General features: G+C 39.0%; 49 protein-coding genes and 1 riboswitch. Of the genes, 26 read left to right on the top strand and 23 right to left on the bottom strand.

The genetic code is table 11. The annotated features are described in order from the left end of the window. Positions 1-33: 33 nt before the first annotated feature. The 5 genes from ychF (at position 34) to HC176_RS12235 (ending at position 7,517) form a co-directional block, all read left to right on the top strand. Positions 34-1,128 (top strand): redox-regulated ATPase YchF, encoded by a 1,095-nt coding sequence (gene ychF / locus HC176_RS12255; RefSeq protein WP_167918699.1) that lies wholly within the window; start codon positions 34-36, stop codon positions 1,126-1,128. 136 nt (positions 1,129-1,264) lie between these two features. Then, entirely contained in the window at positions 1,265-1,753 is a 489-nt protein-coding gene (locus HC176_RS12250) for an SRPBCC family protein (RefSeq protein WP_167918697.1), read from the top strand. Positions 1,754-1,814: 61 nt separating this feature from the next. Beyond that, the gene (locus HC176_RS12245) at positions 1,815-2,720 is read left to right on the top strand and encodes a DMT family transporter (protein WP_167918696.1); all 906 of its coding nucleotides are present in this window, start codon (positions 1,815-1,817) and stop codon (positions 2,718-2,720) included. 118 nt (positions 2,721-2,838) lie between these two features. Continuing rightward, the gene (locus HC176_RS12240; RefSeq protein ID WP_167918695.1) at positions 2,839-4,692 is read left to right on the top strand and encodes a DNA topoisomerase IV subunit B; all 1,854 of its coding nucleotides are present in this window, start codon (positions 2,839-2,841) and stop codon (positions 4,690-4,692) included. A gap of 158 nt (positions 4,693-4,850) precedes the next feature. After that, positions 4,851-7,517 carry a DNA gyrase/topoisomerase IV subunit A gene (locus HC176_RS12235; protein WP_167918694.1) on the top strand — a complete coding sequence of 889 codons (2,667 nt, stop codon included), beginning with the start codon at positions 4,851-4,853 and terminating at the stop codon, positions 7,515-7,517. On the opposite strand, the gene HC176_RS12230 is transcribed toward HC176_RS12235, so the two are convergent. Then, positions 7,514-8,314: a TerC family protein gene (locus HC176_RS12230; RefSeq protein ID WP_167918693.1), complete on the bottom strand. Its 801-nt coding sequence runs from the start codon at positions 8,312-8,314 to the stop codon at positions 7,514-7,516. The two genes, HC176_RS12235 and HC176_RS12230, sit on opposite strands and share 4 nt — an antisense overlap. 35 nt (positions 8,315-8,349) lie before the next feature. Further along, entirely contained in the window at positions 8,350-9,615 is a 1,266-nt protein-coding gene (locus HC176_RS12225) for a carboxypeptidase-like regulatory domain-containing protein (protein WP_167918691.1), read from the bottom strand. A gap of 204 nt (positions 9,616-9,819) precedes the next feature. Here HC176_RS12225 and bshC point away from each other — a divergent pair, with 204 nt between their 5' ends. The 5 genes from bshC (at position 9,820) to HC176_RS12200 (ending at position 16,698) form a co-directional block, all read left to right on the top strand. Next, positions 9,820-11,421 carry a bacillithiol biosynthesis cysteine-adding enzyme BshC gene (bshC, locus tag HC176_RS12220; protein WP_167918689.1) on the top strand — a complete coding sequence of 534 codons (1,602 nt, stop codon included), beginning with the start codon at positions 9,820-9,822 and terminating at the stop codon, positions 11,419-11,421. 2 nt (positions 11,422-11,423) lie between these two features. Next, positions 11,424-12,794, top strand: coding sequence for a pyridoxal phosphate-dependent decarboxylase family protein (locus tag HC176_RS12215; protein ID WP_167918687.1), 1,371 nt, complete (start codon positions 11,424-11,426; stop codon positions 12,792-12,794). 62 nt (positions 12,795-12,856) lie between these two features. Then, positions 12,857-14,392 (top strand): glutamine-hydrolyzing GMP synthase, encoded by a 1,536-nt coding sequence (gene guaA, locus HC176_RS12210; protein ID WP_167918685.1) that lies wholly within the window; start codon positions 12,857-12,859, stop codon positions 14,390-14,392. A gap of 151 nt (positions 14,393-14,543) precedes the next feature. Then, on the top strand, positions 14,544-16,466 hold the full coding sequence (locus HC176_RS12205) for a PBP1 and LysM peptidoglycan-binding domain-containing protein (protein WP_167918683.1): 1,923 nt from the start codon (positions 14,544-14,546) through the stop codon (positions 16,464-16,466). 1 nt (position 16,467) lies between these two features. Further along, the gene (locus HC176_RS12200; protein ID WP_167918681.1) at positions 16,468-16,698 is read left to right on the top strand and encodes a DUF3820 family protein; all 231 of its coding nucleotides are present in this window, start codon (positions 16,468-16,470) and stop codon (positions 16,696-16,698) included. A gap of 63 nt (positions 16,699-16,761) precedes the next feature. On the opposite strand, the gene purL is transcribed toward HC176_RS12200, so the two are convergent. From purL to HC176_RS12185, 3 genes are all read right to left on the bottom strand, one after another. Then, positions 16,762-20,478 carry a phosphoribosylformylglycinamidine synthase gene (purL, locus tag HC176_RS12195; RefSeq protein ID WP_167918679.1) on the bottom strand — a complete coding sequence of 1,239 codons (3,717 nt, stop codon included), beginning with the start codon at positions 20,476-20,478 and terminating at the stop codon, positions 16,762-16,764. A gap of 115 nt (positions 20,479-20,593) precedes the next feature. After that, positions 20,594-21,454 (bottom strand): fructosamine kinase family protein, encoded by an 861-nt coding sequence (locus tag HC176_RS12190; RefSeq protein ID WP_167918677.1) that lies wholly within the window; start codon positions 21,452-21,454, stop codon positions 20,594-20,596. Positions 21,455-21,612: 158 nt separating this feature from the next. After that, positions 21,613-22,830 (bottom strand): RsmB/NOP family class I SAM-dependent RNA methyltransferase, encoded by a 1,218-nt coding sequence (locus HC176_RS12185; RefSeq protein WP_167918675.1) that lies wholly within the window; start codon positions 22,828-22,830, stop codon positions 21,613-21,615. 145 nt (positions 22,831-22,975) lie between these two features. Here HC176_RS12185 and HC176_RS12180 point away from each other — a divergent pair, with 145 nt between their 5' ends. After that, a complete protein-coding gene (locus tag HC176_RS12180) occupies positions 22,976-24,019 on the top strand; it encodes a WD40/YVTN/BNR-like repeat-containing protein (protein WP_167918673.1) in 1,044 nt (347 codons plus the stop codon). 29 nt (positions 24,020-24,048) lie between these two features. On the opposite strand, the gene HC176_RS12175 is transcribed toward HC176_RS12180, so the two are convergent. The 7 genes from HC176_RS12175 to HC176_RS12145 all read right to left on the bottom strand — a co-directional run bounded on the left by HC176_RS12175 (position 24,049) and on the right by HC176_RS12145 (position 31,131). Next, positions 24,049-24,492: a sensor of ECF-type sigma factor gene (locus HC176_RS12175; RefSeq protein WP_167918671.1), complete on the bottom strand. Its 444-nt coding sequence runs from the start codon at positions 24,490-24,492 to the stop codon at positions 24,049-24,051. A gap of 10 nt (positions 24,493-24,502) precedes the next feature. Further along, entirely contained in the window at positions 24,503-25,006 is a 504-nt protein-coding gene (locus HC176_RS12170; protein ID WP_167918669.1) for a hypothetical protein, read from the bottom strand. Between the two features lie 33 nt (positions 25,007-25,039). Next, entirely contained in the window at positions 25,040-25,582 is a 543-nt protein-coding gene (locus HC176_RS12165; RefSeq protein ID WP_167918667.1) for a sigma-70 family RNA polymerase sigma factor, read from the bottom strand. Between the two features lie 292 nt (positions 25,583-25,874). Further along, positions 25,875-27,704, bottom strand: coding sequence for an ABC transporter ATP-binding protein (locus tag HC176_RS12160; protein ID WP_167918665.1), 1,830 nt, complete (start codon positions 27,702-27,704; stop codon positions 25,875-25,877). Positions 27,705-27,785: 81 nt separating this feature from the next. Further along, entirely contained in the window at positions 27,786-29,516 is a 1,731-nt protein-coding gene (locus HC176_RS12155) for a phospho-sugar mutase (protein ID WP_209309705.1), read from the bottom strand. A 94-nt stretch (positions 29,517-29,610) separates the two neighbouring features. Then, on the bottom strand, positions 29,611-30,561 hold the full coding sequence (locus tag HC176_RS12150; protein ID WP_167918663.1) for a glycosyltransferase family 2 protein: 951 nt from the start codon (positions 30,559-30,561) through the stop codon (positions 29,611-29,613). A 39-nt stretch (positions 30,562-30,600) separates the two neighbouring features. Then, positions 30,601-31,131, bottom strand: coding sequence for a DUF4199 domain-containing protein (locus HC176_RS12145; protein WP_167918661.1), 531 nt, complete (start codon positions 31,129-31,131; stop codon positions 30,601-30,603). Between the two features lie 159 nt (positions 31,132-31,290). Between HC176_RS12145 and HC176_RS12140 the strand changes: the two genes are divergently transcribed. The 3 genes from HC176_RS12140 to HC176_RS12130 all read left to right on the top strand — a co-directional run bounded on the left by HC176_RS12140 (position 31,291) and on the right by HC176_RS12130 (position 33,190). Next, a complete protein-coding gene (locus tag HC176_RS12140) occupies positions 31,291-31,542 on the top strand; it encodes a type B 50S ribosomal protein L31 (RefSeq protein ID WP_167918659.1) in 252 nt (83 codons plus the stop codon). Positions 31,543-31,681: 139 nt separating this feature from the next. Next, a complete protein-coding gene (locus HC176_RS12135) occupies positions 31,682-32,857 on the top strand; it encodes a GlmU family protein (protein ID WP_167918657.1) in 1,176 nt (391 codons plus the stop codon). Positions 32,858-32,908: 51 nt separating this feature from the next. Next, the gene (locus HC176_RS12130; protein ID WP_167918655.1) at positions 32,909-33,190 is read left to right on the top strand and encodes a hypothetical protein; all 282 of its coding nucleotides are present in this window, start codon (positions 32,909-32,911) and stop codon (positions 33,188-33,190) included. Here the strand turns inward: HC176_RS12130 and HC176_RS12125 are convergent, their stop codons facing one another. Further along, positions 33,191-34,819, bottom strand: coding sequence for an ABC transporter substrate-binding protein (locus HC176_RS12125; RefSeq protein WP_167918653.1), 1,629 nt, complete (start codon positions 34,817-34,819; stop codon positions 33,191-33,193). It lies immediately after the preceding gene. A 103-nt stretch (positions 34,820-34,922) separates the two neighbouring features. On the opposite strand from HC176_RS12125, the gene mtaB reads away from it, so the two are divergent. Next, on the top strand, positions 34,923-36,248 hold the full coding sequence (gene mtaB, locus HC176_RS12120) for a tRNA (N(6)-L-threonylcarbamoyladenosine(37)-C(2))-methylthiotransferase MtaB (RefSeq protein ID WP_167918651.1): 1,326 nt from the start codon (positions 34,923-34,925) through the stop codon (positions 36,246-36,248). Positions 36,249-36,321: 73 nt separating this feature from the next. On the opposite strand, the gene HC176_RS12115 is transcribed toward mtaB, so the two are convergent. Further along, on the bottom strand, positions 36,322-36,618 hold the full coding sequence (locus HC176_RS12115) for a GNAT family N-acetyltransferase (RefSeq protein WP_167918649.1): 297 nt from the start codon (positions 36,616-36,618) through the stop codon (positions 36,322-36,324). Positions 36,619-36,732: 114 nt separating this feature from the next. On the opposite strand from HC176_RS12115, the gene HC176_RS12110 reads away from it, so the two are divergent. Genes HC176_RS12110 through cls form a run of 3 tightly spaced genes read left to right on the top strand, consistent with a single transcriptional unit; the run spans position 36,733 to position 39,812 of the window. Then, entirely contained in the window at positions 36,733-37,398 is a 666-nt protein-coding gene (locus HC176_RS12110; RefSeq protein WP_167918647.1) for an alpha/beta hydrolase family protein, read from the top strand. Positions 37,399-37,434: 36 nt separating this feature from the next. Next, on the top strand, positions 37,435-38,355 hold the full coding sequence (locus HC176_RS12105; RefSeq protein ID WP_167918645.1) for a lytic transglycosylase domain-containing protein: 921 nt from the start codon (positions 37,435-37,437) through the stop codon (positions 38,353-38,355). 5 nt (positions 38,356-38,360) lie between these two features. Next, positions 38,361-39,812, top strand: a complete 1,452-nt coding sequence (gene cls, locus HC176_RS12100; protein WP_167918644.1) for a cardiolipin synthase — start codon at positions 38,361-38,363, stop codon at positions 39,810-39,812. A 56-nt stretch (positions 39,813-39,868) separates the two neighbouring features. Here cls and HC176_RS12095 read toward each other — a convergent pair whose 3' ends face one another. After that, positions 39,869-40,444: a tetratricopeptide repeat protein gene (locus tag HC176_RS12095; protein ID WP_167918643.1), complete on the bottom strand. Its 576-nt coding sequence runs from the start codon at positions 40,442-40,444 to the stop codon at positions 39,869-39,871. A 290-nt stretch (positions 40,445-40,734) separates the two neighbouring features. Here HC176_RS12095 and rpmH point away from each other — a divergent pair, with 290 nt between their 5' ends. Together rpmH and carB are read left to right on the top strand one after the other, a co-directional pair. Further along, positions 40,735-40,896, top strand: a complete 162-nt coding sequence (rpmH, locus tag HC176_RS12090) for a 50S ribosomal protein L34 (protein WP_042244185.1) — start codon at positions 40,735-40,737, stop codon at positions 40,894-40,896. A gap of 114 nt (positions 40,897-41,010) precedes the next feature. Further along, positions 41,011-43,863 (top strand): carbamoyl-phosphate synthase large subunit, encoded by a 2,853-nt coding sequence (carB, locus tag HC176_RS12085; RefSeq protein WP_167918642.1) that lies wholly within the window; start codon positions 41,011-41,013, stop codon positions 43,861-43,863. A 44-nt stretch (positions 43,864-43,907) separates the two neighbouring features. Here carB and HC176_RS12080 read toward each other — a convergent pair whose 3' ends face one another. From HC176_RS12080 to HC176_RS12060, 5 genes are all read right to left on the bottom strand, one after another. Beyond that, entirely contained in the window at positions 43,908-44,444 is a 537-nt protein-coding gene (locus tag HC176_RS12080; protein WP_167918641.1) for an acyl-CoA thioesterase, read from the bottom strand. A gap of 12 nt (positions 44,445-44,456) precedes the next feature. Beyond that, positions 44,457-45,842 (bottom strand): DNA recombination protein RmuC, encoded by a 1,386-nt coding sequence (locus HC176_RS12075; RefSeq protein WP_167918640.1) that lies wholly within the window; start codon positions 45,840-45,842, stop codon positions 44,457-44,459. Positions 45,843-45,937: 95 nt separating this feature from the next. Further along, positions 45,938-46,732 carry an ABC transporter ATP-binding protein gene (locus HC176_RS12070; RefSeq protein ID WP_167918639.1) on the bottom strand — a complete coding sequence of 265 codons (795 nt, stop codon included), beginning with the start codon at positions 46,730-46,732 and terminating at the stop codon, positions 45,938-45,940. After that, positions 46,732-47,763 (bottom strand): FecCD family ABC transporter permease, encoded by a 1,032-nt coding sequence (locus tag HC176_RS12065; protein WP_167918638.1) that lies wholly within the window; start codon positions 47,761-47,763, stop codon positions 46,732-46,734. Before HC176_RS12065 ends, HC176_RS12070 begins: the two co-directional genes overlap by 1 nt. Continuing rightward, positions 47,764-48,909 carry an ABC transporter substrate-binding protein gene (locus tag HC176_RS12060; protein WP_167918637.1) on the bottom strand — a complete coding sequence of 382 codons (1,146 nt, stop codon included), beginning with the start codon at positions 48,907-48,909 and terminating at the stop codon, positions 47,764-47,766. A 111-nt stretch (positions 48,910-49,020) separates the two neighbouring features. Continuing rightward, a riboswitch (cobalamin riboswitch) is annotated at positions 49,021-49,236 on the top strand. A gap of 66 nt (positions 49,237-49,302) precedes the next feature. Between HC176_RS12060 and HC176_RS12055 the strand changes: the two genes are divergently transcribed. Next, positions 49,303-51,180 carry a TonB-dependent receptor plug domain-containing protein gene (locus HC176_RS12055; protein WP_167918636.1) on the top strand — a complete coding sequence of 626 codons (1,878 nt, stop codon included), beginning with the start codon at positions 49,303-49,305 and terminating at the stop codon, positions 51,178-51,180. Between the two features lie 62 nt (positions 51,181-51,242). Here the strand turns inward: HC176_RS12055 and HC176_RS12050 are convergent, their stop codons facing one another. Both HC176_RS12050 and HC176_RS12045 read right to left on the bottom strand, forming a co-directional pair. Continuing rightward, on the bottom strand, positions 51,243-51,956 hold the full coding sequence (locus HC176_RS12050) for a Dph6-related ATP pyrophosphatase (protein ID WP_167918635.1): 714 nt from the start codon (positions 51,954-51,956) through the stop codon (positions 51,243-51,245). A gap of 9 nt (positions 51,957-51,965) precedes the next feature. Then, a complete protein-coding gene (locus HC176_RS12045) occupies positions 51,966-53,423 on the bottom strand; it encodes a S41 family peptidase (protein WP_167918633.1) in 1,458 nt (485 codons plus the stop codon). 142 nt (positions 53,424-53,565) lie between these two features. Between HC176_RS12045 and HC176_RS12040 the strand changes: the two genes are divergently transcribed. From HC176_RS12040 to HC176_RS12025, 4 genes are all read left to right on the top strand, one after another. Then, positions 53,566-54,075, top strand: coding sequence for an RNA polymerase sigma factor (locus HC176_RS12040; RefSeq protein WP_167918631.1), 510 nt, complete (start codon positions 53,566-53,568; stop codon positions 54,073-54,075). After that, a complete protein-coding gene (locus HC176_RS12035) occupies positions 54,062-54,538 on the top strand; it encodes a hypothetical protein (RefSeq protein ID WP_167918629.1) in 477 nt (158 codons plus the stop codon). The genes HC176_RS12040 and HC176_RS12035 overlap by 14 nt, the downstream gene beginning before the upstream one ends. Before the next feature lie 82 nt (positions 54,539-54,620). Continuing rightward, complete coding sequence (locus HC176_RS12030) at positions 54,621-55,181, top strand: DUF4252 domain-containing protein (RefSeq protein ID WP_167918627.1); 561 nt, start codon at positions 54,621-54,623, stop codon at positions 55,179-55,181. Between the two features lie 9 nt (positions 55,182-55,190). Then, on the top strand, positions 55,191-55,733 hold the full coding sequence (locus tag HC176_RS12025) for a DUF4252 domain-containing protein (RefSeq protein WP_167918625.1): 543 nt from the start codon (positions 55,191-55,193) through the stop codon (positions 55,731-55,733). Positions 55,734-55,807: 74 nt separating this feature from the next. On the opposite strand, the gene HC176_RS12020 is transcribed toward HC176_RS12025, so the two are convergent. Continuing rightward, positions 55,808-56,482: a hypothetical protein gene (locus tag HC176_RS12020; protein ID WP_167918623.1), complete on the bottom strand. Its 675-nt coding sequence runs from the start codon at positions 56,480-56,482 to the stop codon at positions 55,808-55,810. Positions 56,483-56,656: 174 nt separating this feature from the next. On the opposite strand from HC176_RS12020, the gene mazG reads away from it, so the two are divergent. Continuing rightward, positions 56,657-57,430: a nucleoside triphosphate pyrophosphohydrolase gene (mazG, locus tag HC176_RS12015; RefSeq protein ID WP_167918621.1), complete on the top strand. Its 774-nt coding sequence runs from the start codon at positions 56,657-56,659 to the stop codon at positions 57,428-57,430. Positions 57,431-57,671 lie beyond the last annotated feature (241 nt).

The following is a 57,671-nucleotide window of genomic DNA, read 5'->3' as shown; positions in this document are numbered from 1 at the left end:
CCCTTTCCTTTGGAAAGGGCTAGGGAAAGGCTTATGAAAGCAGGTATTGTAGGATTACCAAACGTAGGAAAATCAACGTTGTTTAATTGTTTGTCTAACGCTAAAGCGCAAAGTGCCAACTTTCCGTTTTGTACTATTGAACCTAATATTGGTGTGGTAAACGTACCAGACCCAAGATTGGAAAAACTGGAATCGTTGGTGAAACCAGAACGTGTTATTCCTGCAACTGTCGAGATTGTTGATATTGCCGGATTGGTAAAAGGCGCCAGTAAAGGCGAAGGTTTGGGCAATCAGTTTTTGGCTAATATTCGTGAAACCGATGCGATATTGCATGTGTTGCGTTGTTTTGAAAATGATAATATTGTGCATGTTGATGGCAGCGTAAACCCCATTCGCGACAAAGAGACCATCGATATGGAATTGCAGCTTAAGGATTTGGAAACTGCTGAAAAAAAGCTGGACAAAGTTAAGCGTGCCGCAAAAACGGGGAGTAAAGAAGCCCAAGCGGAAGAGGCTGTATTGTTGAAAATTAAAGCCGGTTTGGAATCAGGAACTTCGGTTAGAGCCTTGGAGTTTTCGGAAGATGATTATGCCGATTACGTAAAACCCAACCAGTTTATTACTGATAAGCCTGTAATGTATGTTTGTAATGTGGATGAAGGTGCTGCGGTTTCGGGAAATGCATTTGTTGAAAAAGTAAAGGAAGCCGTAAAAGATGAAAACGCCGAAGTTTTGGTTTTGGCCGTTGGAACGGAAGCCGATATTAATGAATTGGACGACTACGAAGAGCGCCAAATGTTTTTGCAGGATATTGGATTGGACGAGCCAGGTTCAGCAAAATTAATCCGTGGCGCCTATAAATTATTGAGCCAACAAACTTATTTTACCGCAGGTGTAAAAGAAGTACGTGCATGGACGGTTGCTATCGGGGCTACTGCGCCACAAGCGGCCGGCGTCATTCACACCGATTTTGAAAAAGGATTTATCCGAGCAGAAGTGATTGGTTACGACGATTACGTTAACTTTGGAAGTGAAGCCAAGGTAAAAGAAGCTGGTAAAATGCGCGTTGAGGGAAAAAACTACATTGTAAAAGATGGTGACGTGATGCATTTCTTGTTTAATGTTTAAAAAGTACTAGCCCCTAGTGTCTATCAATTAAATTTTATAAAACCTTAGCATTTTAAAGTGAATTAATTATATGTTGTGTGTCCTAAAAAAAAGACTTTTTAGGTAATGTTCCATAGCTTAAAATGAGTGTATTAAAATGCCTATAATTAAACTTGAAACCGAAATCAATGCCGATATCAAAACATGTTTTGATGTAGCCAGAAATATTGATATCCATCAAGAATCATTAAGGTTTTCCGAAGAAAAAGCAATAGCAGGAAAAATATCTGGCTTAATAAGCCAAGGTGAATGGGTAAGCTGGGAGGCGAAACACTTTGGGGTAGTACAGCATTTAACTTCAAAGATAACTGAATTTGATGCGCCCTATTATTTTGTAGACGAAATGGTGTTCGGCGCCTTTAAGTCGTTTAAGCATGAGCATAGGTTCAGGGAAGAAAATGGAAAAACCGTAATGACCGATATTTTTGACTTCAAATCGCCTTACGGAGCACTTGGGAAATTGGCAAATGTGTTGTTTTTAAAGCGTTATATGTTCAAATTGTTGGAAAGACGAAATCGTTTTTTAAAGGAAAAAGCCGAAGCCATAGCTAAAAACCAAATAGGAGCAAAGCTAGTACTTAGCTGAACGTCGTAAAACGCTACGACTTATATTGCTTGTTTATTTGTGCCGTTTTTATTTTAGTTGAATGAAATCAAAAAAATCATTCGTTTACGGCATATTGCTCGGTATTTTGGGTATCGTGCTATTTTCTTCAAAAGCGGTTATGGTCAAATTGGCCTACAAATATGATGTGGATGCGCTGAGTGTTTTGCTATTGCGTATGTTGTTTTCGTTTCCGTTTTATTTGGTCATAGCCATTATTTACAGCAGAAAGAAAAGTGAAGTAAGTATTTTAGGAAAAGATTACGCTTGGGTGCTGTTTTTCGGTTTTTTGGGTTACTATTTGTCCAGTTATTTCGATTTTGTTGGCTTAGAATATATATCGGCAAGCTTAGAGCGCATCATTCTGTTTTTGTATCCCACCATGGTTTTGGTGTTCAATAAAATCTTTTTGCAAAAGCCTATCACAAAAATTCAAATTATCGCTATTGCATTGAGCTATTTGGGTATCATTGTGGCCTTTTGGGGAGAGGCGGCAGTAACAGGAAAAGAGGCCTTTATCGGTGGGATTTTAATTTTGCTTTGTGCCATTACGTATGCCACTTATTTGGTGGGCAGTGGGTGGTTGATCCCAAAGTTGGGTGTGGTAAGGTTTACATCGTATGCTATGTTGGTGTCCTGTGTTTGCGTGTTCATTCATTATGGCGTTTTTTCAAGAACAAACATTTTAAATTTAAGCTGGCAAGTCTATTTGCTTGGGTTTTTAATAGCCATTTTTGCAACGGTAATTCCGTCGTATTTGGTTTCAGAAGCCATCAACCGAATCAATTCCTCAAATTTTGCCGTTATTTCAGGTATCGGGCCTATTTCAACCATTGTTTTGGCTTCCATTTTTTTGAATGAACATTTAACACTCATGCAGTGGATTGGTGCTTTTGGGGTTATTGTTGGGATATGGCTAGTGTCAATAAAAAAGAAGTCGTTTGCCTAAATTTGGTTTCTCAACAAATCCTGCTATATTGTTAATTATTTTGTGTTGGGGCTTTTTCATTTTTTAAATGGTTATATTATATTAGCAACCCCTCACGAAAATTCACTTAAATAGATTTATGGCGGAAGAAACCAAATATACCGAAGACAATATACGTTCGTTAGACTGGAAGGAGCATATTAGAATGCGTCCGGGTATGTATATTGGTAAGTTGGGTGATGGCAGTTCGCCAGATGATGGTATTTACATTCTGTTAAAGGAAGTTTTGGACAACTCCATTGATGAGTTTGTGATGGGAGCCGGAAAGACCATAGAAATTTCCATCCAAGGGAATAAAGTGATTGTTCGCGATTACGGACGAGGCATTCCGTTGGGTAAGGTGGTCGATGTGGTTTCGAAAATGAACACCGGAGGAAAATACGACTCCAAGGCCTTTAAAAAATCGGTAGGATTAAATGGGGTGGGTACCAAGGCGGTTAACGCACTTTCAACTTACTTTAGGGTGGAATCGACGCGTGACGGAAAATCGGCTTCTGCGGAGTTCGAACAAGGAAACCTTACCAATGAAGAAAGCCTGGACGATACTTCCCGCAGAAAAGGCACCAAAGTGTCTTTCGTTCCAGATGCTACGATTTTCAAAAACTACAAATTCCGAAGTGAATATGTGGTGAAAATGCTTAAAAACTACGTGTACCTCAATCCGGGGCTGACCATTGTTTTTAACGGTGAAAAATTTTTCAGTGAAAATGGGTTAAAGGATTTATTGAACGAAAACATCAATGAATCCGATTTGCTGTACCCCATCATCCATTTGAGGGGCGACGATATTGAAGTGGCATTAACCCACAATAAAACCCAGTATAGCGAAGAGTATCATTCGTTTGTTAACGGACAAAATACCACTCAAGGAGGAACGCACTTAAATGCATTTCGTGAGGCTTTGGTGAAAACCATTCGCGAGTTTTATGGAAAAAACTACGATGCTTCCGATATTAGGAAATCGGTTGTGGCAGCCATTTCAATAAAGGTGATGGAGCCTGTTTTCGAGAGTCAGACCAAAACAAAATTGGGCTCTACCGATATGGGGGGCGAGTACCCAACGGTACGAACGTACGTTAACGATTTTGTAAAAACCCATCTCGATAATTACCTCCATAAAAATCAAGATACGGCCGATAAAATCCAACGTAAAATTCTGCAGGCCGAACGCGAACGGAAGGAACTTTCGGGAATCCGAAAACTGGCCAGAGATCGTGCTAAAAAGGCTAGTCTGCATAATAAGAAATTACGCGATTGCCGCATACATTTTGGCGATACCAAAAACGACCGAAACCTAGAAACCACTTTGTTTATCACAGAGGGAGATTCGGCTTCGGGAAGTATTACAAAATCGCGCGACGTAAACACGCAAGCGGTATTCAGTTTAAAAGGAAAACCGTTAAATTGCTACGGACTAACAAAAAAAATTGTTTACGAAAACGAAGAGTTCAACCTGCTTCAAGCAGCTTTAAATATTGAGGAATCGCTAGAAGATTTACGCTATAACAATGTGGTTATCGCTACCGATGCCGATGTTGATGGTATGCACATTCGGTTGTTGTTAATTACTTTTTTCCTTCAGTTTTTTCCAGAGGTAATCAAAGAAGGGCACTTGTATATTTTACAAACGCCTTTGTTCCGTGTTCGGAATAAAAAAGAAACCATTTATTGCTATACCGAAGAGGAGCGCATTAACGCTATTGAAAAGTTGAAGCCAAAACCAGAGATAACCCGATTTAAAGGGCTTGGTGAAATTTCGCCCGATGAGTTTAAGCATTTTATTGGCGAAGATATGCGTTTAGATCCCGTGATGCTGGACGATGGCATGTCTATAGATGAATTGTTATCGTTCTACATGGGGAAAAATACACCATCAAGGCAAGAGTTCATCATCGATAACTTGAAGGTTGAACTGGATGTGATAGAAGAATAATCTAAAAAATATAAAACAGTTATGTTGTACAATAAAAATACAAAAAAGAGATCTTACGAACACTTGCATAGGCGCACCAGTAGCGAGCAAGTACATAGATTTCGTAGAGTAGGAAAGGTAATGTTAAGTGGAAAACCTAAAAACAATTATAGTTTTTAATGATAGAAGAAGAAAACGACGACGATTTAAATAAAAACGACGGAGAGCCCCAAGAAACCATAACCCGTGTTACGGGCATGTACAAAGATTGGTTTTTGGACTATGCATCGTACGTTATTTTAGAACGGGCGGTTCCCGCTATTGAAGACGGTTTTAAACCGGTTCAACGTCGTATTATGCATTCTATGAAAGACCTCGACGATGGGCGCTACAATAAAGTGGCCAACATTGTGGGGCATACCATGCAGTATCATCCACATGGCGATGCTAGTATTGCCGATGCCATGGTGCAAATCGGTCAGAAAGATTTGTTGATCGATACCCAAGGGAACTGGGGTAATATTTTAACGGGCGATAGTGCGGCTGCGTCTCGATACATTGAAGCGCGTTTGTCAAAATTCGCTTTAGATGTGGTTTACAGTCCCAAAATTACCGAATGGCAGGCTAGTTATGATGGCCGCCGAAAAGAACCCATCAATTTACCAGTAAAGTTTCCGTTGTTGTTGGCTCAAGGCGGAGAGGGGATTGCCGTAGGGCTTTCCACCAAAATATTGCCACATAATTTTATTGAGCTTATCGATGCTTCCGTAAAGCATCTGCAGGGGAAACGATTCACGTTGTTACCCGATTTTCCAACGGCGGGAATAGCAGATTTTTCCAACTACAACGATGGGCTAAGAGGAGGAAAGGTTCGCGTTAGGGCACGTATTTCTCAGGTAGATAAAACTACTTTGGCCATAACCGAATTGCCCTTTGGTACGACCACATCCTCGTTAATCGATTCTATTTTAAAAGCTAACGATAAGGGCAAAATTAAAATCAAGAAAATTGAGGACAACACGGCCGCCGAAGTAGAAATACTGGTGCATTTGCCCTCAGGTTTATCTCCCGACAAAACCATCGATGCGCTGTACGCCTTTACCAATTGCGAAAGTTCCATATCGCCTTTGGGATGCGTTATTGAAGATAACAAGCCTTTGTTTATAGGAGTTTCAGAAATGCTGAGAAGGAGTACCGATAATACGGTTCAGCTGCTAAAGCAGGAACTTGAGATTAAACTTGGCGAGCTTGAAGAACAGTGGCATTTTGCGTCGTTGGAGCGTATTTTTATTGAAAACCGCATTTACCGAGATATTGAAGAAGAAGAAACTTGGGAAGGGGTTATAAAGGCCATCGATAAAGGTCTTCAGCCACATATCAAACATTTAAAACGCGCGGTTACCGAAGAAGATATTGTTCGTTTAACAGAAATTAGAATTAAGCGAATTTCTAAATTCGACATCGATAAGGCCCAGCAAAAAATTGATGCTTTAGAGGAAGAGATTGCTCAAGTAAAGCATCATTTGGAACACTTAATCGATTTTGCCATAGATTATTTTAAACGACTGAAAAAAGTTTATGGCGAGGGGCGCGAACGCAAAACCGAAATCCGAATTTTCGATGACGTTGATGCCACAAAAGTGGTTATTAGAAATACCAAGTTATACGTAAATAGGAGTGAAGGTTTTATAGGAACATCGTTGCGGCGCGATGAATACGTGTGCGATTGTAGTGATATTGATGACATCATCGTGTTTACCAAAGAAGGTAAAATGATGGTGACCAAGGTAGATGCCAAAACCTTTGTAGGGAAAGATATTATTCACGTTGCGGTGTTCAAAAAGAAAGATAAGCGCACTATTTATAATATGATCTATCGCGATGGCAAAAAAGGCCCATCATACATCAAGCGTTTTGCTGTAACGAGTATTACGCGCGATAGGGAGTACGATTTAACCAATGGAAACAAAGGCTCTACGGTGTTGTATTTTTCTGCGAACCCGAATGGCGAGGCGGAAGTGGTTACCGTGTTATTGCGCCAGGCAGGCAGTATTAAAAAGCTAAAATGGGATATCGATTTTGCCGATATTTTGATAAAAGGTAGAACCTCAAAAGGAAATTTGGTTACCAAATATGCCGTAAAACGTGTCGAGTTAAAGGAGAAGGGGATTTCAACTTTAAAACCACGGAAAATTTGGTTTGATGACACCGTTCAGCGTTTAAATTTAGACGGACGAGGAGAACTGATTGGAGAGTTTAGGGGTGAAGACAAGCTTTTAATCATTAATCAAAGTGGTATGGTAAAAACGGTTACCCCCGAAGTAACCATGCATTTTGATGACGACATGATTGTTCTGGAAAAATGGGTGCCTAAAAAACCTATTTCTGCCGTTTATTACAATGGCGAAAAAGAACTCTACTACGTGAAACGTTTTCTAATTGAACAAGAGGGCAAGGAAGAGTCTTTTATTTCCGATCACCCTAATTCGCAGCTTGAAATCGTTTCGACCGACTGGAAACCCATGGCTGAGGTTGTTTTTGCTAAAGAGCGCGGAAAGGACAGAAAAGATAACCTTGTGGTCAATCTTGAGGAATTTATTGCCATTAAAGGGATTTCTGCTTTGGGCAACCAACTTACAAAAGATAAGGTTAACCAAATTAATTTACTTGACCCGTTGCCATACGAAGCACCAGAAGAAGTGCATGCCGATGATTTGGAAGTGGTTGATGAAACCGATGTGTCATCAAAAGTTTCTTCTGCACAGCAGGGTCAAAACGTGTCAAATTCCGATAACGGAAAAGGTGATTCTGGTCCGGGAGGCGAAGGGCAAACCACACTGTTTTAACCTTGCGATTTTTTCGTGTTTTTAGTGATTCTAAAATTTAGAAATTCAATAAATAGCGAAAAGGCTATCGCAAAATAAAGGTATCCTTTGGGTATGGCACCCACCTCGTTTCCAAAGAATTTGGTGTGCGAGAGATGTGCGGCTTCTGTAATGAGCATAAAACCAATTAATATTAAAAAAGCTAAGCCCAATATTTGCATACTGGGATGGTTTTTTATGAATTCGCGAATGGGGTTGGCAAACGCAATCATGATAATAATGGAAATAACAACCGCAATTATCATTAAAACTAAGGTGTAGTTGTTGTTGGGGTGTAACCCATTGGTCATGCCTACGGCGGTTAAAATAGAATCGATTGAAAATATAAAATCGATGATCAATATTTGAACCAAGCCTTGCGACAGGCTATTTAGTTTTTTCTGGTTGAGTTGGTTCTGGTCGTGATTGGGGTGTTCTACTTTTTCATGGATTTCAGAGGTGCTTTTGTATATTAAAAACAGTCCTCCAACAAATAATATTACCGCCTGCCAACTTATAGCTATTTGCAGCCAAGACGAATTAAAGGTATAAAAGGGTTCTTTTAAACCGACTAAGAAGCTAACAAAAAATAGAAGCACAACGCGTTGTACCATCGCTAAAATCAATCCGATTTTTGTAGCTTTTGATTGCTGGTGCTCTGGTAATTTGTTTGCGATAATAGAGATAAAAACAATATTGTCAATCCCTAAAATAATTTCTAAAAACGTAAGGGTTAGCAAGGCCATTATGGCATCACTGCTCAAGAAAAAATCTATCAAAATTCAAAAAGTTTATTGATAAATGTAGTGAATATTTAGGTGCGCTTCAATTGTCGCTGTATTTTTTTTATCGCGGATTCAATAGATTTTTCGGGCTCAATTATATTGTATTCGCCCCAAAATCTAGGGTCGGAAAAGCCAGATGCCTTTTCCGTTAAAATGGTTGAGGGCCGTAAAAGCGTATTTTTATTTCTGACCAGTGCAGGGTCTTTTATTTTCCAATCGGTTATGGCCATTTCGCTGCTAAGGGTATATGTGCTGTTGAATAATTTGCCCTTCCAATTAACTTTAAACGTAAGGGATATGTTACTGTAGGCGTAATGCCATTTACCGTTTTGGGTGCGGTAATTTACTCTATAGTTTGCCTCTTTGGGCTGCACATCAACCCTTCTTGGTTTTTTACGCACAAACATTTGGCTGGAGAGGTCTTTATTGGAAACATTTAAGCTGTAAACAGCACTGGTTAGGGCCAAGGTTTTCGCATCAATGTATAGCTTGCCGTAGTAAAGTGGCGTTGAGATATGTTTTTTCTGTTTGAAATCAACAACATATACAAGGTCGTTGTTTACGGTTGTGGGGTGGTCGAAACTAAATTGATACATGGGCATACTTTCTTCCGTAAAAATATACTCTGGATATTTTATAATATCGGTATAAAGGTTGCTAAACGGCCCGCCTTGCAATTTAAGAGCAATGGTGTCTAGTTTCGAGTAGTCGGTTTTTTTTCTGGCCTTAATCAATTCAATATGGTCATTTCTAAAATTGTTATAAGGCTGCTTATGTATTTTTACCACCGCTTCAGATAACGAAGCGTTTTTACGACGTTTTTTTATGGTTTCCCGGTAAAAGGCTGTCATTAACGTGTTGTTATTGTTGTAAATCGAGCTTTTCTTTTTCAAGGTGTTAATTACCAACTCGCGGGCATCTTGGTTTGGTAAGGCAATTAGGCTTACTTCATTAAGCTTTGTAGGGGCGGGTTTGAGTTTTATTTTTTCGTTGTCTTCGAAGGATGCTATGCTCACGGTCATTTTTTCATAACCCAAATGGGATATTTTAATTGAACCATCTAAATAAGCTTCTGGTATTTTTAGTAAGAATTCGCCCTGACCGTTCGTTACGGTGCTAATATTCGTTTTGTCAATAACAATATCGGTAAAAATTAAAGGGGCGTTAGTGTCGGCATCAACAACTTTGCCCTGAATGGCTTTAAAGTTGTCTTCGGTTTGGGTAAAAGCGGTTCCGGCAAACATTAAAAATAATGCTAAGGTCCAGATGAATCGAGAAAAAGTGGAGTGTCGCATGGCAATTGTTTTTCGGTGAAATAATATCTTAAGATACTAAAAAAATCACATTTTTGCAATAGGCTGTTGGTGTTCAGTTGGTTATTGGTGTTGTGGAGTGGGGTTTTATGGAAACATTAAAAACCCTTGGGTAGAACTCTTAACGTTATTTTTAGATTTCAAAAAATAGAATAGCCTTATATTTACACGATTTTAAACCGAAGCATGCAGCACAATTCAATAACGTTTCGTAAAACAGGCTATTTTTCTCCGCTAATCTGTGATTATTTAGATGAAAACCCACAGTTGGCGCCATTTTATAATCGGTTTCCAGAACTGGAAAACTTTAAAAGCCAAATTGAAGAAAAGGGGGCATCGTTTTCAGATGATTCGAGAGCGGTTTTGGTTTCTGCACTTAAAGCACAATACCGTTCGGTAGAGGCTTCACATGAAACACTTCAAAATATTGAGGCGCTCAAATTTTCAAATGCATTTACGGTTACAACGGGGCACCAATTAAATTTGTTTACGGGCCCACTTTATTTTCTGTATAAAATTGTTTCGGCCATAAACCTTTCCAATGAGCTGAAGAAAGCCTATCCCGAATTCAATTTTGTGCCCGTATATTGGATGGCAACAGAAGACCACGATTTTGAAGAGATCAATTACTTCAATTTTAAAGGAAAGAAAATCCATTGGAATAAAAATGCCAGTGGAGCCGTAGGCGAACTGTCCACAGAGGGTTTAGAGGCTGTTTTCAATCTGTTTTCTCAAGATTTGGGGTCCAGTAAAAATGCGGAGAATCTAAAGCACCTTTTTAGCGAGGCTTATTTGAAGCATAATAATTTAACCGACGCCACCCGATTTTTAGCCAATGCGTTGTTTAAGGATTACGGATTGGTAATTGTTGATGGAAACGATGCCGCATTGAAAAAGGAGTTTGTGCCATTTATGGAAGCGGAATTGCTGAAACAAACTTCCTTTAAGCAGGTTTCTCAAACCAATGAACAAATTAATCAACTTCCCGAAAACTATAAAATACAGGTTAATCCGCGCGAAATCAATCTGTTTTATTTAGATCAAAATTTACGTGAGCGCATTGTTTTTGAGGATGGTACTTACAAAGTTTTAAATACCGACCTTTCTTGGAGCAAAAGTGAGATGCTAAAACACCTCAATGAGGTGCCCGAGCGTTTTTCGCCCAATGTAATTATGCGCCCGTTGTACCAAGAAGTGATTTTGCCAAACCTCTGCTACATTGGTGGTGGTGGCGAGCTGGCATACTGGTTTCAATTGAAGCAATTTTTTGAACATGAAAAGGTGCCGTTTCCGATATTGTTATTAAGAAATTCCGTATTGATTCAGTCTGAAAACCAAGCCCAAAAACTTCAAAAATTAAATATATCATCAGAAGATATTTTCCTGAAAAGAGATTCGTTCATAAACAAAAAGGTGCGGGAAATATCGAATATAGATATTGATTTTTCAAACCAAAAGGAACACTTAAAACAACAGTTTGAAGCACTATACCAGTTGGCCAAAGAGACCGATAAATCGTTTTTGGGAGCGGTAAGCGCGCAGGAAACAAAACAATTAAAAGGACTGGAGCATCTTGAAAAGCGGTTGCTGAAAGCCCAAAAAAGAAAGCTCTCTGATGAGGTTGCCAGAATGACCGGTCTTCAAAATGAATTATTTCCAAACCAAAGTTTGCAAGAGCGAAATACCAATTTTTCAGAATTTTATCTGGAATATGGAGAGGATTTAATTGTAAGTTTGGTTAAAAGTTTAGAGCCGCTCAAAAACGAGTTTTCAATCCTTACTTTATAATTATGCACAAAATAGATATTGACTTGGTTGAAATGACCTTGGATGTGATGAAATATGCCATCAACAGAATTTCGGCCGTTGAACACCCTATAGGTAAACCTAAAAAAGAAGAAGAATTAAAAGCACTGGTTGGTGAAACGGTAACGCCCGAAGGCGTTGGCGGCGAATATGCATTTAAGTTATGGCGAAAATATTTGTCTAAAGCCAATGTGCCGGTGGACCACCCGAGAAATTTGGCTTTTGTACCGGCATCCCCCACCAGAGCAGCGGTAATGTTCGATTTAGTGACATCGGTATCGAGTATCCATGGCGCGTACTGGATGGAAGGCGCTGGCGGTATCTTCTGCGAGAACGAGGCCATGCGTTGGATGGTTTCCTTAACCGGATTGCCCGATGGCGCGTTTGGCGTGTTTACCAGTGGCGGTACGGCAGCCAATTTGTCGGCGATAGTAACCGCGCGCGAATTTTGGAGAAAGGATGATACCTATAAGCGCGAAAAGGGATTGATAATTACTTCTATTGGAGCACATTCGTCCATAAAAGCCATGGCCAAGGTAGCCGATGTGGATATTTTATTGGTAGACACCGAAGAGAAGCTTACCGGAGAAGATTTACGAACGACCATAGACAGTTTAAGTTTTTACCAAAGAAAGCGATTGTTTGCGGTGGTAGCCACTGGCGGAACAACCAATGCCGGGATTATTGACGATTTAGACGGTATCGCGACGGTTTGCGAACGCGAGAAACTATGGTTTCACGTCGATGCTGCCTATGGTGGCGGAGCGTTGGTAGCCGATTCGGCCAGGCATTTGTTCAACGGTATTGAGCGGGCAGACAGTATTACTATCGATCCGCATAAATGGATGTTCTCGCCTTACGATTGCGGAGCCGTAATTTACAAAAAACCAGAATTGGCCAAAGAAGCCCATTCGCAACAAGGCTCGTATTTGGATATCTTTAAGGACGAAGGGGCGCACGGTTTTAATCCTACCGATTATCAAATACAGTTAACGCGCCGGGTTAGAGGATTGCCACTTTGGTTTTCGTTGGCTACCCACGGTACCGATAGTTATAAAGTTGCCGTAGAGCGCGGATTGGAGTTGGCACAAATTGCAGGAAAAATGATTGAAGAGAATCCCAATGTTGAATTGGTAAGAGAACCGAGCCTATCCTGTGTGCTTTTCAGAAGGATTGGTTGGCAACCAGAGGACTATAAACACTGGACTTACGAAAACCATAAATCGGGGTTTGCGTTAGTGACTCCAACAAAATGGAAAAATGGAGATACCTTCGAAACCGTGTCTCGCTTTTGTTTTATAAACCCCGATACCACCGAAAAAGATATCCAAATGATTTTAGACTCGATGGAGTAGAATTTGTTTAAAAAACATAAGGCTATAATTTTTCAATATAAAATCAATCATTATTTTTGCGCATGCAACATGACAAGGTACTTATTTTAGACTTCGGATCGCAATACACGCAGCTTATTGCACGTAGAGTTAGAGAACTCAACATTTACTCCGAAATACATCCATTTAACAAAATTCCAACAAATATTGAAGAGTACAAGGCAGTCATTCTTTCCGGTAGCCCAAACTCCGTTAGGGGAGAAGATGCTTTGCATCCCGATTTAAGCAACATACGCGGAAAAAAACCCATGTTGGCCGTTTGCTATGGTGCCCAATATTTAGCGCATTTTTCTGGTGGAAATGTAGCGCCTTCAAACACGCGTGAGTATGGTCGGGCTAATTTATCTTATGTTAAGGAGGATGAAGCGTTCTTCGAAAATATTACTTCGGGCAGTCAAGTTTGGATGAGCCATAGCGATACCATAAAGGAATTACCAACAAATGGAGTGCTAATTGCTAGCACGCACGATGTGGAAAATGCCGCCTATAAAATTGAAGGCGAAACCACTTATGCCATTCAGTTTCACCCAGAAGTATATCATTCAACCGACGGGAAACAATTGTTGGAAAACTTTTTGGTGAACATAGCGGGGTTGAATCAAGATTGGACGCCACAGTCTTTTGTTGAAGAAACCGTTGAAGCTATTCAGCAAAAAGTAGGCGACGGAAAAGTGGTGTTAGGGCTTTCGGGTGGTGTGGATTCTACCGTTGCAGCCGTACTTTTAAATAAGGCAATAGGTAAGAACCTATATTGCATTTTTGTAAATAACGGTTTGCTTCGTAAAAACGAATTCGAAAATGTACTAAAGCAGTACGAAGGCATGGGGCTTAACGTAAAAGGAGTAGATGCTTCCGAACGATTTTTGGCCGCATTGAAAGGCATTGAAGACCCAGAGAAAAAACGTAAAGCCATTGGTAATGCGTTTATCGAGGTGTTTGATGATGAAGCCCATAAATTGAAAGATGTGGAATGGTTGGCACAAGGTACCATTTACCCCGATGTTATTGAAAGTGTGTCGGCTACGGGCGGCCCTTCGGCCACCATAAAAAGTCACCATAACGTAGGTGGGTTGCCCGATTTTATGAAGCTGAAAATTGTTGAACCGCTTCGTGCTATTTTTAAAGATGAAGTAAGGCGAGTGGGAGCAACCTTGGGTATTGACCCAGAGCTTTTGGGGCGTCATCCATTCCCAGGGCCAGGATTGGGCATTCGAATTTTAGGCGATATTACTGCAGAAAAAGTAAGGATTCTACAAGAGGTGGATGCGATTTTCATCAATGGATTAAAATCTTGGGGACTATACGACAAGGTTTGGCAAGCGGGAGCGATGTTACTTCCGGTAAACAGTGTTGGCGTTATGGGAGATGAGCGTACGTACGAAAAATGTGTGGCATTGAGAGCCGTTGAAAGTACCGATGGGATGACCGCCGATTGGGTAAATTTGCCATATGAATTCCTGCAAAAAACATCAAACGATATAATAAACAAAGTAAAAGGCGTTAATAGGGTAGTGTACGACATCAGTTCGAAGCCGCCCGCCACTATAGAGTGGGAATAGTCAATTTGTTTTAACAAAACGGCCTTTTGGCACATTGTATGATTGTTATTTGAAAAGATGTTTTTAATGTCGTCTTTTTAAATAGCAATCAACGTATATAGTCAAACCAGTTGGTGTATTTTGTATATTTATATTTTCTCAATAAAATAGTATGGGTAGATTTCTTTTAGCTTTTTTTCTGGTAATAACATGTGGTTTATCATCGGTAAATGCACAAAATTTTAGTACGCATAAAGTAAAGGCAGGCGAAACCATAGAAGAGGTTTCAAAAAAATATTTTGTTTCTCCTTATGATATTTATGAGCTTAATCCAGATGCCAAAAACGGACTGAAAGCGAATACCATACTTATTATCCCTTTGTCAAAAGCGAAGCAGCCAAAGGTTACTGTTACCAAAGAGCTGCAAGGTTTTAAAGAACATAAAACCAAAAGAAAGGAAACCCTTTACAGTTTGGCAAAAGAGTATGGGGTAACTGAAGACGATATAAAAAAACACAATACGTTTTTATATGCTAATCCTTTAAGAAAAGGCGATAGAATTCAAATTCCAGTGTATAAAACCACAGAGAAAGTTGAAGTGATAGAGCCTACAAAAACCTATGTGGTAAAACCCAAAGAAGGAAAATGGCGCATAGCCTATAAGTTTGGGATTTCGGTAAATGAGCTGGAAGCGTTAAACCCTGGTATGGCCGAAGTTTTAAAAGTAGGACAAGAAATTAATGTGCCTAACTTAGCTTCAAGTGAAGAAAAAACAGTCGATGAGAAATATGGGTATTATAAGGTGTTGCCCAAGGAAGGGTTTTATCGTTTAAAACTTAAACTAGGTTTAGAACAAAGTGACCTTGAAAAATTGAACCCAGGCCTAAAGGAAACCGGATTAAAAGAAGGTATGATTTTAAAAATACCTTACACCGCTACTACGGGCAATTTTTCTATCTCAGAAAAAGTTAATTTGGCCGATAGTATTTCAGATTTTAGTACCAAACGTCTTGCAGTTATGCTGCCATTTAGGTTAAATCGCGTGGATTTTGATTCGGTGGCAGATACTAAACGCAGTATAAAAAACGACCCCTATTTAAATACCTCTTTAGATTTTTATACGGGAGTTTTAATGGCTGTCGATTCGTTAAAAACCTTAGGGGTTTCCCTAGAGTTGGATGTGTACGACACCAAAAACGAAATGGCCGAAGTATCGCGTATCATCAGGGAAAATGATTTTGAAAATGTGGATGCCGTAATTGGTCCACTTACGAGTAGAAATTTTGAGCGCGCAGCCTCAGACCTTAAACGATGGCACACGCCAATTGTATCGCCTATTGGTACCGATTTAAGGTTGTATGATAACGTTTTTCAGGCTCGTCCTAATGACAAACTCTTAAAAGCAAAAGCCATTAGTTTTGTAAAGGCCGATTCTTTGGTGTCTAATATTCTAATAATAAGCGATACAAAAAATACTTCAGTTTCCAACGAACTAAAACGCGAGTTCGCTCGGGCAAAACAAATTTTTTCAAGGAAGGATAAAGATGGAAAAGAGGCCTTTTTTGTAACTAGAGATGACATTCTTAGCGCCTTAAAACCGGGTAAAAATATTGTTTTTCTAGAGACAGAAAATGAGGGGTTTGCGGCGAACGTTACCAGTGTTTTGGCTTCCTTAATTCGAAAAGGTAATGATGAAGAAGAGGCAAGAAAGATAGTTTTGGTTACTACCCATTTAAACTCAGCATTTGAGGGTGACCAAATAAATAATACGCATTTGTCTAAACTGCAGTTTCACTTCGCAACGGGGTCGAAGGCCTATAATGAAAACGACCATAGGTTGTTTTTGAAGCAATATGTCGACACCTATAAAATTACTCCAAACAACAAAGCGGTAAAAGGGTTTGATTTAACTATGGATGTTGTGCTGCGACTGGTATCTTCGGGCGATTTGTACCTCTCTGTAAAAAATGCGCCTTTAACCGAGTATATCGAAAATAAGTTTGCTTATAAAAAAGAATTGATGGGCGGTTATTACAACGACTCGGTTTACTTGGTGAAGTACGATAATTTATCTATTGTTGAAGTAAAACAATAGCATGCTCCCCGATAAACAGTTTTTAATCGATTTGGCCCATGCCAAAATGCCTTTTGGTAAGTATGAAGGGCGCTTCCTAATTGACTTGCCAGAGTATTATGTGGTTTGGTATCACAGTAAAGGCTTCCCAAAAGGAAAACTGGGTGATATGCTGAAACAGGTTTATGAACTAAAGCTCAACGGACTGGAAGACCTTATTCGGAATATTAAAAGACAGTACCCTAAAAAATAACCATCAACCCTAGAATAAAAAAAACGCTATCAAAACTTAAATTGATAGCGTTTTTTTGTGATGTTATTTTTTGTTTTCAATCCACTTTCGGGCATTTACAAAAGCTTCAATCCAAGGAGAAACTTCATCTTTTCTTCCCGTTGGATAATGGGCCCAGTTCCATTGGAAAATAGAACGCTCGATGTGGGGCATGGTTACCAAATGGCGTCCCGTTTTATCGCACATCATCGCGGTGTTATAATCCGATCCGTTAGGGTTGTGTGGGTATTCCGCGTAAGCGTATTTACCAACAATGTTGTATTGGTCTTCAGATTTTGGTAAACTGAATTTACCTTCCCCATGCGAAATCCAAACACCCAAAGTGCTTCCCGCTAAGTTGGAAAGCATCACCGAATTGTTTTCTTGAATTTTTACCGATGTAAACGAACTCTCGTGTTTGTGGGAATCGTTGTGGAGCATTTTACCGTGAACATCGTGCTCTGGATTGATTAAATCCAATTCCATCCACAATTGGCAACCATTGCAAATACCAACTGATAAAGTGTCATCTCGTTTAAAGAAGTTTTTAATCACTTCATTCGCTTTGTCGTTGTATTTAATAGCTCCGGCCCAACCTTTGGCAGAACCTAAAACGTCACTGTTTGAGAAGCCACCAACAGCACCTAAAAACTGAATATCTTCCAATGTTTCACGACCAGAAATCAAATCGGTCATGTGTACATCTTTTACATCAAACCCAGCCAAGTACATGGCGTTTGCCATTTCGCGTTCGGAGTTGCTTCCTTTTTCACGGAGAATGGCTGCTTTTGGCCACTTGTCATTACGAGGAGCCTGCGACGTGGTAATCTCATGAAAAGATTGCTTCGTTTCACTCGCAATGACGTCTTTCAATTTGCCAGTAAAGTGACTTGGGAAAGTATATTGTAATGGTTGTTTTTTATAATTATCGTAACGGTCTTGCGCTAAACCATTCGCCGTTTGTTTTTGGTCTAATAAGAACGATGTTTTATACCAAGTATCACGCAATTTAGAAACAGACAAGTTGAACGTATCATTTCCGTTGTTGATATTTAAGGTGTCGCTTTCAGTAACGCTACCAATGTTGAAAAATTCTATGTTGGCTTCGGATAGCGTTTTTTCAATCGAAGCATCTTTAGACTGAATAACCAAACCAGCATTTTCCGCAAACAATATCTTGAATGAGTCGTTCTCAGCTAAAGCGGTCAAATCTAATTCAGCCCCTAAATTATTGTCAGCAAAACATAATTCCAAGAGGGTTGTAATTAATCCGCCTGAAGCCACATCATGTCCCGCAACAATTTTTTCATCTAAAATTAATTGCTGAATGGTGTTAAAAACCGTTTTAACATACCCGGCGTTCTGAACATTTGGAGTATCTTTTCCAATTTTGTTTACGACTTGTGCAAATGAACTTCCGCCCAACTTAAAACGATCTTGAGATAGGTTGATGTAGTATATGCTTCCTGCCTCTTTTTGGAATACAGGCTCAATTACTTTGCTAATATCGATACAGTTAGCTGCTGCCGAAATGATTACGGTTCCTGGAGAAATAACCTCTTCGTTGGGGTATTTTTGCTTCATGGAAAGTGAATCTTTTCCGGTTGGAACGTTGATGCCCAAATCGATAGCAAACTCAGAAACCGCTTCGACAGCTTCGTATAAACGGGCGTCTTCACCTTCGTTTTTACATGGCCACATCCAGTTTGCAGATAGCGATATGTTTTTTAATCCATCTTTTAGCGGTGCCCATATAATGTTGGTCAAAGCTTCAGTGATGGAATTTCTACTTCCTGCTACCGGATTGATTAATCCCGAAATGGGAGAATGCCCAATGGATGTTGCAATACCTTCCTTGCCTTTAAAATCCAATGCCATTACACCAAGGTTATTCAATGGAATTTGCAACGGACCAACGCATTGCTGCTTGGCTACTTTTCCGCCAACACAACGGTCTACTTTGTTAGTCAGCCAATCTTTACAAGCTACAGCTTCAAGTTGTAATACTTGCTCCAGATAGTTGTTGAAATTATCAGGATTGTAAGCCACATCGGCATAATTTCGAGTAACCTTTTTATCGTACATGTAGGTTTTTGGCGAGCTGCCAAACATGTCTTCCATAGCCAAATCCATAGGTTTGTGCCCGTTGGTTTTGCTCTCGAAAGTAAAACGGTTATTGCCGGTAACATCGCCTACGGTATACATTGGCGAACGCTCACGGTCGGCAATTTTTTGAAGTGTGTCAATATGTTTTTCAGAAATAACCAATCCCATACGTTCTTGGGATTCGTTACCAATAATTTCTTTATCAGATAATGTAGGGTCTCCTACAGGTAATTTATCCAAATCGATGTGCCCACCGGTTTCTTCAACTAATTCCGAAAGACAGTTTAAGTGTCCACCAGCACCATGGTCGTGAATTGAAACAATATGGTTTTCATCGCTTTCTACCATACCACGAACGGCATTGGCAGCACGTTTTTGCATTTCGGGGTTTGAACGTTGTACGGCATTCAATTCAATGCCCGATTCAAATTCACCCGTATCGGCACTCGATACCGCAGCACCACCCATACCAATGCGGTAGTTTTCACCACCAAGAATAACCACTTTGTCGCCTTCTTTTGGTGTGTCTTTTAAGGCTTGTTCAGATTTTCCATAACCAATACCTCCGGCTTGCATAATGACTTTATCAAAACCTAGTTTTCTGGCATCTTCCTCGTGCTCAAATGTTAATACCGAACCACAGATTAATGGCTGACCAAATTTATTTCCAAAATCGGAAGCACCGTTAGAAGCTTTTATTAAAATATCCATTGGGGTTTGGTACAGCCATTTGCGTTCGTCCATCGCTTTTTCCCACGGACGGTTTTCTTCCAAACGCGAATACGACGTCATGTAAACCGCTGTTCCTGCCAAAGGCAACGAACCTTTTCCGCCAGCCAAACGATCGCGAATTTCGCCACCCGAGCCCGTTGCTGCACCGTTAAACGGCTCAACTGTAGTGGGGAAATTATGGGTTTCCGCTTTAAGCGAAATTACAGAATCGAAATCTTTGGTTTGGTAAAATTCAGGAATATCGGCACGCTTTGGCGCAAATTGCTCTACTTTCGGGCCTTTTATAAAGGCTACGTTGTCTTTATATGCCGAAACAATATCGTTCGGGTTGGTTTCCGAAGTTTTACGAATCAATTTGAACAACGACGTCGGTTTTTCCTCGCCGTCAATTACAAATGTGCCGTTGAAAATTTTATGGCGACAGTGTTCACTATTTACTTGTGAAAACCCAAATACTTCAGAATCGGTTAACGGTCGACCAATTTTTTTGGCGACACCTTCTAAATATTCAACCTCTTCGTCGCTTAAAGAAAGTCCTTCCTTGATGTTGTAAGCGGCAATATCTTCAATGTCCAGAATGGGCTCTGGTTTGATGTTTATGGTAAATGATTCTTGATTTAGTCCGTTGAATTTTTCAGAAATCATCGGGTCGAAATCCTTAAAATCTTCCGAAACGGCAAGGAATTCCTCAATTCGAATAATGTCAGAAATCCCCATGTTTTGAGTGATTTCCACGGCATTGGTACTCCAAGGTGTAATCATGGCAGCACGTGGGCCAACAAAAAAAGCATCCAATGATGCTTGCTCAATTTTAGGCTGGTTGCCAAATAACCATGTTAGTTTAGAAATGGTTTCGGTTGATAATTCTTTTGTTGTTTGTACGGCAAACACTTTGCCGGTTACGTTTCCAAAGAAATGAATCATTATGTACGGGTTTGTAAATGTATTTGAAAATGCAAAAATACGTTTTTATTTTAGATTGTAGATCGCTGATTTTCGATTTTTGAAAGGGTTACGAACAGGATTTTAACACTGAAAATCAAAAAAATTTCTTTAGAATGGTTTTGACCGAATTTCGGTAAGAATTTCCAAATAAATTGAGGTGAACCAACAAATAATACAATTGATAAATTTCCATTCGGGCTGAAGTTTCGTTTGAAAACGGAATAATTTCAGCGTAAACTTGATAAAAACTTTCACCAAAACCGCCAAATAATTTGCTCATGGCAATATCAACCTCGTTGTGCCCGAAATACACGGCTGGGTCTATTAAATATGGTGTGTCGTCTTCTGAAATTAAATAATTACCACTCCACAAATCGCCATGCAATAAGGACGGTTTGATGTTTTTGAATAGTTGAGAAAGTGAATTGCCCATTTTTTCAACCGAAGGAATTTCAGAGGAAGCAAGCAAAGATTTTCGATGTGCCAATTTAAACTGTGGATGTAACCGTTCGTGAATATAAAAATCAACCCAATTGCTGTGTTGCGTGTTGCTTTGTGGCAAACTGCCGATGAAATTGTCGGTATCCAGTCCAAAATTTTCAGAATCACATTGGTGTAATTGGGCGAGTTGTTGGCCTAAATGTTCAAAATCTTTGGCGGAAGGTGATTTGCTTTCAATGAATTCCATTAAAAGAAAGGCGTGGTTATCAAAACGATTATAAGCCAAAACTTTTGGGGTTTTTATGGTATTGGTATTTGCAATTAATTGAAGCCCGTTGGCTTCAATTTCAAACATGTTTAAGGCTTTTGAAACTTGGTTGGTTTTCAGGAAATAGGCATTTGTTACTGTTTCAATTTTATAAGCCGTTGAAATATCGCCACCGTGAACTGTTGAAACACGTTCTATGTTTTCATTCAATATTCCTGAAAGGTGGATTTTTAAATCGGTTTGCATGATTTAAAAATACGGAAGAAGATTTAAAAAAAAGAAACTTTGTAATCTTCGTCAACTTGAATTGTCACGCTGAGCGCAGTCGAAGCGCTATTTGGGCCTGTTGTTAAAAAAGAGTTCGTATTAATGTGATTCTGAAACAAGTTCAGAATGACGAGAAACTAGACTTTCCGTTCCAAAAGCGCCATGTAAAACCCATCAAAACCACTTTCGTGGGCGAATACCTTTTTTTCTTTTACAAAATTAAAATCGGCACCAACGTCTGTCTTTAAAAAGGCTTCCACCTGATTTTGGTTTTCAGAAGGTAGTACCGAACAGGTCGCGTAAACCAGTTTTCCGCCGGGTTTTACCATTTTAGAATATTGTTGCAGAACTTCTTGTTGGGTCACTCGAATGCGATCTAAAAACTCAGGTTCCAGTTTCCATTTGGCATCGGGGTTTCGCCTTAGCACACCTAAACCTGAACAGGGGGCATCAATCAAAACCCGGTCTGCTTTTCCGTGCAGTTTCTTTATGGGTTTGGTAGAATCGATCACGCGCATATCGAAGTTGTGTACGCCATTACGTTTAGCACGAATTTTAAGCTTTTTAAGTTTGCTTTCGTAAATATCCATGGCAATAACCTGCCCTTTATTTTGCATTAAAGCCGCTAAATGTAGAGTTTTTCCACCGGCGCCGGCACAAGTGTCCACTACTTTCATTCCGGGTTTTACATCCAGAAAATCGGCTACCAACTGCGACGAGGCATCCTGTACTTCAAAAAGTCCGTTTTTAAAAGCATCAGTAACAAAAACATTGGCACGTTCCTTTAGTTTTAAAGCCGATGGGTAGCCTTTTATAAATTCAGTTTCAATAGTGTTTTCGTCAAAAAGAATACTTTGCAGTTTCTCTTTGGTCGTTTTTAAGGTGTTGACACGCAAAATCACATCGGCCTGCTCGTTTTGCATGGCAATTTCTTTGGTCCACACGGCATCGCCCAATTCTTTTTCGCCCACTTCATCAATCCAATCGGGAATAGACTCACGGAATTTTCTGATTTTAGAAAGCTCGTCAAAACGGCCTTTTATTTTCCGGGTTGGGGTATTTTCAAAATACTTCCAATCTGGTAATTTGATACCTTTTAGGGTCGCCCAAACGGCAAATAGGCGCCACAAGTTGTCGCGATCAAACGGTTCTTTAACTTCGGCAATTTCGGCGTAAAGGCGTTTCCAACGGACAATATCATAAGTGGTTTCGGCCACAAAAGCTCGGTCGCGAGCGCCCCAACGCTTATCGCGCTTCAATAACTGTTGAATCACTTTATCGGCATATTGTTCTTCGTTGAAAATTTGCGTTAATCCGTCAATAACCGCAAAGCATAAATTTCTGTGTAATCGCATGGTTTTAGTAATCAGTTTTCAGTTGCAGTAAGCAGTCTTACCATAAACTGAAATTTAAGCAGGCAAAGTTACGTTAATTGCCATGAATTCACGAATGTTTTATTAATTAGATGAATAGGCTTATCTTTTCCGAAAATTAGTATCTATGAAATCATTTTTTGTTGGTCTGTTAGCTTTGGTGTGCTTTGTTTCCTGTGGGAAGAAGAGCGATTTTATTCTTCGAAATTTTGATACGGTTGAAATTGAAACGCTTTTACAGGATTCAACATTAAGTATTCGTGCTATTGAAATTTTGGATGCCAACAGTTTGGCATTTGCCGCCAGCAAGAATACTTATGGGCTTTACAACAGTAGTCGAAACAAGTGGTTGATTTCACAACAGGAGCACGATTCTTTAAATTTAGAATTTAGGGCTGTTGGCAATAATCAGAATGATTTTTTTATGTTAAGTGTGGCCAATCCGGCGTTATTGTTTAAAACAGGTGATAAAGGTAAAATGGAATTGGTTTATAAAGAAATACACGAAAATGTGTTTTACGATGCCATGGATTTTTGGAATGACAAGGAAGGCATTGCCATTGGCGATTCTACCGATGGGTGTTTAAGCGTTATCGTAACACGTGATGGTGGCGAAACTTGGACAAAACTAACTTGCGATCAATTGCCAAAAGGCATTGAAAACGAAGGTGCTTTTGCGGCCAGCGATACCAACATTGCCATTGTGGGCGATCACACTTGGTTTGCTACCACGGCGGGACGTGTGTATTACTCACCCGATAAAGCCAAAACTTGGCAGGTTTTCGATACGCCAATCGTTAAGGAAAAGGATACCGAAGGTATTTATTCCATCGATTTTTATGATGGACTAAACGGTTTTGCCATTGGTGGCGATTATACCAATCCGGATGCGAATTCAGCCAACAAAATTAAAACTACCGACGGAGGAAAAACGTGGCAATTGGTAGCGAAAAACCAAAACCCGGGTTACCGAAGTTGTGTGCAATACATCCCGAACAGCAACGGAAAGGAATTGGTGGCCATTGGTTTTAAGGGTATCGATTTTAGCAACGATGCCGGCGAAACATGGAAAAACTTAAGCGATGAGGGATTTTACACCATTAGATTTTTAAACGATAGTGTGGCTTATGCTGCGGGTGCGGGAAGGATTTCCAGGTTAACGTTTAGATAATAAAAAAGAAGCCCTTAGGCTCCTTTTATTTATTTGTTTCGTTTTTGTTCGCGGCGTTTTTTCCACTCTTCGAACATGCGTTTTTTAAAATCTTCTTCAGCTATTTTGAGTAAAATGATTTTCTTCGGAGGTATTATTTTTTTCAGCTTATTGTTAAGTTTAACTTCCTCTTCGTGTAATTTTTCAAGCGCTATGGCAATTTTATCTAAAAGTTCGTTGGCGCGTTCATTTGAGATTGTTGTCGCATTTTCTTTTACCTCTCTACGGATTTTTTTTAGTTCACCGTACTTAATTTTGTCGGTAACGTCGTCATAGGCGTTATAAATGGGCCAAAATTGCTGCGCCTCTTTTTCGGTTAAGTCAAGTTTTTCCGTAATATAGGTTACCTTAAGAGCATCAATACGTTCTCTTTTGCTTTGTGAAAAACTATTCACGGTAAAAATAAGCGCTATAATGGTTATAATGTGTTTCATAATATTTGTTTTAATCTACGAGCAAATCTTCAACATCCAAATGCTCTAATAAAAATGTTTCAATTTGATTTTCGTCAAAATTGGTGTCAATAAATCCTGATTCAGTAAGATCTTCCTCGGTGATAAGAGAAGCTAATTCATCGGAGTCAACAACGTCTTCCTCCAAAACAAAGTTCTCAACGGTTTCCATATCTAAAGTATCAAAAGATGCTGGTTTGGTTTCTAAAATCGATAAATTGAAAAGCAATAAAATGGCAGCCGCGATGCTAGATACATAAACCAAAGTTCTTTTGCTGAAAATAGAAATGACTTTTGGTTCCTTAGCTTTCGGAACTTTATTGAGAATGGTATTTTCCAATCCGTCTAAATAATCTTCGGGCATAACAAAACCAGGGCCGCTAACATTTGCTTTGAGTTTGGCTTCAGTAAACAGTCTGTCTTCTAAAGTATCAAAGTAATTGTCGGGAGCTTTAAATCCGGTGCTTTTGATGTTATGTAACTTGTTGTCTTTCATTCTATTTATAAGACTGTTTTTTTTTATAAAGGTTTAATTGTTAGTTAAATAGTCTTCGATTTTTTTTACGGCGATATGGTACGAGGCCTTTAAGGCCCCTTCGCTGGTTTCCAATATTTCTGAAATTTCCTTGTATTTCAAATCCTGAAAATATTTCATATTGAATACCAGTTGCTGTTTTTCGGGCAATGTAGCAATGGCTTTTTGTAATTTTAATTGGATTTCTGTTCCTTCAAAATATACATCGGATGTTAAATTATTTATAGCCTGTTGCTGAACTTCTTCGCTACTGGTTTGTAACCGCCTGGCGTTTTTGTTTATAAACGTAATTGACTCATTGGTAGCGATGCGGTACATCCAAGAAAACAGTTTGCTTTCTCCCTTAAAATTATGAATATTTTTATAAACTTTTATAAATGTGTTTTGAAGTACATCGTCAGTGTCGTCGTGCGATTTCACAATACTTCTGATATGCCAATACAACCGTTCTTTGTAGAGCGAAATCAATGCCCTAAAAGCTTCGTCTTTATCCTTGTCGGATTTTAATTGCTCTAACAGTTGTACTTCTTCTATCACTAAAATAGTTTGATCTTAGACTGATAAAAATAGTAAAAGTTTAAATGAAATTTTCTTTGAAATAAAATGCATTGAAAATCAATGTATTACAAATAAAAATATCGATAAAGTGTATTTAAAATTCGATTAAATGCATTTTTTCTTGTAGGATAAATATTTGTGACATATATTTGTAACAGAAACCTACTTATAAATGTTGGATTGCCCCAAATCTAGCAAAAACAAAAAAAGGATAGCCGCCCCCAAATCGCTATCCTTTTTTCTTTTGTAAAAATTTTTGTAATCGAAAGCTTTATTCAAAGCTTTGCATTTCTACCAGTTTTTGGTAAACGCCTTTTTTTTCAATTAGTGTATTGTGCTTGCCTTGTTCCACAATTTCTCCTTTGTTGAGTACCACAATTTCATCGGCGTTCTGTATGGTGGACAAACGATGCGCAATAACAATGGACGTTCTATTTTTCATCATATTTTCCAGCGCTACCTGAACCAAGCGTTCGCTTTCGGTATCGAGAGCCGATGTGGCTTCGTCTAAAATCATGATCGGCGGACTTTTAAGTACGGCACGGGCAATGCTAAGTCGTTGTTTTTGGCCTCCGGAAAGTTTGTTCCCTGCATCACCAATGTTGGTGTCGATGCCATCGGGCAGTTCTTTTACAAATTCCCAAGCATTGGCCACTTTTAGTGCTTCAATAACCGCTTCGTCCGTGGCGTTTTCGTTGCCTAGTTTAAGGTTGTTTTTTATGGTATCGTTAAACAGAATGGCATCTTGGGTAACGATGCCCAATTGTTTGCGTAGTGAACTCGTGGTAATGTCGTTGATGTTGATGCCGTCAATTAAAATCTCGCCTTTATTTACGTGGTAGAAGCGGGTAATTAAGTTGGCAATGGTCGATTTTCCACTGCCCGATTGCCCCACCAGCGCCACAGTTTTTCCTTTGGGAATGGTTAACGAGAAATTCTTCAATACATAATCGTCTTGATATTTAAACGAAATGTTTTTGAATTCAATTTCAGAATTAAAATCTGTTTTTTCAACGGCGTTGGGTTTATCCCGCAAAGGGTTTGGTGTATCGATAATTTCCTGGATGCGTTCGGCCGCGGCATTACCTTGTTTAATATTGTAAAGTCCGCGTGAAATGGCTTTTGCCGGCACCATAATATTATAGGCCAAGCCCATAAAAGCGATGAACGAACTGCCATCCAAAGAGCCATCAACCAATACCAATTGGCCGCCGTACCAAAGCAAAATGGAAATCACCAAAATGCCTAAAAACTCACTGGTTGGTGAGGCCAAATTTTGACGGTTCAACAGTTTATTTGAAAAATAGTAAAATCGGTTTGAGGATTCCCTGAATTTATCGTCGAATTTTTGTTCGGCGTTAAAACCTTTAATGATGCGCAATCCGGTTAAGGTTTCTTCTAAAGTAGAAAGAATAACGCCCTGTTCGTTTTGAACGCGATCCGATTTTCGTTTTAAACTCTTTCCGATTCTTGAAATAATAATACCCGATATCGGAATAAAAATGAACACAAAAATGGTAAGCTTGGCGCTCAAAATAACCATACCTATTAAGGTGAAAATAATCATTAGTGGTTCTCGGGCAATGAGCTCCAGCACCGGAAGCATGGAATATTGAAGCGTAGCCACGTCATTCGTAACACGGGCCATAATATCACCTTTCTTTTGTTCGGAAAAATAGGAGAGAGGCAGCTCTACCGTTTTGGTGTAAACAGCATTCCGTAAATCGCGAACCACGCCATTTCTCAAAAACACCATGAAATAATTGGCTAAATAACCAAAAATGTTTTTCAGTAAAAACAAGGAAATAATGAGACCAACCACCAATAGTAATGCCTTTTGCGGGTCGTTTTCGGCGTATTGGTTTACATGATAGGCCAAAAAATCTTTATAGTAATCTTTAAGGTCGGCAATGCCAGTGTAATCGGGTTTGGTAATTTGGGTAACCTCGTCTTTTTTTTCGAATAAAATATCGAGCATTGGAATTAATGCGATAAAAGACAGGGTGCCGAATAGTGCATAAAACACGTTGGAAATGATATGCCCAAAAGCATAACTTTTATAAGGTTTGGCGTACCTTAAAATATTATAAAAATGATTCATTAAACTAGAATTGTCTATTTATAAAACATGCTTTTATGGAAACCATAAAAGCATGCAAATTTTTAGCAAAGATACGGGTTATTAAATTAATTTCATGTCCTTTAAAATGGCTTCGGCCTTGGCATCGAGTTCGGCTTCGGTCTTTTTAAAATCGGAAACATCATTTAATTGGGTATTTACGCTAACGTAGAACTTTATTTTTGGCTCGGTACCGCTAGGGCGCAACGCTACTTGGCTGCCGTCTTCCGTGTAATAAATTAATACATTTGATTTTGGAATATCGAGTTTGCTCTCCTCTCCGGTAGACATGTTTTTTGAAGTTGAAAGACTATAATCTTCAAAGCGTACCACTTTTGAACCATTAATGACTTTTAACGTATTGTTTCTCGCATCGGTCATCATTTGTTTGATTTCTTCGGCGCCTTCAATACCTTTTTTGGTAAGCGACACCAATTTTTCTTTGTAAAAACCATGTTCTACGTAAAGTTTTAAAAGGTCTTCAAAGAAGGAGCTTCCATTCGATTTTGCAATGGCCGCAATTTCGCAAGCCAATAGTGTTGAGGTTACGGCATCTTTATCGCGAACAAAATCGCCAACCATAAAACCAAAACTTTCTTCGCCGCCACCAATAAAGTCCAATTCAGGGAAATCGTGAATCAATTTGGCAATCCATTTAAAACCGGTTAGTACAATTTTATTTTCAACACCATAAGCTTCAGCCAATCTATTAAGCATTGGGGTAGAAACGATGGTGGTGGCAATAAATTCCTTGCCTTTTATTTTGCCTTCGTTTTTCCATTTTTTCAAAAGGAAATCGGTCATCATCAACATGGTTTGGTTTCCGTTGAGCAACTGCAGTTCGTTTTGCGAGTTCCGAACGGCCACACCCAAACGGTCGCAGTCGGGGTCGGTGCCAATAACGATATCGGCATTTACTTTTTCGGCCAATTCCAAAGCCATTTTAAGAGCTGCTGGTTCTTCTGGGTTGGGCGATTTTACTGTTGGGAAGCCACCATCTGGTTCTTCTTGTTCTTTTACAATGTGTACATTTTTGTACCCCGCTTGTTTTAAAGTTTCGGGAACCGCGGTAATGGATGTGCCGTGAAGCGAAGTAAACACAATGGTTAAATCGTCTTTAGCGGCCTGGGTAGCGCCAACACAGCCATTTTTTACTGAAGCGTCAACAAAGGCATCGTCAACGGTTTTTCCTATGTAGTGAATTAAATTATCATTGGCTTCAAATTTGATGTCGGCGTAGTCCAGTTCATTAATCATATCAATTACGGCACTATCGTGTGGGGGCACCAATTGGCCGCCATCTTGCCAATACACTTTGTAGCCATTGTATTCTGGTGGGTTGTGCGATGCCGTTAAAACAATTCCGCAGTGGCAATTTAGGTGCCTTACCGCGAACGATAATTCTGGTGTTGGGCGTAAATCTTCAAAAAGGTAAACCTCAATGCCGTTGGCTGAAAACACATCGGCAACCACTTTGGCCAAAGTTTTACTGTTGTGGCGGCAATCATAAGCAATTACGGTTTTTGGAGTAACACCAGGGAATTGCTTGTGCAAATAATTACTCAGCCCTTGGGTGCTTTTTCCTAAAGTATATTTGTTAATGCGGTTGGTGCCCACGCCCATAATACCGCGCATTCCTCCAGTTCCAAACTCTAAATCTTTATAAAAACTTTCTTGAATATCTTTTGGGTTGTTGGCAATACTCTCTTTAATTGTGGTTTGTGTGTTGTCATCAAATGCTGGAGTAAGCCAAGCATTGATCCGTTCTAAAATTTTGGGTTCAATGTGTATCATAATCTCTTGAAAGTTTAGGTCAAAATTAATTAATAGCTGTGAATCATCCTATGGAAGGATAAAGTTTTAAAGTTAACAAATAGTTTGAAAAATCTTAATTTAAATTCAATTTCTCTTTGATTAAATAGCGTTTTTTGTCGGATTTGTTTCGAAGAACGATTTCGCCTAAAAACCCAGCCACAAAAAATTGCGTACCAATAACCATGGTGGCCAAGGCGATGTAGAATTGCGGACGCTGGGTAATGAGTCTTCCGCCGGGGTTTAAAAACAATTTGTCGATGCCCAAATAGGCCGAAAAAGCAAAACCAATGGCGAACATAATAAAACCAAGCGCGCCGAACAAGTGCATGGGGCGCTTGCCAAAACGCGATAAAAACCAAATGGTAATCAAATCTAAAAAACCGTGAATAAAGCGGTTCATCCCAAATTTGGTAACGCCATACTTTCGGGCTTGGTGCTGAACCACTTTTTCGCCAATTTTGGTGAAACCCGCATTTTTTGAAAGCACGGGAATATAGCGGTGCATTTCGCCGTTAACGTCAATGTTTTTTACAACGTCAATTTTGTAGGCTTTCAATCCACAGTTAAAATCGTTCAGTTTTACGCCAGAAGTTTTTCGGGCCGCCCAATTAAAGAGTTTGGAAGGCATGTTTTTTGAAATCACCGAATCGTAACGCTTCTTTTTCCAGCCCGAAACCAAATCGAAACCGTCATTGGTTACCATATTATATAGTTCGGGAATTTCATCGGGACTATCCTGTAAATCGGCATCCATGGTTATTACCACCTGGCCTTTCGCTTTATCGAATCCCGCATGCAGGGCTTGCGATTTTCCGAAGTTTTTCAAAAACCGAATGCCTCTTACGTTGTCATTTTGTTCAGAAAGTTTGGAGATGGTTTCCCATGAATCGTCGGTGCTGCCATCGTCAATAAAAATGATTTCATATGAAAAACGATTGGACTGCATAACATTTACAATCCAATCGTGTAATTCTGTTAAAGATTCCTGTTCGTTAAGTAGTGGTATAACTACAGATATGTTCATTTAAATGGATTCTGAATTCTATAGTCCAAAAGTACTGAATTATTCGGCGTCCGGATTATTTTTTTTCAACGCAGCGGCAACAATAAGCCCTATTATACTGAAAAGCACTAGGTAACCCGCCAGGCCTTTAAGTATATTGCCAATGGAATATTGGTTTTGCGATTCTATTTGCTGTACCGTTTGATCGATAACTTCTGTGGGCGTGTTAAAGCCTTCAAGCATATTTACGGTTTGTTCGATGGTTTTTTGTTTTAACACCTCGGCGGCTTCGGTGTCAATCACATTAAACAATAAGAAAGAAACCACGGTACTGATTAACAACCCTAAAAGTACCGTTATAAAATAAGAGGTGAATGCCTGTTTAAAACTTGCATACCCATCTTGAGCTTGTTTGGTTTTTGCAACCGAAATAATGCCAAAAACAATAATGGCTATCATAATGACTATGCCCAGCCACATATTGGTGAGCAATTCAATGTTAATGGCATAGGCCAAAACGGTAATAAGTGATAATGCCACACCTAAATACAAGCCGTAGTTGGTGGCGATAGATTTTAAAGATTTTTCCATAATATTGCGCTCATTTTTGTTAGCTGTCAGGTTAGTGACCAAAGGTAGTAAAACGTTACAAATTGGATTGAAATAAAAAAAGCAAAAAAGTGTTGCGCATTTGTAAAAAATACTTAAATTTGCACTTCCAAAATTGAAAAGAATATAAAGCATTTAGCGATGAGAAAAGGTATACATCCAGAAAATTATAGAGTAGTGGCGTTTAAAGACATGTCTAACGACGATGTATTTTTAACTAAATCTACTGCCGATACTAATGAAACAATTGAAGTTGACGGTGTTGAGTATCCATTAGTTAAGATGGAAATTTCCAGAACATCGCACCCATACTACACTGGTAAATCTAAATTGGTTGATACTGCCGGTCGTATCGATAAGTTCAAGAACAAATACGCTAAGTTTAAAAAATAATCTTAGTAACAATATATTTTTTAAGCCTTTCAGCAATGAAAGGCTTTTTTGTTTTGTACAATTAAGCTACATTTGAGGGTGAAAAAAACGAAGCAATAGGTTTTAAAAACCAATGCCATAGTTTACAACACCAGCTATTATGAATTACATCCTTTTTGACGGGCCCGCGCGCAACAACCTGTTGCCCTTTACATTTACAAGGCCCGTAGCCGATATACGAGTGGGCATATTAACCATTAGAGAAAAATGGGAATCGTTTTTAGATACCACGACCACAACCGTTACCGAAGATTACCTTTCCGATAAATTTCCTATGGTGGAAATGGAAGAAAACGTGATGATAAACGCCTCATACCTTCCCAATTTAGAATTGGTGGAAATGGTAAAGGACCTAAAGGAAAATCAGGCCATTTTTAAAGATGAAGATGTAATAGCCTTTTTTGCAAAAGAAGCACAAGAAGATATCAACTTTGATGATTACCATGCTATTGAGTTTACTGAGGATATCGTTAAAATAGAACACACGTGGGATATTTTCTCCAAAAACGGCGAAGCCATTCAGGAAGATTTTACGTTGATAACAAAAAATAGAAGTTCGCAGCCTATTCCGTCGAGCAACAATGTTATTGCTCCCGAGAATATTTTTATCGAAAAAGGGGCAAAATTGGAGTTTACCACACTTAATGCTAGTAATGGCCCGATTTATATTGGCAGAAATTCTGAAATAATGGAAGGTTCTATCGTTCGTGGTCCCCTGGCCCTTTGCCAAGGAGCGGCCATTAAAATAGGCGCAAAAATTTATGGCCCAACTACCATTGGCCCCAGTTGTAAAGCCGGCGGAGAGATTAACAATGCTGTCATGTTTGCCAATTCCAATAAAGGTCATGATGGCTATTTGGGCAATTCCGTTTTAGGCGAATGGTGCAATTTGGGTGCCGATACCAATACCTCAAATCTTAAAAATAACTATGCCGAAGTAAGGCTATGGGATTACCAAACCGAGAGCTTTGCCAGAACCGGACTGCAGTTTTGCGGACTCATGATGGGCGATCACAGCAAATGTGGCATCAATACCATGTTTAATACCGGGACCGTTGTGGGCGTAAGTGCCAATATTTTTGGCAGCGGTTTCCCTAGAAATTTTGTTCCCAGTTTCAGTTGGGGCGGTAGCGGTGGTTTCACCACTTACTTGACCAAAAAAGCTTTTGAAGTGGCCGAGGTAGTAATGGCACGCCGTAACATGGAGTTCACCGAACAGGACAAAGCGATTCTGGAGCATGTTTTTGAAGAGACTAAAAAATATAGAAGAGAATAGTTCATGCTCGGGATTTTACTTATTTACTTTATAGGAAAACGGTTTTATGATTTGGCCGAAGAATATAATCAAAGCAAATGGCTCTATGCTATTTTGAGTATAGTTATTTATTATGTTTCAGGTGCTGTGGTGCTGGCTATTGTTGCTATTTTAGATATGAGGATATTTGGTTGGGGTTTTGATTGGAATTCTTTTGGAATTAACCTACTGTCCCTGCCTGTAGGTTTGCTCACGCTTTGGGGATTTTATACTCTATTGGAAAACCGTTGGAAAAAATCTGTTGTTGTCGTAAAAGATGAAATTGGCGATATTGGGAAAAATATTGAGGAGTAATTAGTTCGCCTTTTCTTTTTTAACGTATCTCAAATCCAAAAGATTAATAGGGTTGATACCCAATCCGCTAACGTGCTTTTGGGTAAACCGAATCACTTCGTCATAATATAAAGGCACCATCAAAGCTTTGTCCATAGCCAAAGAATCCATTTTGGTGTAAAGCAATTTTCGTTTTTCAATATCTGTAACAGTGAAAGCTTTGTTGTATAAGCTGTCAAATTCAGCATTTTTATAATGAAAATAGTTGGAGCCACCCGGAGCAAAATTCTTGCTGTAAAAAATCGATAGGTAATTTTCGGCATCCAAATAATCGGCAATCCATGAGCTTCGGAACATGTCCACTTTTCCATTGGAGCGTGCCGCACGCAAAGTGGCTTCAGGCATCACGTCCACATTAATTTTCAATCCTGCCTTTTGAAGCTCACGCTGAATAAATTCGCAAAAACTTAAATAATTACTGGTCGTTACCAATGTGATTTCGGGATTTTTAATGCCACTTTCGGCTTTAAACTGTTGGATAAGCTGTTTGGCTTTTTCGGGCTGATAAGTAAAACCAATAGAGGTGTCGTGCCCTGGTAGGCCAATGGGAATAAAACCGCCATTGGCGGGGTTGCCAATGCCGTTGCGTAAATACATCATCATTTTTTTTCGGTCGAAACCGTAGTTAATAGCTTTTCTAATTAGTTCCGATTGTATTTCGGGTGTTTCCGAATCTAAATAAAAACCCAAATATTCGGTGTTTAAATACGGGCCACGAATCATGTTAACGGTTTCGGCATATTTCTGTCGAAGCTTGCCATCGGCAGTTAAGAGTTCGTCTTTATACGAGGCGTCCAAACTGTTTAAAAAATCGAGGTTACCTTGAACGAACTGTAAAAATTCACTTTGTTTATCGGGTAAAAAGGTAATGGCCACGGCCTCTAAATAAGGGAGTTGTTGACCGCTGTCGTCGGTTTCAAAATAGTTTTGATTTTTCCGGAACACTAATTTTATATTTTCTTCCCAACGTTTAAATTTAAAGGGACCTGTGCCTATGGGGTGCGAGCGGAATTCCGTACCGTAATATTCAACAACTTCTTTGGGCACTACCGAACAATATTTCATGGTGAGCAAGCCAATAAATGCAGGGAACGGTTGTTTTAAGTAAATTTCGAAAATGGTATCGTTTACCGCTTTAAAGTCGTCTACTTTGTTTAAAACCCAACTGCCGGGAGCAGCAATTTTTTCGTCTCGTAAACGGTTTAAGCTGTATGTGAAATCGCTGGCCGTTACGGTTCGAGTAGAATCTTTCCCGAAAAGTTCGTGTTTGTGAAAATAGACATCATCTCGTAAATTAAAGGTGTAAGTTAGCCCGTCTTCCGAAACCTGCCAACTTTTTGCAATGCTGGGTAGAATGTTCAATTCGTCATCCAATTGAACTAACCCGTTGTAAAGTTGGTTGCACACCGAATTGTCCTGTAAAGTTCGCGAAAACGCAGGGTCTAAAGTGTTGATGTTGGCGTATTCGTTGTAACGAAAAACCAAATGGTCTTGGTTTGAGCGGGAACCGCTTCCGCAGGAAAAAACAAAAAACAAAGCACAACTAATTGATAAATAAGATATTGTTTGGCGTAAAACAGGTTTTATCATGTGATTTATTAGTTGTAAATTTGCAATCTTTTAAGCGTAAAGATAAATATTAAAATGATTCTGTAGCAATCCCGCAAAGGGAGGCAGGACAGCAAAAGGTTTTATGGACAAAAAGGTGGCGTTTTATACTTTGGGGTGCAAACTGAATTTTTCGGAAACCTCTACCATTGCCAGAAGTTTTAACGATGAAGGTTTTGATCGGGTAGATTTTTCTGAAAAGGCAGATATTTATGTGATTAATACCTGCTCTGTTACCGAAAATGCCGATAAGCGTTTTAAAACCATAGTAAAACAGGCCCAGAAAGTAAACCCCGAAGCATTTGTGGCTGCTGTGGGCTGTTATGCCCAACTTAAACCCCAAGAGTTGGCCGATGTAGAGGGCGTTGATTTGGTTTTGGGGGCTACTGAAAAGTTCAAAATAACCGATTATTTAAATGATCTTTCCAAAAATGATTTTGGCGAAGTGCATTCGTGCGAAATTGAGGAAGCCGATTTCTACGTGGGCAGTTATTCCATTGGCGACCGTACCCGTGCTTTTTTAAAGGTTCAGGATGGCTGTGATTATAAGTGTACTTATTGTACCATTCCGTTGGCGCGCGGTATTTCCCGAAGCGATACTATGGAAAATGTGTTAAAAAACGCCAAGGAAATTTCAGCACAAAACATCAAGGAAATTGTGCTTACCGGCGTAAATATTGGAGATTATGGAAAAGGCGAATTCGGTAATAAAAAGCATGAACATACGTTTTTGGATTTGGTGACTGAACTGGATAAAGTAGAAGGTATTGAGCGTTTGCGAATTTCGTCCATCGAGCCTAATTTATTGAAAAACGACACGATTGATTTGGTGTCGAAATCACGGGCCTTTGTACCGCATTTCCATGTGCCATTGCAATCGGGCAGTAATGACATTTTAAAGAAAATGAAGCGCCGCTATATGCGTGAACTTTATGTAGACCGCGTTTCGAAAATTAAAGAAGTGATGCCGCATGCCTGTATTGGTGTGGACGTTATTGTTGGTTTCCCGGGTGAAACTGATGAGCACTTTTTGGAAACGTATAATTTTTTAAATGAATTGGATATTTCATATTTACATGTGTTTACTTATTCTGAACGCGACAATACCGAAGCAGCCGAAATGGATGGTGTAGTGCCTAAAAATGTAAGAAGTAAGCGTAGCAAAATGTTACGTGGGCTATCGGTAAAAAAGCGCCGTGCGTTTTATGAGAGCCAAATAGGAACTATCAGAACGGTACTGTTTGAAAGCGAAAACAAAGAAGGTTATATTAATGGTTTTACTGAAAACTACGTGAAAGTGAAAACCCCATGGAATCCGGAACTGGTGAACACCTTGCATGAGGTAGAGTTAAGCGAAATTGATGCAGATGGTTTGGTGCGGTTTCAGTTTGTAAACCAAATGGTGTCTTAAATTAAACATTTCAGTATCAAAAAAGCCGAAATCCATTAGAGAATTTCGGCTTTTTTGATGGCGTAAATACCACTTAAATTCTTACCCCAACCGGAAGCATGCGCTTGTATTTTCTGTTGCTTCGTACAAACTTTGCGATTTCTGGGCTGGTTGGCACAATGCTTAAATTGCGGTCGGCAATGTGGTCAAAAACAAGAGCTAAAAAGTCCTTTTTAAAATTCTCGTCTTTAACGTTTTCGGGGATAACTAGCTTGGTTAAAAAGATCTTTCGTTCTTGAGATGAGTATTCAATTTTTGCCAATTGTCCGTCAACTTTAATTTCAAATTGACGCAAGAACTCATTGTCAATTAATTCTGCAGCTTCAACCATGATAATATATTTTAATTTATAAGGAATGTAAAATAGTGGATACTATTTGTATAACTTTGTGCAAAAGTACGCAAAAAAAAGCTAAGAATAAAGCGTTTAAGCGCATAATGTCCTATGAGTCAAGAGCTAATACATGTTTATTTTATGCCTGGAATGGCCGCCAGTCCTAAAATTTTTGAGTACATAAAATTGCCCGAAACCCAATTCAAAATGCATTTTTTAGAATGGGATATACCACTTGATAATGAGGAGCTTAATGATTATGCCCTGCGTATGTCCAAAAAAATAAAGCATGCAGATGTGGTCTTGGTTGGAGTGTCTTTTGGTGGGGTGTTGGTTCAGCAAATGGATAAGTATGTAAAAGCCAGAAAGCTAATTATTGTTTCTAGCGTTAAAAGCGTATTTGAGCTACCAAAACGAATGCTGCTGGCCAAAACTACTGGGGCCTACAAAATAGTGCCCACACAATTAGCGAGTAAAATAGACGTTTTTGAAAAGTACGCCTTCGGTAAAACCATGGCAAAGCGTTTAGAGTTGTATAAAAAATACCTGTCGGTTAACGATCCTAAATATTTAAGTTGGGCCATAAAAAATATGGTGTGTTGGGAGCAAAAACAACCAAGAAAAGACATTGTTCACATTCATGGTGATAAAGACCCGGTATTCCCCATAAAATACATCAAGAATTGCATGGTTATTAAAGGCGGAACCCACATTATTATAATAAATAAATACAAATGGTTTAACGAAAATTTACCTAAAATTATATTAGGGCAGTAGGTTAATTTTCTTAATTTTATCAAAAACTTTTTAAAGATGAAGATTGTACAGAAAGCCTTGGCGTTAGTGGGATTATTAAGTTTATGCGCACTGTTTGTTTATGCTTTGCAAGACGCGCCAACTGATGAAAATTTTGAAAAAAAATTAATTAACGATTACAACGTTTATGCACTTCAAATCCCTGAAGATTTAAATTTTGCGGGAGAACCGGTGCCTATTGAAAATCCAGATATTTTAGAACGGATTGATAGGGAACTTTTGGTGAACACCTATTGGCAGTCCAACGGTCTGCTCATGTTTAAGCGGGCTAAAAAATACTTTCCGCTAATTGAACCTATTTTGGCTAAACACGGTGTGCCCGACGATTTTAAATATTTGGCCGTGATTGAAAGTGGTTTAACCAACGCGGTTTCTCCAGCAGGGGCGCGTGGAATGTGGCAAATTATGCCAGCCACTGGGCGTGAAAACGGACTGGAAGTAAACAGTAACGTTGATGAGCGCTACCATTTGGAAAAAGCTACAGAAGTGGCCTGTAAATACCTTTTAAAAGCTAAGGAAGATTTGGGCTCGTGGACCCTGGCAGCTGCGGCTTACAACGCTGGTAATGCTGGTGTTTCAAGACGTTTGAGAGAACAAAATGTAAACGACTACTACGATTTACTTTTGGGAGAGGAAACTGGCCGATATGTTTTTAGAATTGTCGCGCTAAAAGAGATTTTGTCCAACCCAACCAAATACGGTTTTAATTTTAGGGAAAAGGACTTGTATAAACAGGTGCCCACTTACCAGGTAGAAGTAGATACGGCAGTAACCGATTTTACTAAGTTCGCAGAGCAGTTTGGCATCAATTATAAATTATTGAAAATACACAACCCTTGGCTGCGCCAACCGCACTTAAATAATAGGTCCAGAAAACAATATTTTATCGATATACCAGAAAAAGGATATTATAACTAACTTTAGTGATAGACTTTATACAAGAGCATTCGTGGGTAATTTTAATTATCCTCAATTATATAATAGCCATCTCGGCTGTTATCACTGTTGTGCTCAAAAATATCAACCCAACCAAAACAGTTTCCTATATTATTGTTTTGGTTTTTTTTCCTTTTTTGGGCATACTTATTTATTACCTGTTCGGACAGGAATACAGAAAGAACAAAATTTTCAGCCGGAAACATGTTCTTAACCAAAGCACCATAAAAGCCATCAATGATGAATTGGAGTTGGATAGTGAGGAAATACAAAAAGTAGACGACTATCTTGAAGGCAAGGTAAAGTTGGTAAAGCTGCTTTACGACAATAAAAGTTCACCGTTAACGCTTTGCAATGATGTTGATTTGTTGGTGAATGGTGATGAAAAATTTAAGCATTTGCTGAAGGATCTTCAAGCGGCGAAAAATCACATCCACTTAGAATATTACGTAATCCGGGAAGGGCAAATATGGAACAAGCTTTTAGATGTTTTATGTGAAAAAGCATCTGAAGGCGTAAAGGTAAGATTGGCTTATGATGATGTAGGGAGTAAGTTATCGTCGCGCTCTAAAAAGCGTTTAAAAGAGTGTGAAATAGAGCATTTCCCGTTTATGCCAGTGTTGTTTTCAAAGTTTACGGGCAAAATGAATTACCGTAACCACAGAAAAATAGCGGTAATAGATGGCGAGGTGGCTTACGTGGGCGGCGTTAATATTGCCGATGAGTACGTAAACGAATACAACCACAGTTTTTGGCGCGATACGCATTTAAGGTTGGTTGGTGAAGCCGTAAACTCTTTGCAAATAAGCTTTTTTACCACTTGGCACTTTGTTTCAGATCAAAAGCTGAAAATTTCAAGTTCTTATTTTCCGAAGATAGACTGCGAGGGCAATGTTGCGGTTCAGATTGCGGCCAGTGGCCCCGATACCGATTGGGCGTACATTATGGAGGCTATTTTTACAGCCATTACAACGGCCGAAGATTACGTATATATTACAACGCCATATTTTGTGCCCAACGACCAAATGATTATGGCTTTGCAAGTGGCATCAAAAAGTGGGGTGGATGTGAAATTGATTATCCCGAAAGAATCAGATTCTTGGGTGGTTAAGCATGCCACCAATTCGTATTTAGAGCATTTATTGGATGCGGGGGTGGAGGTGTATCGATATACCAAAGGATTTGTACACGCTAAGACTATGGTGGTTGATGACATTTTTTCAACCATAGGCACCTCAAATATGGATTACCGCAGTTTCAATATCAATTTTGAGGTCAATGCCTTTATTTACAACGAAGAAAAAAGTAAAATGTTGAAAAAGCAATTTATTGAAGATTTGAAAAACAGCGAAGCAATTGATCCAGAACGATGGGGAAACCGCCCAAAAGTTTCCAAACTTAAAGAATCCTATTGCAGATTGTGGTCACCTTTAATATAAAAAAACTCGAAGTGTTAGCTTCGAGTTTTTTTAAGATGAATTTTTCTAAATAAATTTTATCCTCTTCTTTTTTGGGCTCTTAACGATCCGCCTGCCCCGTAATGTTGGTTGGGCATTTGGGCACGTTTCATATTTTGTTTCATCATTTTAATTTGTTCGGTAAGCATACCTTGCTTGTCCAATTTTTGGGCTTCGGTAAGCAATTTTTGGGCTTCCTGTTTTCTTCGTTTAGAAAAAGCAATGCCTGCCAAGTTCAATTTTGCCATGGCTAAATCGTGGTCCATAGACAACCCAAGCGAAAGGGCTTTTTTGAAATATTTTTCGGCTTCGTTCATGTTGGTTTGTGAAACCATTAGTCCGTGTAAATAATTGTAATAACCCTGTTGCTTTTTCACCAAGGCCGATTCTGGATTTTTGATTTTGTCCAACCATTTTTTGGCACCATCAAAATCTTGTTTTCGTAGTTTTAAAAAGGCCAGTAAAATAAATTCATTCTTAAAATAAAGGAACACAAAAATGAGCGATAGCAGAATGAGCATGATTCCGTTGCCAATATAGCCTTCGGTAAATTGGTAAACGGCATAAGCTATAATGGCAACGGCAATAACAAGTTTTATATTTTTATTGAACATGTTTTTAAACAGTTTTAGGTTTGGTTTCCTTTAAAAAGGAACTTCAATTCGTGGTTTAAGACTGCAAAGAAACTAAAATTTTATGAAAAAAAGCGTATGTGCTGTAGCTAAAAAAAGGGCTGGATACTGTTAAATACTAGTGTTATAGTGTGCCAGCGGTGGCTGAAAATATTTTCAAGAATATTTTTAAAAAAGGTTTGCAAAGTTGTAAAGGGTTCGTATATTTGCCCTCGGTTTTTAAGGAAGCCTAAGATTAAAAATTACTATTCAGATTTTAAAGACACAAGATAATGAGTAAAAGAACATTTCAGCCTTCTAAAAGAAAAAGAAGAAACAAGCACGGTTTTAGAGAAAGAATGGCTTCTGCTAACGGCAGAAAGGTATTAGCGCGTAGAAGAGCTAAAGGTAGAAAAAGATTATCTGTGTCATCTGAAACTAGACATAAGAAATAATGATTAACAATTGTTCATAATTAAAAAGGTGTTACTTAAGTGTAACGCCTTTTTTTATATCTAAGTATCATTATTTTTGCAACGAATTAAAATTCAATATATAACCAGAAGAAAATGCCGAAAAACGAAAAACTAAAATCTATTTTAATTATTGGTTCGGGGCCCATCGTCATTGGGCAAGCATGCGAATTTGACTATTCAGGGTCTCAGGCACTTAGGTCGTTAAGAGAGGATGGAATTGAAACTATTTTGATCAACTCCAACCCGGCTACGATCATGACCGACCCATCTATGGCCGATCATGTGTACTTGCTTCCGTTGAACACCAAATCGATAATTAAGATTTTAAAGGAACACCCACAAATTGACGCCGTTTTACCAACCATGGGAGGGCAAACAGCCTTAAACCTTTGTATTGAGGCTGATGAAAAAGGAATTTGGGAAGATTTTGGAGTTGAAATTATAGGTGTTGATATTGATGCCATAAACATTACCGAAGACCGCGAGCAATTTAGAGATTTAATGACCAAAATTGGTGTGCCTATGGCGCCTCAGGCCACGGCAACTTCATTCCTTAAAGGAAAGGAAATTGCACAAGAGTTTGGTTTTCCGTTGTGTATCCGTTCTTCGTTTACTCTTGGAGGAGCTGGAGCATCTATTGTTTATGACGAAAAAGATTTCGATAAATTATTACGTAACGGTCTGGAAATTTCACCTATCCACGAGGTGATGATCGATAAGGCCTTGTTGGGCTGGAAAGAATATGAGCTGGAGTTGTTAAGAGACTCGAACGATAACGTGGTTATTATCTGTTCTATCGAAAATATGGATCCAATGGGAATCCATACCGGAGATTCCATTACCGTAGCGCCAGCGATGACTCTTAGTGACAGAACTTACCAACGTATGCGAGATATGGCCATACATATGATGCGCAGTATTGGTGATTTTGCCGGAGGGTGTAACGTGCAGTTTGCGGTTTCTCCAGATGAAAATGAAGATATTATCGCCATTGAAATCAACCCACGTGTATCGCGTTCTTCTGCATTGGCTAGTAAAGCTACGGGTTACCCAATTGCGAAAATTGCTGCCAAATTGGCCTTGGGCTACCACTTGGATGAATTGAATAACCAGATTACAAAATCGACTTCGGCATTGTTCGAGCCTACTTTAGATTACGTAATTGTAAAAATACCACGATGGAACTTCGATAAATTTGAAGGTTCAGACCGTACTTTAGGGCTTCAAATGAAAGCCGTTGGTGAGGTAATGGGTATTGGGCGTTCATTCCAAGAAGCACTTCACAAAGCCACGCAATCATTGGAGATTAAGCGTAACGGTTTAGGTGCCGACGGTAAAGAGAATACCAATTACGATCAGATTATAGAAAAATTAACCCATGCCTCTTGGGACCGCGTATTCATTATTTACGATGCCATAAAAATGGGTATTCCGTTAAGCAGAATATACGAGATTACCAAGATAGACATGTGGTTCTTAAAGCAATATGAAGAGTTGTATTTCCTTGAAAAAGAAATTTCGACTTTCAATATCGATACAATTGAAAAAGAATTATTGCTAGAGGCCAAACAAAAAGGCTATGGTGACAGACAGATAGCCCACATGTTAGGGTGCTTGGAAAGCCAAGTTTACAATAAAAGAGAAGAATTGGGCATCAACCGAGTTTACAAGTTGGTTGATACTTGTGCGGCAGAATTTGAAGCCAAAACACCATACTACTATTCAACCTTTGAAAGTGATATGGAAACGGCCGATAGCGACCGATATGCACACAACGAAAGTGTGGTAACCGATAAGAAGAAAATTATCGTTTTAGGTTCAGGTCCAAACCGAATTGGACAAGGTATTGAGTTCGATTACTGCTGTGTTCACGGGGTTTATGCGGCTAAAGAATGTGGTTACGAAACCATCATGATTAACTGTAACCCAGAAACGGTGTCGACCGATTTTGATACCGCAGATAAACTGTATTTCGAACCAGTTTTCTGGGAGCACATTTACGATATTATCAAGCACGAAAAACCAGAAGGTGTTATTGTTCAGCTTGGTGGACAAACCGCATTAAAGCTTGCTGAGAAACTAGATCGCTACGGTATAAAGATTATAGGAACGAGCTACAAATCGTTAGATTTGGCTGAAGACCGTGGAAGCTTCTCTACTTTGTTAAAAGAGAACAATATTCCTTACCCGAAATTTGATACTGCCGAAACAGCTGATGAAGCGTTGGCTGTGGCCAAGGAATTGGATTTCCCAATCTTGGTAAGACCATCTTATGTATTGGGTGGGCAAGGCATGAAAATTGTAATCAACGAAAAGGAACTGGAAAAACACGTGGTGAGTTTGCTACAAAGCATTCCGAACAACAAACTGTTGTTAGACCACTATTTGGAAGGAGCAATTGAAGCCGAAGCCGATGCCATTTGTGATGGCGAAGATGTTTACATCATCGGTATCATGGAGCATATTGAGCCTTGTGGTGTGCACTCGGGCGATAGTAACTCTACTTTGCCACCATTTAATTTGGGTGAATTTGTAATGCAGCAAATAAAAGACCATACCAAAAAGATTGCCTTGGCACTTAACACGGTTGGTTTGATTAACATTCAGTTTGCTGTAAAAGACGATACGGTTTATATTATCGAGGCCAACCCAAGAGCATCGAGAACGGTGCCGTTTATTGCTAAAGCATACGGAGAGCCTTACGTAAACTACGCTACTAAATTGATGTTGGGCGATAAAAAAGTTAAAGATTTTAACTTTAATCCGAAATTAGATGGTTACGCCATAAAACAGCCTGTATTCTCTTTCAACAAATTCCCGAATGTAGATAAAACATTAGGGCCAGAGATGAAGAGTACCGGAGAGAGCATCTTGTTTATTGATAGCTTAAAGGATGATGAGTTTTACGAATTGTACTCTAGACGAAAAATGTACTTGAGTAAATAATGTAAATTTATAACAATGAAAAGCCGCTTTTTAGCGGCTTTTTTTTATAACTCTACTTTCGCATTTTGTTTTTTAATAAGCTCTAAATGCTCTTCTATTTTAAATTCAGAAGATTTAAATTGTGTTGTTCGCGTTTTGGCCTGTTGCTGTCTGGCGATACTTCTGGCAAAGCGGCGCACACTTTGTACATCGTCTAAAATTAAGCCGGGAACGGGTACGTTTTTTCCATTTTGGTCTTTAGCGACCATGGTAAAATAAGATGAGTTGCAGTGCTTTATTTCCCCTGTTTGGATGTTTTCTGATTCTACCCTTAAGCCAACAACCATAGAAGTCCGCCCCGTATAATTAATTGAAGCTTTGAGGGTTAGCAGTTCGCCAACTTCAATGGGATTTAAAAAATCTACTCGGTTTACCGATGCCGTTACGCAATAGTGCCGAGAGTGTTTGGAGGCACAAGCAAAAGCAATTTGGTCCATTAAATTTAAAATATGGCCACCGTGTATTTTTCCGCTGAAATTGGAATGTGAGGGTAGCATGAGTTCGGTGATGGTAATTTGAGATTCTTTGGCGTGTTTAAACATGGTTTAAAAAGTTTATTCGTCGTCTTGAGATCGTTTTATAATAGCTTCGGGAAGCGATTTTTTAGCTTTCGCCCCCATTTTTTTCAATTTTTCTACACTTTTTACAAGGTTACCACGGCCTTCAACAAGCTTATTCATAGCAGCCGAGTAATCGCTCTTGGCGGCATCGATTTTTTTACCAACTCCGGTTAAGTCGCTTACTAAGCCTTCAAATTTATCGTAAAGTGCGCCCGCCTGTCGGGCAATTTCCATGGCGTTGCGTTGCTGTTTCTCATTATTCCACATCGTGTCGATGGTACGTAAAGTAGCCAAAAGAGTGGATGGAGTAACAATAACAATATTTTTCTCGAAGGCTTTGTTGTAAATGGTAGTGTCTTCGTTAACTACAACGGCAAAAGCTGGCTCGATAGGGATAAACATCAGTACAAAATCGGGAGATTCAATATCATATAAATCTTGGTAATTTTTCTGTGAAAGTTGATCTACGTGCTTTTTTACCGAATTAACGTGTGCCTTTAAAAAAAGTGGTTTATCATCATCTTCTGCATTTACCAAACGTTCATAATCAGTAAGCGAAACTTTGCTGTCGATTACCATTTTTTTGCCGTCGGGAAGGTGGAGCACCACATCGGGTAGTAAACGCGAACCGTTTTCTAAAGTAAAACTTTGTTGTACAAAATACTCGCGGTCTTTTTCCAATCCCGATTTTTCCAAAACACGTTCCAGTACCAATTCGCCCCAATTACCTTGCATTTTGCTGTCGCCTTTCAAAGCACGCGTTAGGTTGGTGGCCTCTTTCGTCATTTGTTGGTTGAGGTCTTTTAGCCCTAGTAATTGTTCCTTTAAGGCCGAATGCATACTGATGCTTTCTTTTTGGGTTAAATCGACTTTCTCTTCAAAAGTCTTTATTTTTTCTTGAAGCGGATTGAGTATGTTTTTAATATTCTCTTTGTTCTGTTCGGTGAATTTATTCGATTTCTCATCCAAAATTTTATTGGCCAAGTTTTCGAATTCTTTGGTGAATTTTTCCTGCAACTGCTCAACTTCTGCTTTTTGCTCTCGATTTTTTATTTGAAGGTTTTCAAAATCGGCATTGCGTCTGGCCAATTCAGAATTCAATAAATCCTTTTCCCTGCGGATGGCCTCACGCTCATTTTCAACTTTAACAATGGTTTCCTTTAAATCCTGTATTTGTTTGTTGTAGTTTTCGCTTTGCCTATTCAACTCTATTTCCGAAAGCTGCTTCTGTTCCCGAATTTGCTGTTCTAGGTTGCTGTTGCGTTCGGTCAAGGCACTTTTTTCGTTTTGGGATTTGAGCTTATTGATAAACATGCCCAAAAACACACCGATGGCGGCGGCAATTATAATGGCTAGAAAAAGGATAAGGTTGTCGTTCATTTTGGAAAAAATAATACCAAAGATAAACGTTTTGGGCAGAAGTTTGAAACGGGGCGCGTGCAGATTTGGCCCAGACAATTGGTTTTTGGAATTCTTTATTTTTTCACCCGAAATGTTCCCGTTTTTTCATCAAAAGCAATTAAATCTTTCGGAAACAGATTCTCAAAAACATTCGCCTGGATAAGTTGGCAGGGTTGCCCAGAAACCACATTATTGTTGGTCATAACAATCAAAGTATCGCACAACTGAATAGCCAAATCGATTTCGTGCGACGAAAATAAAATGGTTTTACCAGTATCTTTTGCCAATTTTTGGAGGAGTTTTAAAATATAGGCTTTGTGGTACATGTCAAGATGTGTGGTTGGCTCGTCGAGTACAATCAAATCGGTGTCTTGTGCCAAGGCGCGGGCAATCATCACTTTTTGCAACTGGCCATCACTCAGTTCGTAACATTTTTTATGTTTTAAATCTTCAATGTTAGTTTGCTTTAGTGCGTTTTCAATTTGATGCAAATCTGATTGAGATAAGTTTCCAATCCAATTGGTGTAGGGTTGTCGGCCTAAGGCCACCACCTCGAAAACCGATAAATTTTTTGAGGCTATGGGTTCGGTAAGCACCAAACTCATTACTTTGGCCAAATCGAAGCTGTGATATTGGTGAATCTCTTTTTGATTGAGGAGAATTGAACCGCTTAGTGGATTTTGAACGTTGGTAATGGTTCTTAAAAGCGTAGATTTTCCAATACCGTTAGCACCAATTAAGCCCACCAATTCACCGTGTTTTAATTCAATATTGATGTTTGAAGCAATAACCTGTTTAACTTTTTTTGAGCTGTAGCCCACAGAAAGGTTTTCGGTTTTTAGGATGCTATGTTGTGGTTGGTTTATCATTAAAACACCATTTTTCGTTTTCGGGTCAATAGCCAAATGACCACGGGAGCACCAACAAGTGCTGTTATCGCATTAATGGGCAGAGTAAAGTCGCTGCCTGGCAATTGGGCAATGCTATCGCAAACCAACATGACAATAGCACCGAACAAAAATACGGCCGGCAACAAAATTTTATGGTTGGCGGTATTAAAAACTTGCCGGGTAATATGCGGAATAGCCAACCCGATAAAAGCGATAGGGCCCGTAAATGCTGTAATTGTTCCGGCCAAAAGACTGGTGGCTATGATAATGAGCAATCTACTTTTTTTGATGTTCAGGCCGAGACTTTTTGCGTAGTTTTCACCTAAAAGCAACGAGTTGAGTGATTTTATTGAGGTGATACTCAGTAGAATGCCCACGCCGAAAATGAGGAAAAGTATAAATAAATCTTCCCATGATAAATTGCCCAAGCTGCCAAAACCCCAAAAAATGTACTGTTGCAATTGTTCGGCCGATCCAAAATACGAAAGCATACTAACAATAGCGGCGGTTATACTGGCAAACATGAGTCCGATGATTAAAATAGCCATAGTGTCCCTTATTTTTATGGAAACCGCCATAACCGCCAAAAGCACCAAAAAACTGCCCATACTAGCTGCGATGACAATGCCCCATTTTGATACAAAAAGCGTGGCGAAAATACCACCAAAAATGCTATAGCCCAGAATGACCAAGGCTACACCTAAACTGGCTCCCGAGCTAATGCCCAATACAAAAGGGCCCGCCAAAGGGTTTCTAAAAAGCGTTTGCATCAACAGGCCTGAAATGCCCAAACCAGACCCCACTACAATGGCAGTAATGGCTTTGGGTAACCGATAATTTATAACAATATGTTGCCAACTTTCCTTTTCGGTGGGGCTGCCTATTAGGCTATTGAAAATATCCTTAAACGGTATGGATACCGATCCCAAACTGATGTTCGCAAAAAAGCATACCAAAAGCAATAGTATTAATACTAAAAAAGAAAGTCGATATGTTGTTGGGTTAGGCAATTATGGCAATTTTTTAAAAAAGAATAAGTTGTGGTTGGGCAATAGTTCGGGGTGACCGATTTTTATTAAATCTTTCAGCACCAAATCGGGGCGGGTTAAACCGAGTTCAAAATAGGTAACTCCGCCCGTTTCGCCCGTGGTGTTGGTTACGGTAAATATATTTTTGTTTTTATAGGCTGAAAACATACTGTGTTGCTCACTGCCGTTTTTTAAGGTTTGTAAACTGGTGTAATTAGACGGGTTTAACCAAATATTAGCATTTTTGGCTTTTACGAAAACCGATTCAAAATTAAGTTTTAAACTTCCCGTGCCTTTGGAATCTTTCCACAGGTAATTCAGTCCGGCATCTTCAAAAAGTTGCGCTTCGGTACTGGTGCCGTTGGGCAGATACCAAACATCACTGTGCATGGCACCAGCCAAAACGGTGGGCTTGTTTTCTATATTTTTGGCCAGTGTTTTGGCTTCTAAATAATTATTTTCAATCTGTTTGAAAATAGAGTCGGCTTGCTTTTCTTTATTGAAAAGTGCCCCGAAAAACTTAATCCATTCGGCTTTTGCGAGGGGTGATTCTTCCACCCAATCGCCATTAAAAATTACGGGAATGCCCGATTTTTTTATGGTTTCTAACGAACGGTTGTTGCCGTCAATGCCAAAACCAACCACAACATCAGGGTTTAATTCCAACAACACTTCAGTATTGATGCCCTCGTTTTTGCCCAGCTCCCTGATTTTTTTCTGTTCGATACGCTCCCTAATTTTTTCAGAAGAAATATAATCCACTCCAGGGAAACCAGTTAGGGTTTCAGTTTCATCCAACAATTCCAATGCGGGAAGATGGGTGGTAGAAGTCACGACAATGTTTTCAATAGGAAGCTTGATCATACCATCAAATTGCGATTTTTCCAAAGCTCCAAAACTGGTGTCATGGCCAGATTTCAATAAAGCAAACCGGTAACTTTTTTCGGCCTCTGGCCATGGCTTTTCAATAGTTAGGATTTTGTGGGTTTTAAACGTTTCCACCGAGAACCCTTTTGCGTACTCAATGGTTAAGGTCTTTCCTGATTCCGTTTTAACGGATGTTTTTGAGACTTCATTCTTGCATGAAACGATTAATAAAATGAAAAATATGGGGAGGAAGTTTTTCAAAATTGGATTTTTTGTCGGTTCAAAAGTAATATTATTTCCAGTTTTAGGGTAAAGATTAAAAAGGTAATGTTTACTTTTGCGCCGAATTTTGGTTTGGCTACGCCACAAAGAAAAATAATTTTTCGGGATGGCTTTGCCAATTAAAAGGGAATCTGGTGCGACTGTTAAAGTCAATTCCAGAACTGTTCCCGCAACTGTAAGTTTATGCCGAACTCGTTTCGGCACCTCATAAGAGGATGCTATTTACTTCAAAACCACTGGCTTTTAGCTGGGAAGGTTAATTAGCATAAAACAAGTCAGGAGACCTGCCAATTTTCAAAACAATAAGTTGAACTTTCGGGATAAAAGTTTGCGTATGAAATCCATGCGATTCCGAGTAATTTTTTATTTAAAATGAACAAAAAAACAAGAGTTTTAGGTGTACTGTGTTTTGGTATATCTGCATTTGGTTTTGCCCAACAACAGGCGCAAACCACAACATTGCAACAATTGGATGAGGTGGTTGTTGCCGATTCGCGCTTTGAATTGAAACGTGAGCATTCGGGTAAAACGGTGATTAAAATTTCAAAAGAAGAAATTGAGCGCCACCAAGGCCGTTCGTTGGCCGAATTGATCAATACAAAAAGTGGGATTGAAATTAACGGCAGCCGAAGTGTTGAGGGGCAGAATTTAGGAAATTACATTCGCGGCGGAAACAATCGCCAAGTGTTGGTGTTGATTGATGGGGTGCAAGTAAACGACCCCTCGCTGGTGGCCAACGACTTCGATTTACGTTTATTGGATTTAAACACGGTTGAAAGTGTTGAAATTATAAAAGGTTCGGCCAGTACGCTTTACGGCAACGCAGCGGCCACGGCTGTAATTAACATAACAACTAAAAAGGCATCGAAAAATGCGGTTTCAGGAAGCTTTTTAACTGTAGTGGGGACCAATCAAAGTCAGGACGACCAGAATTATAATGGCGCCAACTTTACTAACAGTGCCACAATAAACGGCAGTTTAAATAAATTGAGTTACGTAGCCAGTTTCGGAAATAAATATGTAGATGGGCTTTCGGCAGCAAAATCTGAAAACCCCGAAAAAGACCCATTTTCGCGTTATAATACCCGTTTAAAATTGGGTTACGAATTTAATGATGCTTTTGAAATAAGCGCTTTTGCAAGCTATGATAATTTAAAGACCGATATTGATGGTTTTCCGGCGCCAACTTATACTTTGGCCGATACAGACGACCAATATGTGTCGAAACAAAAACGGGTAGGGGTGTCGCCAAAATTCAGTTACGAAAACGGAAGTTTTCAGGTAAATGCGGCATATACCAAAATTGACCGTAAAACTATTTCTGGGTCTGGCTCTACTTCAGAAAATGAAGGCGAAACCTATTTGGTTGATGCCTTTCATAAATATGTTTTTAATGGGCAGTTCCATACCGTGGTTGGTTTAAACTATGGCAAATACAATAGTTTGTTTGCCAACGAAGAAAGTTTTAGTAATACCGATCCGTATTTGAATGTGGTTTATGTATCCGATTTCGGTTTGAATGTTAATCTTGGTGGGCGTTTAAACAACCACAGCGAGTACGGTTCGCATTTAGTGTATAGTGCAAATCCATCATACAGCATAGCGTTAAACGAAGGTTACGCTAAGGTTTTTGGTTCGTATGCTACCTCGTTTATTGCGCCCAATTTATCGCAATTATTTGGTTATTATGGCGCCAATCCAGATTTGGAGCCCGAAGAAAACAAAACCATTGAAGGTGGTTTGGAGTTCAATACCAAAAACGGAATCCGTTTAAGCGGATTATATTTCAACAGAAACGAAGAAAATACTATTATTTATACCACAGGGTATGAAAACGCAACCTCGGATGCTACGGTTCATGGGTTTGAAGCTGAAGCAGAAATTGAGATTATTGAAAACTTACAGTTTAGCGCCAATTATACCTTTACCGAATTAAAGAACGGCATTCGTTTACGCGTGCCTAAGCATAAGGTGAATGCGGGGCTTGGTTATCATTTTTGTAAAAACAGCTATGCTTCTATAAACTATCAGTTTGTGGGAAGTAGAACCGATACCAATTTTTCAACCTTTATGAATGAAGAATTGAGTAGCTATTCTTTATTGGATTTGTATTTCAGTCAGAAGTTATTAGACAATAAAGTGAAGCTTTTTGCTAGTGTAACCAATTTATTTAATGAAGATTATTTTGAGGTTTTAGGATACACCACTAAAGGACGGAATGTAAACTTAGGTTTGAACATCAATTTATAGATCAATATTTTCTCCAGTCTTAACCACTTATTTTAAATGCCTCCGCTTTTTGGAGGCATTTTTTATGGAACCAAATCGCAATACCAAACCCCATATTTTTCAGATTTGCAGATGGAATCGTCCGTATTGGGGTTATCGTATTCCCGGTATACTTTTTCGCCTATAGTAAATTCAATAGGATTATTGAAAATAGGCCCATCGAAACAAAAGGTGTGGAATTCGCCATTCTCGCCGCAGGCATCCACTCCTTCGGGAAGATTTTCAATAAAATGTTTGTCGATTATCGTGCCAACAAAATCTTCGCCAAAATATTTTGAATTGGCACAAACCACAATGGTTTTAAAACCCAAATCTAAAAACTCGGTTAGCAGCGTTTTGGTATCGCGTTTCCAAATAGGAAAAACCGTTTTTATACCTACTTTTTTCAATTGAATTTCTCGGTAGCTTTTTAAATCTTCCAAAAAAATATCGCCAAATGCCGAGTGGGTAAAGCCTTCATTTTTTAGTTGCGAAATGGTTTCGGTCATTTTTTGTTCGTAAACTTCCATGCTGGACATTTCGGGCAGTTCGATTAAACTGGCGGGAATGTTTATCGCGTTGGTCTGGGCTACGAGTAATTCATTCCGTAGGCCGTGCATCGATACCCGATTATAATGACTGTTTACTGTGGTAACCAATTTATCAACCGAAAAATTCTCGTCTTGAAGTAAATGGTAAAGTGCCAAGGCCGAATCTTTACCCGTACTCCAGTTGAAATAGGTTTTGTGTTTACTCAAAAGTTCTTTTTAAAAGTTAGGAAATCTATTTTCAACATACATGCCTTTTTCAAACGGTCTAAAGTCTTCACTACCATTTGTGATTTCTAAATACTCCGTTTTTTGTTTTAGTGCACGGCTGCTACCGGTTATGTTTGCTATAGCCTCGGCCAAAAGTGGTTCGTTTTCATCGCCTAAAATCCCCAGATTGTTAATTTGTTCGCCAATGGCAATATCGGGAGAAAGACCATCAAAATAATCGCTTACACCGTTTACGTTAGCCGATTTAAAAATTAATGGCTGCATGGCATAAGTATGGTTAGGGTTTACCCCTTCGCGCCTAAAATTAGGTGAGTCGTAAAGTGTGGTTGAGGCTTGATACTTACCGGCCGTGGAGGTGCCTATTTGAACCACTTCAATATACGGACGCAACGAATTAATAATGAGTTCGCTGGCCGAAGCACTTCGGCCTGTTGTTAAAACATAGACTTTAGATAGGTTTAGGCTATTAAGCGGGGTGCCATCATTATTGTCGATAAAACGGTTAATGATCAGTTCGGGGTCTTCGTTTTCAAACGCTTGTTGAAATTCGGCATTCCATTGTTCAGTGCTAAATATTTCTCCGGTAAACTGCCCGGTTACCAAACTGCCAAGCATGATGGCGGTATAAACTGAACCGCCTGGGTTGTAGCGTAAATCTAAAACCAATTCGGTTGCACCTGAATTTTTAAAGGATCCGAAAGTGCTATTGAGTTCTTGGTTAAACTGCTCGGTGCCCGTAAAACCGTTGTACATTAAATACGCAATGTTGGTGCTGTTTACGTTTAAAACATCGCTTACCAAAATAGGGTTTTCGGTGTATTGAATTTTGTTTAAGCTGATGGTTTCTGTAGTTGGGGTAATAGAATCATCGCTCAGCTCTTCAGTGCCGTTGGTGTCGTAACTTCCTAAATTTATGGTGTAGCTGTCTAGGCTTAAAAGTTGGGAAGCGTTATTTGCCGTTAACTGGTTGCCGTCTATACCGTAAAAAATATCACCTCGCTTAACGCCCTGGGTTTCTGCGCTGGTGTTGGGCAATACATGGGTTACCACACCGTAGCGGTTGGTGTCTGTAGATGAAAATCGGAATAATTGGTATTCCATGCCATTGTTGGTTACTACACCGTCAAAAAATTGCTCTAAAGCAATGTAATCGTCAACAATCCAACTGAAACGGTCTACGCTTTCCCGATTATAAATTAGGCTTTCAAATAAATTTTCGGGCCATTGGAAGTTATTTAAGTAATCGTTGTACTCAGCCTCGCTCGAAAAGCGGTCGTTGGCCAAGTTGGCCACATCAGCTTTGTACAGGTAAAACAGGTTCATGCCTTTCCAAACAAAGTCGTTTATCTCTTCCGTGGAAACGGGAATATCATCATGATCCTCAAAACAACTCACTGTAAATAGCGATATTGTGAAGAGCAGAATTAGGGCTTTAAATTTTTTCATGTAACAATTTTAATGGAGTAGTCTATAAAACCCTAAAATTACTTACATTATTGTTTATTAAAAAACTTTTGTAACAAAATTGGAGCTGCTTCGTCGTAATATCAAATAGCCAAAACCAAGCTATTTTAAAACCAAACCAAAAATGACTCAGACCGAGTTTTTAAATATTGTAATGCCTTTTAAAGATAAGGTGTTTCGTTTAGCAAAACGGCTATTGGTATCGACAGAGGAGGCCGAAGACGCCACGCAGGAAGTGCTTTTGAAATTATGGAACAACAAGAAAAAGATTCAGGAGTATAAAAACGTTGAGGCTTTTTCGATGACCATGACCAAGAATTACTGTTTTGATAAATTAAAGTCGAAGCAAGCACAAAACCTAAAATTGGTGCACAGCAATTACGAAGACAACCAAACGGCATTGCAAAAGCAGGTGGAGCTGAACGATAGCGTAAACTGGGTAGGAAGAATAATTGAGGCATTGCCCGAACAGCAACGGATGATTATTCAGTTAAGGGATGTTGAGGAATACGATTATGACGAGATTGCAAAAATGCTCGATATGAACCAAACGGCAGTACGCGTGGCGCTATCGAGAGCGAGAAAAACAATAAGGAAAAAATTGACTAATACACATAATTATGGTATTAAATAATATAGAAAAATTACTTGAGAAATATGAAAACGGTGAAACCACCCTAAAGGAAGAGCAAGTGTTAAAACACTATTTTTTAAGCGACACGGTTGCTCCGCATTTAGAGCATTACAAGCCTATGTTTGCGTATTTTTCGGTGAGCCAGCAGGAACAGTTTACCAAAGACATTCCATTAAAAACTACACGTAAATTTAATTACAAATGGATTGCTGTCGCAGCCGTAGCTGTTGTTATGCTTGGGTTTTACCTAAATCAATCATCCAATAATACGAATGAATTAGGGACTTATGAAGACCCAGAATTGGCCTTCAATGAATTTTCAAAATCAATGGAACTGATTTCTAAAAAATTCAATCAAGGTGCTTCAACCGTGGGGTATTTAAAGGAAGTAGACAAAGGTGCTTCGGCCTTAAATTATCTTAACGAAATTGAAAACACCACAAGTATCATTTTTAAAAACTAGCATGTGCTGTCCCGATAATTATCGGGATCGTTTCAGTTTAAATCAAAAAAAGAACGTATTAAATAACTTAAAAACAAGAATCATGAAAAATAGAATCGTATTAATAGCATTGGCTGTTTTGTTACTGCCGCTTACCGCATTGGCACAAAAGGATATTTTTGAAAAGTATAGCGACAATAATGATGTTACTTACGTAAACATTAAGCCCAAAATGTTCCAGATGATTGCCAAAATAGGCATCGATACCGATGATGCCGAAGCTAAGGCTTATATGGATATGGTAAAAAGCATAACCAGTTTTAAAACTATTGTCACCGATAATCAGTCCATTTCGGGCGATATTGCCAAGTGGGTAAAGTCGAAATCCAGCAGTTTAGAAGAGCTTATGGAAGTAAAAGACGATGGCACCAACGTTAACTTTTATGTTAAGGAGGGCAAGGATGCCGACCACGTAAAAGAGCTTTTAATCTTTGTAAATGGCATTGATAAAGTGATGGAAGAAAAGATAGAAATCAACGGAAAAGAACGTAGAATTGAAACCGTTGTGGTATCGCTTACTGGAGATATCGATTTGAACGAAATATCCAAACTCACCGATAAAATGAATATTCCGGGTGGGAAACACTTAGAGAAAAACAAATAATCATCCGTCATGCAACGAGCAGTTAAATATTTAATTTTCACCTTTTTTACCGCAGCCTTTTTGTCAAGTTGCGGTAACGAGGTGAGTTTACAGCGGTATTACGTAGAAAATCAAGAGAACAAAAATTTTATCACACAAGATTTTCCGTTGTCAATGATTGAGGTTGATAAAACCCAATTCACCCCAGAACAGACTGAAGCCTATAATTCGGTGGATAAATTAAATTTTTTGGGATATAAGATTTACGAATCCAATACCGAATCGTACCACACTGAACTCGCAAAAGTGAAATCCATTTTAAACCAAAGCAAGTACAACGATTTGATGGAGTTTAGCGATAAAGGCAACAGAATAGAGGTGAAATGTATTGGGGATGACGATGAAGCCGAAGAGGTGGTGGTTTTTGGAAATTCCGATGAAATAGGATTTGGAATCGTCAGGATTTTGGGAGATGATATGAATCCCGAAAAAATGATGACGCTAATCAGAGCCATGCAAAATGCCAATATAAACCAAAGTCAAGTGGAAAATATTATGAATTTTTTTAAGTAAAAAGACTCAAACGATAATAGAACAATTTGGCCATCTCTTTTTAGCGGTGGCTTTTTTATTTTCTAAAAATTGAACTAACGTATTTGATAAATGGCGCAATAACTTTCGGTAGAAGCGCCTTCTATATTTATGGAGCCTAATGATGAGGTAACTTCAAAGTGGATAGTGTCGTTTTCGTTTAAATCTATAACGGTAGTAACATAACGGATGGGTGGAGAAACGTTAACATTTAATAAGCTTAGTACACTTACTTGAACATTAACGTAATTTTGCTCGGCAACTAAGCTTCCGTTTTTATAAATTCCCAAACCTATGTTTGTACTTACAGAAAGCGAAGAGCTTATTTTCATCTGAGCGCTAATATGATAAATTCCGTCCTGTTTAGCGGTAAATGTGTATGTTGTTGTATCAAACTCGTTGTTTGAGTCTGAAAGTTCGTTATTAAATGTTAAAATACAACTTCCGGAAGACATGGTATGCCCAATGTCTCCACTGCTAGAAAAAGAAGCCCGTACCATAGTGGGTAGTGCGGCATCTATAATTTCGGTGCTTTCAACACGGTTTACATTTCCAGATCGGGATATTACCAAAATGGAATCTCTAATAACCTCTTTGTCGGTTTCGTTGGCTGTGGCTCTAACTCTAAGTGTGCCGTTTACATCTAAAGCAGCTGTAGGTTCGGTGGTCCCAATGCCAACTTGTGCAAGTAAACTTCCTTGGAAAAATAATGATAAAAAAAAGATTCTCATTTTATATAGGTTTTAGGGCTTGCTACTAATCTTTAAAATGAGAGAATTATGTCTCTAAATTAGTTAAAAATATTATTTTTCAAAGTTTAATGTTGATTTTATTTACATGTTTTTTCATAACTGTGCTTTTAAAAAGTTATTTATACTTTTACGGGGAATATTTAAAATATTTCAATGAACACAAGAGCAGAACAACTAAAAGCCTTCGATAGATTACTCACCATTATGGACGAACTGCGAGAGCAGTGCCCATGGGACAAAAAGCAAACCATGGAAACCCTAAGGCATTTAACCATTGAAGAAACTTACGAGTTGGGCGATGCCATATTGGATAACGATTTGGAGGAAGTAAAAAAGGAGTTGGGCGACGTTTTGCTTCATATTGTATTCTATTCGAAAATAGGTAGCGAGACCCAAGATTTTGATATTGCCGATGTGTGTAACTGTATTTGTGAAAAACTGATAAGCAGGCACCCACATATTTACAGCGATGTAAAGGTTGAAAACGAAGACGACGTTAAACGAAACTGGGAAAACCTGAAATTAAAAGAAGGTAAAAAAAGTGTGTTGGAAGGCGTACCAAGAAGTTTGCCGGCATTGGTAAAGGCCAACAGGATACAAGAAAAAGTGGCTGGTGTGGGCTTCGATTGGGAGCAGCCCAACCAAGTTTGGGAAAAAGTAGAGGAGGAGCTCAATGAATTTAAAGCCGAAGTGAAAAAAGGTGATGTCAATGCTATTGAAAGTGAGTTTGGCGATGTGCTATTTTCAATGGTGAACTACGCCCGGTTTTTGAATATAAACCCAGAAAATGCCTTAGAGCGTACCAACAAAAAATTTTCAAAACGATTTCAATATTTAGAAGGCAAGGCTAAAAATTTGAATAAACCTTTAAAAGACATGACCTTGGCCGAAATGGATGTGTTTTGGGAAGAAGCTAAACAACTTTAGTTAGCAGCAGTTTATCCATTGGGGTCAGAAAAAACAAGGATTCCATTGAGATAAAACGATATCTTATTATAAATACAGGCGTATCCGCGTGTAATTTTCTGTTCCTTCGAATTTAAAGACACTATCCCGAGAAGTGTGTAAGTTATAAATCGAGGGTTTGGCTTGATTAAAGCCGGACCCTTTTTTCAAATATAGTCAAAAACTGGTTTAAAATAATGCCCCAGTTCCTAATGGGCATCGA

The sequence above is a fragment of the Tamlana crocina genome (genome assembly GCF_012037625.1).
This window is presented reverse-complemented; position numbering and strand designations above follow the sequence as displayed.

Coding starts and splice junctions, on each gene's coding strand:
- mazG (WP_167918621.1), top strand. CDS start 56,657: ATGAACACAAGAGCAGAACAACTAAAAGCCTTCGATAGATTACTCACC.
- HC176_RS12190 (WP_167918677.1), bottom strand. CDS start 21,454: ATGCAAACCGATTTAAAAATCCACCTTTCAGGAATATTGAATGAAAAC.
- HC176_RS12030 (WP_167918627.1), top strand. CDS start 54,621: ATGAAAAATAGAATCGTATTAATAGCATTGGCTGTTTTGTTACTGCCG.
- HC176_RS12105 (WP_167918645.1), top strand. CDS start 37,435: ATGAAGATTGTACAGAAAGCCTTGGCGTTAGTGGGATTATTAAGTTTA.
- HC176_RS12110 (WP_167918647.1), top strand. CDS start 36,733: ATGAGTCAAGAGCTAATACATGTTTATTTTATGCCTGGAATGGCCGCC.
- HC176_RS12035 (WP_167918629.1), top strand. CDS start 54,062: ATGGTATTAAATAATATAGAAAAATTACTTGAGAAATATGAAAACGGT.
- ychF (WP_167918699.1), top strand. CDS start 34: ATGAAAGCAGGTATTGTAGGATTACCAAACGTAGGAAAATCAACGTTG.
- HC176_RS12140 (WP_167918659.1), top strand. CDS start 31,291: ATGAGAAAAGGTATACATCCAGAAAATTATAGAGTAGTGGCGTTTAAA.
- carB (WP_167918642.1), top strand. CDS start 41,011: ATGCCGAAAAACGAAAAACTAAAATCTATTTTAATTATTGGTTCGGGG.
- HC176_RS12215 (WP_167918687.1), top strand. CDS start 11,424: ATGCACAAAATAGATATTGACTTGGTTGAAATGACCTTGGATGTGATG.
- HC176_RS12250 (WP_167918697.1), top strand. CDS start 1,265: ATGCCTATAATTAAACTTGAAACCGAAATCAATGCCGATATCAAAACA.
- bshC (WP_167918689.1), top strand. CDS start 9,820: ATGCAGCACAATTCAATAACGTTTCGTAAAACAGGCTATTTTTCTCCG.
- HC176_RS12185 (WP_167918675.1), bottom strand. CDS start 22,830: ATGCGATTACACAGAAATTTATGCTTTGCGGTTATTGACGGATTAACG.
- HC176_RS12070 (WP_167918639.1), bottom strand. CDS start 46,732: ATGATAAACCAACCACAACATAGCATCCTAAAAACCGAAAACCTTTCT.
- HC176_RS12080 (WP_167918641.1), bottom strand. CDS start 44,444: ATGTTTAAACACGCCAAAGAATCTCAAATTACCATCACCGAACTCATG.
- HC176_RS12135 (WP_167918657.1), top strand. CDS start 31,682: ATGAATTACATCCTTTTTGACGGGCCCGCGCGCAACAACCTGTTGCCC.
- HC176_RS12180 (WP_167918673.1), top strand. CDS start 22,976: ATGAAATCATTTTTTGTTGGTCTGTTAGCTTTGGTGTGCTTTGTTTCC.
- HC176_RS12020 (WP_167918623.1), bottom strand. CDS start 56,482: ATGAGAATCTTTTTTTTATCATTATTTTTCCAAGGAAGTTTACTTGCA.
- HC176_RS12205 (WP_167918683.1), top strand. CDS start 14,544: ATGGGTAGATTTCTTTTAGCTTTTTTTCTGGTAATAACATGTGGTTTA.
- HC176_RS12160 (WP_167918665.1), bottom strand. CDS start 27,704: ATGAATCATTTTTATAATATTTTAAGGTACGCCAAACCTTATAAAAGT.
- HC176_RS12240 (WP_167918695.1), top strand. CDS start 2,839: ATGGCGGAAGAAACCAAATATACCGAAGACAATATACGTTCGTTAGAC.
- HC176_RS12235 (WP_167918694.1), top strand. CDS start 4,851: ATGATAGAAGAAGAAAACGACGACGATTTAAATAAAAACGACGGAGAG.
- HC176_RS12075 (WP_167918640.1), bottom strand. CDS start 45,842: ATGAACGACAACCTTATCCTTTTTCTAGCCATTATAATTGCCGCCGCC.
- purL (WP_167918679.1), bottom strand. CDS start 20,478: ATGATTCATTTCTTTGGAAACGTAACCGGCAAAGTGTTTGCCGTACAA.
- HC176_RS12200 (WP_167918681.1), top strand. CDS start 16,468: ATGCTCCCCGATAAACAGTTTTTAATCGATTTGGCCCATGCCAAAATG.
- HC176_RS12040 (WP_167918631.1), top strand. CDS start 53,566: ATGACTCAGACCGAGTTTTTAAATATTGTAATGCCTTTTAAAGATAAG.
- HC176_RS12025 (WP_167918625.1), top strand. CDS start 55,191: ATGCAACGAGCAGTTAAATATTTAATTTTCACCTTTTTTACCGCAGCC.
- rpmH (WP_042244185.1), top strand. CDS start 40,735: ATGAGTAAAAGAACATTTCAGCCTTCTAAAAGAAAAAGAAGAAACAAG.
- HC176_RS12170 (WP_167918669.1), bottom strand. CDS start 25,006: ATGAAAGACAACAAGTTACATAACATCAAAAGCACCGGATTTAAAGCT.
- HC176_RS12125 (WP_167918653.1), bottom strand. CDS start 34,819: ATGATAAAACCTGTTTTACGCCAAACAATATCTTATTTATCAATTAGT.
- HC176_RS12145 (WP_167918661.1), bottom strand. CDS start 31,131: ATGGAAAAATCTTTAAAATCTATCGCCACCAACTACGGCTTGTATTTA.
- mtaB (WP_167918651.1), top strand. CDS start 34,923: ATGGACAAAAAGGTGGCGTTTTATACTTTGGGGTGCAAACTGAATTTT.
- HC176_RS12175 (WP_167918671.1), bottom strand. CDS start 24,492: ATGAAACACATTATAACCATTATAGCGCTTATTTTTACCGTGAATAGT.
- HC176_RS12150 (WP_167918663.1), bottom strand. CDS start 30,561: ATGAACATATCTGTAGTTATACCACTACTTAACGAACAGGAATCTTTA.
- HC176_RS12045 (WP_167918633.1), bottom strand. CDS start 53,423: ATGAAAAAATTTAAAGCCCTAATTCTGCTCTTCACAATATCGCTATTT.
- HC176_RS12115 (WP_167918649.1), bottom strand. CDS start 36,618: ATGGTTGAAGCTGCAGAATTAATTGACAATGAGTTCTTGCGTCAATTT.
- HC176_RS12095 (WP_167918643.1), bottom strand. CDS start 40,444: ATGTTCAATAAAAATATAAAACTTGTTATTGCCGTTGCCATTATAGCT.
- HC176_RS12055 (WP_167918636.1), top strand. CDS start 49,303: ATGAACAAAAAAACAAGAGTTTTAGGTGTACTGTGTTTTGGTATATCT.
- HC176_RS12245 (WP_167918696.1), top strand. CDS start 1,815: ATGAAATCAAAAAAATCATTCGTTTACGGCATATTGCTCGGTATTTTG.
- HC176_RS12155 (WP_209309705.1), bottom strand. CDS start 29,516: ATGATACACATTGAACCCAAAATTTTAGAACGGATCAATGCTTGGCTT.
- guaA (WP_167918685.1), top strand. CDS start 12,857: ATGCAACATGACAAGGTACTTATTTTAGACTTCGGATCGCAATACACG.
- HC176_RS12225 (WP_167918691.1), bottom strand. CDS start 9,615: ATGCGACACTCCACTTTTTCTCGATTCATCTGGACCTTAGCATTATTT.